The following is a 43542-nucleotide window of genomic DNA, read 5'->3' on the forward strand; positions in this document are numbered from 1 at the left end:
GGAGTCGCAGCTCCCCGCCGCGGACGACATGATCGTGCCGAGCCGCACCGTCTCCCTGCCGCTCTCCTGGGACGACCCGAGCACCCGTGAGGCGATCGAGCGGTACGTCCTCGGCGTCCGCGGCGACGCTCCGTGGTGCCCGTGGAACATCGAGTTCATCCGCCGCATGAACGGCCTCCGTTCCGTCGAGGACGTGCAGCGGATCGTCTTCGACGCCTCGTACCTCGTGCTGGGCCTCGGCGACGTGTACCTCGGTGCGCCCGTGGCCGTCCCGCTCGACCCGCGGCACCGCCTGGTGACCACCAAGTACAACCCCGCGCGCACCTGGACGCCGGAGAACGCCGTCGGCATCGGCGGCGCGTACCTGTGCATCTACGGCATGGAGGGGCCCGGCGGCTACCAGTTCGTGGGCCGGACGACGCAGGTGTGGAACCACCGGCACCCGCTCAGGGCGGGCGGCTTCGAGCCCGAACACCCCTGGCTGCTGCGGCACTTCGACCGGATCAGCTGGTATCCCGTCGGCACCGAGGAGCTCGCGGACCTGCGCGCCGACACAGCCGCCGGCCGCGGCTCCGTCGACATCACGCCCGGATCCTTCTCGCTCTCCGCGCACCGCGCCTTCCTGGCCCGCGAGGCCGACGACATCGCCCGGGTACGGTCCGCGATGGAGATCGCCCGCGACGAGGAGCGCGGCCGGTGGGCGGCCGCCGGCGAGTTCACGAGGAGCGCAGCATGACCCGCGTCGCCGACATCTACCGGCGCATCGCCGCCGACGACCGCCCCGAGGCCTTCCTCTCCCTGCGCCCCGAGGAGGAGGTCGCCGCCGAGTACACCGCATCGCTCGCCGCGGGCGGGCCGCTCGCGGGCATCGTCCTCGCCGTGAAGGACAACGTCGACGTGGCAGGTCTGCCGACCACCGCCGCCTGCCCCGGCTACGCCTACCGTCCCGAGACCGACGCCGCAGCCGTCGCCGCTCTGCGCGCCGCCGGCGCGGTGGTGATCGGCAAGACGAACCTCGACCAGTTCGCCACCGGCCTCGTCGGCACCCGCAGCCCCTACGGCGCCGTCCGGGATTCCCGGCGACCCGAACACGTCTCGGGAGGGTCGAGCTCCGGATCGGCCGTCGCCGTGGCCCTCGACTACGCCGACATCGCCATCGGCACCGACACCGCGGGCTCGGGCCGCGTGCCGGCCGGGCTGCAGGGCATCGTCGGCATCAAGCCGACGATCGGCGTCGTCGGCACCGACGGGGTCGTGCCCGCGTGCGCGTCGTACGACTGCGTCACGGTGTTCGCCCGCGACGTCACCACGGCGAACCTCGCCATGTCGGTCATGGGCGCCACCGGCACCCGCCGGTGGGCCGCCGACACCCCGTTCGCCGCCGCACCCGACGCGGCGCTCGCGATCCCCGCCGAGCTCCCCGCCCTACCCACTGCCTGGCGGGAGGCCTTCGACGGTGCCGTCGCCCGCGCCGAGGCGGCCGGGCTGCGGGTCAAGCCCGTCGACGTCTCCGAGCTGCTCGCCGCCGCCAAGCTCCTGTACGACGGCGCGCTGGTCGCCGAGCGGTACAGCGCGGTGGGCGGATTCGTCACCGCGGCGGGCGACGACGCGGGACTGGACCCGACGGTGGCCGGCATCGTGCGCGCCGCGCGCGACCTTCCCGCGCACCGTCTGGCCTCCGACCAGGCCGAGCTGCGCGCCGTCGCCGCGCGCGCCGCGGCGCTGTTCGACGGCTTCGCCGGGCTCATGGTGCCCACCGCGCCGCGCCACCCGACCCTCGCCGAGGTGGCCGCCGACCCGGTCGGGGTGAACGCGGAGCTGGGGACCTACACCAACTTCTGCAACCTCCTCGACCTGTGCGGCGTCGCCGTCCCGGCGGGGGAGACCGCCGACGGCGCGCAGTTCGGCATCACGGTGCTGGCTCCTGCGGGCCACGACGGGGTCGCGCTTGACCTCGCGGCTCGGATCACCGGCGCGCAGCCCGTGGCGCCGTGGAACCTCGACCTCGCCGGCGCGGTGGACCTGGCGGTCTTCGGCGCGCACCTGCGTGGACAGCCGCTCGAGCACGAGCTGACCTCGCTCGGGGCGTACTGGGCGGGGGAGATCCGGACCGCCGACGAGTACCGGCTGGTGGAGCTCGCGACGACGCCGCCCAAGCCGGGCCTCGTCCACGACACCGACCACGGCCGCGGCATCCGCGGCGAGCTCTGGCGACTCGCACCCGCGGCGCTGGGAACCTTCCTCACCCGGCTGCCCGCACCCATGACGCTCGGCTCGGTGGTGCTCGACGACGGCAGCACCGTGGTCGGCTTCGGCTGCCAGGCCTCGGCGCTGAGCGACGCGCGGGAGCTCGACGTGGACCACTGGCTCGATCGATGATCGGAATCGGCTGCGGGGCAAAGCTCTCACCGCAGGGAGGGAGTTCTGCGCGTTTCGCGCATTCTGCTCTTTACTGAGATTTTCCGTTTCGGTCAGGCGCCGTTTGCGCGGCGATAATCTGGCGTCCTCATCAGCTCGACGAGGAGGCCACGGTCGTGACGGACAGCTCGGACGAAGCGGGACGGACGAAAAGTCCACCGGGACAGCGCAACATGGTCGCGCTTGCCATCTACGCGATCATCGTCGTCGTGGTGGTCTCCATGGCGGTCTTCTACTCCTTCCAACGCGGCGGCCTCTCCGCCGACATCCGTAACAAGGCCACACTGATCGCGCCCGCCGGCGCGGGCGGCGGCTGGGACCTCGTCATGCGCGAGGCGCAGGCGATCATGCGGGAGCAGAAGATCGCCACCAACATCCAGGTCGTCAACGTGCCCGGCGCCGCGGGCACCATCGGCCTGTCCCGGCTGCACTCGATGCCGGGCCGCGCCGACGTCGTCATGGTCGGCGGCACCGGCCTCGTCGCGGGCGTCCAGCAGACCAAGTCCGCGGTGACGATGACCGACGTGACCCCGGTCGCGCGGATCTTCGAGGAATACGACGTGCTCGTCGTCCCCGCGAACTCCCCGTACAAGTCCGTCGACGACCTGGTCGCGGCCTGGAAGAGCAACCCGCACTCGATCCCGTTCACCGGCGGCGGCAGCTTCGACCAGCTCGTCATGGCCCAGTTCGCCAAGGCCGCCGGGATCGACCCGAAGAACACCACCTACATCCCCAAGGCCGGCGGCGGCGAGGTCGCCCAGGCCCTGGTCACCGGCACCGCGAAGGCCGCCTTCTCGGGCTACGCCGACCTCATCGACCAGATCCAGTCCGGCCGCCTCCGCGGCCTCGCCATGGCGGCCAAGGAGCCCCTCGACGGCGTGGACTTCCCGACGCTGCGCCAGCTCGGTTACGACGTGACCCTCGCCAACTGGCGCGCCCTGTTCGGTCCGCCCGGCATCTCCCCGGCGGACGTGAAGAACATCCGCGACGTCTTCGACGAGGTCATGCGCACTCAGGATTGGGCCGACGCCGAACGCAACAACAAGTGGACCAGGGCCTGGCTCGAGGGCCCGGACCTGACCACCTTCATCGCCGACGAGGATCGCGTCATCGCCGGCCTGTACAAGGAGCTGGGCAAATGACCGCGCAGGCAGACGAAGCGGACGCCGCGGCCAAGGGCACGGGCAACGGGCTCGGCGCGCTCGTCGTCCCCGCGATCCTGGCAATCGCCAGCACCCTCGTGGTGATCGGCAACCTCACCATGGACGTGCAGTCCGACGACAGCCCCGGCCCGACGTTCTTCCCGTGGCTCCTCGCGATCGTCGGCTACGCGCTCGCCGCCGCTCTCGCGGTGCACTTCGTCCGCAACCCGGACGAGCTGGCGCGCTCGGAGACGAAGTTCCGTACCTACACCGACTGGGCCGCCGCCGGCTGGCTCATCGGCGGACTCATCGCCTTCGCGGTGCTCCTCGACGTGCTCGGCTGGATCCTGGCCGCCGCGCTCCTGTTCTGGTGCGTGACACGGGCCTTCAACAGCAAGCGGCCGCTCTTCGACGTCTCCGTCGGGCTGCTGCTCTCCAGCCTCGTCTTCCTGATCTTCGGCGTCCTGCTGGACGTTCCGCTCCCGTCCGGAATCCTGGGAGGACTGTAACCATGGACCAGTTCGGACTCCTGCTCGACGGGTTCGCCGGCGCCCTTTCGCCGTCGAACCTCATGTGGGTCGTCATCGGCTGTCTCATCGGTACCGCGGTGGGCGTGCTGCCCGGCCTCGGCTCCTCGATGGCCGTGGCGCTGCTGCTCCCGATGACCTTCGCGCTCAACCCGACCGCGGCCTTCATCCTCTTCTCCGGCGTCTACTTCGGCGGCCTGTTCGGCGACTCGACGATGGCCATCCTCATGAACACCCCGGGACAGGCATCGTCCATCGCCTCGACCTTCGAGGGCCACCAGATGGCGAAGAACGGTCGCGCGCCGCAGGCACTCGCGACCGCGGCGATCGGCGCCTTCATCGGCGGCATGATCGCCTCGATCCTCGTCGTCTTCCTCGCCCCGTTCATGGCGGACCTGTCCACGCAGTTCGGTCCGGCCGAGTACTTCGCGCTCTCGCTGCTCGCCTTCGGCGCGATCTCCTCCGTCGTCTCGGAATCGGTGCTCAAGGGGCTCGCCTCACTGGTGATGGGCCTGATGTTCGCGACCGTCGGCATCGACCAGATCTCCGGCACCGAACGCTTCACCTTCGGCTCCGCGAACCTCTTCGACGGCATCTCACTGGTGATCGTCGCCGTCGGCATGCTGGCCCTCGGCGAGATCATCATCGTCGCCTCGCGGATCCGCCGCGACCCCGCCCCGAAGGCGCTCGGCGCCAAGGCCGGCCGCGCCTGGCTCTCCAAGGCGGAGTTCACGGAGGCTCTCCCGGCGTGGGGCCGCGGCACCGCGATCGGCTTACCCTTCGGCGTGATCCCGGTCGGCGGCTCGGAGGTCCCCACCTTCCTCGCCTACGACGTGGAGCGCCGCCTGGACCGCCGCCGCAAGGTCCCCATGTTCGGCAAGGGCGCGATCCGCGGCCTCGCCGCGCCGGAGGCCGCCGGCAACTCGACCACCGGCATGGCGATGGGAGCGCTGCTCTCGCTGGGTCTCCCGGTCTCGGCGACCGCCGCGATCATGCTCGCCGCGTTCCGGCAGTACGGCCTGCAGCCCGGGCCGCTGCTGTTCGACAACTCGCCGGACCTGGTGTGGGCGCTGCTCGCCAGCTTCTTCATCGCCATGGTGGTGCTGCTCATCATCAACCTGCCCTTCGCGCAGTTGTGGGCGAAGCTGCTGCTGATCCCCGCGCCGTACCTGTACGGCAGCATCGTGGTCTTCTGCGGCCTCGGCATCTACGCGACGTCGCCGACGATGTTCGACCTGCTGCTCTTCCTCGCGATCGGCCTGTTGGCCTTCGTCTTCAAGCGCTACGACATCCCGATCGCACCCCTGCTCATCGGCATGGTGCTCGGACCGCTCGCCGAGACCAGCCTGCGCGACGCCCTGCTCTCCTCCGACGGCGACTACTCCGTCTTCGTCTCGTCGCCGATCTCGATCACCCTCTACGCCCTGCTCCTCGCCGTGCTCCTGATCAAGGCGCGCCAGGTCGTGACCGCCCGCACCGGAAAGGACATCTGACATGACGATCCTCGTCGCCCACTCGACCACCCCCGAGAGCGCCGCCGCGCTCGAGGCCGCCTATCGCGAGGCGGAGCGCAGGCCGGGGGAGCCCATCGTCGTCTTCCTGCTCGACGGTGACGCCCCCGACGTCGCGGAGGCAACCGCGCGCGGCCTCACCGTGACCATCGAGCGCCCGAAGGAGTTCGAGAAGGACCCGGTGGGCGGCGTCGTCGACGCCGCGACCGCGCTGGACGCGTCCGTCCTGGTGATCGGGATCAAGCACCGCACCGCGACCGGCAAGCTCCTGTTCGGCTCGTCGGCGCAGCGGATCCTGCTCGACGCGACCTGCCCCGTACTCGCGGTGAAGGTCGCGCAGGGCTGAGACGCGGCGCCCCCGCCGCCTCGCCCCGGGAACGCGCGCAAGACGGCCCACCGTGTTGTGCGTTACGTTCCATCGGTCCCGCCTCGCGCGGTACGCTGTTGGAAATGATGTTCGATAGGTGGTGCGACGCCGCCTGACGAAGGGACGATCCGATGGCGGTTCAGGCGGTACTCCTCAAGGCGGGCTCCGCGCTCGTGACCGGCCTCGTCGGCGCTGCGGCGTACGAGGCGACCAAGAAGGCGCTCGCCAAGGCGCCGCTGCGCGAGAGCGCGGTCGCCGCGACGGCACTGGGACTCAAGGGCAGCCGGAAGGCCGAGGAGGTCGCCGAGAACGTGCGACTGAACGCCGCGGACATCCTGGCCGAGGCCAAGGAGCGGGTCGGCGAGGAGTCGACCCCACCGGCGACCGGCGCCGCGCACGACCACGACCACTGATGACCGCGCTGTCCGAGCCGGCGGGCCGTGTCGTCTCGCAGGCCGCCGGCCGGCTGCGCTGGGTGCTCGATGACCTCATCGGAGCGACACCGCAGCGTCGCATCGCGGTCGAGGACGCGGTGCTGGCGATCGCCGGAGTGCGCGCGGCGCACGCCTACAGCCACACCGGGTCCCTCGTGGTCTGGCATCGCAGCGACGTCGATCCCGCGCGCATCGCCGAGGCCGCCGCGGAGGGGCTCGCCGCCGACACCTCCCTCGTCGCCCGGCACGCGCCGCACTCGGCCGACGTGACCAATGCGGATCTGCTCCGGATGGGGCTCGGCGCCGCGGCGCTGGTGCTCCTCGGCCTGCGCCGCTACGCCTTCCGCCGACCGCCGCTGCTCGGTCCCGGCACGCGGACCGCGGCGACCGCGATCACCGTCTTCACCGGCTACCCGTTCCTGCGTGGCGCCCTGCGGGCGTTGCGCGGCGGACGCGCCGGCACGGATGCCCTCGTCTCGGCGGCCACCATCGCGAGCCTCCTCCTGCGCGAGAACGTCGTCGCGCTGACGGTGCTGTGGCTCCTCAACATCGGTGAGTTCCTCCAGGACCTCACGCTGCGCCGCACTCGGCGCGCGATCTCGGACCTGCTGCGCGGCAACACCGATTCGGCCTGGCTGCGGCTCGCCGACGGTGCCGAGGTGCAGGTTCCGATCGACGCACTCGACGTCGGCGACGTCGTCATCGTGCACGATCACGTGGCGGTACCGGTGGACGGCGTCGTGGTCGACGGGCTCGCCGTCGTCGACCAGGCCGCGCTCACCGGGGAGACGCTTCCTGTCACCATCGAACCGGGCGCGACGGTGCACGCGGGAGCGGTGGTCGTCTCGGGACGGCTCGTCGTGCGCGCCACGGCCGTGGGCGCCGACACCGCCATCGGCCGCATCATCGAGCGGGTCGAGGAGGCCGAGCGGGACCGGGCGCCGATCCAGACCGTCGGGGACAACTTCTCCCGCCGCTTCGTCCCCGGGTCGTTCCTGCTGTCCGGGCTCACCCTGCTCCTGACCCGGGATCTGCGTCGCGCGATGACGATGCTGCTCATCGCGTGTCCTTGCGCGGTGGGCCTGTCGACGCCGACCGCGATCAGCGGCGCCATCGGCAACGGTGCGCGGCGCGGCATCCTCATCAAGGGCGGTTCGCACCTCGAGGAGGCGGGCTCGGTCACGGCGGTGGTCTTCGACAAGACCGGCACCCTGACCACGGGACGCCCGGTGGTCACCAACGTGGTCTCGTTCCGCGACGACTGGACGCCGGAGCAGGTGCTCGCGCACGCGGCGAGCTCCGAGATCCACTCCCGGCACCCCCTGGCGGAGGCCGTCATCCGCTCCACCGAGGAGCGGCACATCGAGATCCCCAGTCACGCGGAGTGCGAGGTCATCGTCGGACTCGGCATGCGGACCCAGGCCGAGGACGGCCGCGTGCTCCTGCTGGGGAGCCCGGCGCTCCTGGAACAGCACGGCGTGGCCGTGGGCGTCGACGCCGCGCGGTGGGTCGAGCGGCTCCGCGCCGAGTGCGAGACGCCGCTGCTCCTCGCGGTGGACGGCGCCCTGACCGGCCTCGTCAGCCTGCGCGACGAGGTGCGCACCGAGGCCGCCGAGACCCTCGCCGCCGTCGCGGCGGCGGGCATCGGCACCGTCGTCATGCTCACGGGCGACCATCCGGCGACGGCGGCCGCCATCGCCGCCGAGCTCGGCATCACCCGATGGCGCGCTGAAGTGATGCCCGAGGACAAGCTGGCCGAAGTCCGGGCGCTGCAGGACGAGGGCCACGTGGTCGCGATGGTCGGCGACGGCGTCAACGACGCGCCCGCGCTCGCGGCGGCGGACGTGGGGATCGCGATGGGCCTCGCGGGGACCGACGTGGCGGTCGAGACCGCCGACGTGGCGCTCGCCGGCGACGACCTGCGCAACGTCCTCGACGTCGTGGATCTCGGCCGACGGGCCGTCGACGTGATCCGGCAGAACTACGGCATGTCGATCGCGGTCAACTCGGTCGGCCTGCTCGTCGGCGCGGGCGGCGCGCTCTCGCCCGTCCTGGCGGCGATCCTGCACAACGCCTCCTCGGTCGCGGTCGTGCTCAACAGCTCGAGGCTGATCCGCTACCGGCTCGCCGAATCCGCCGGGCACTCGCCGGGACCCCGGACCGCCGCGCTGCGCGAGGGCGGCGCGGAAGAGGGACGTTAACTTCGTGTTTCCAGCCTGTTGCGCCTGACGATCTGGCTTGACGGCCGCCGGGGCAAGGGATTTGAGTGAATTCTCATGCACCTCTTGCCCCGCGAGCAGGACAAACTGCTCATCGTCGTCGCCGCGGACCTGGCGCGTCGTCGCCAGGCCCGCGGGCTCAAGCTGAACCACCCGGAGGCCGTCGCGATCATCACGTACGAGCTGGTCGAGGGCGCGCGCGACGGGCGCAGCGTCGCCGACCTCATGGCCTACGGGGCCACGATCCTCGGCCGCGACGACGTGATGGAGGGCGTGCCCGAGATGATCCACGACGTGCAGGTGGAGGCCACCTTCCCCGACGGCACCAAGCTCGTCACCGTCCACCACCCGATCCGGTAGGCGCGCGATGATCCCCGGAGAGCTCCGTCTCGCGTCCGCGCCGATCCTGTGCAACGACGGCCGACCCACGCGCACCGTCCGCGTCGTCAACACCGGCGACCGCCCCATCCAGGTGGGCTCGCACTTCCACTTCGCCGAGGTCAATCGCGCCCTCGACTTCGACCGGGCCGAGGCGTACGGTCACCGTCTGGACATCCCGTCCGGGACCGCCGTCCGGTTCGAGCCCGGCGACGGGAAGACGGTGCGCCTCGTCGCCCTCGCCGGAACCCGCGAGGTCCACGGACTCGCGAACCGCGTCAACGGCCCGCTCGACGGCGCCGACGGTGCCGAGAACGGGGGAGCGCAGTGAGCTTCGAACTGAGCCGCCGCGAGTACTCCGACCTCTACGGCCCCACCGTCGGCGACGCCGTGCGCCTCGCCGACACCGAGCTCTTCGCGGTCGTCGAGCGGGACCTCACCGTGTACGGCGAGGAGGTCGTCTTCGGCGGCGGCAAGGTGATCCGCGACGGCATGGGCGAGAACGGCGTGCTCACGCGCGAACACGACATTCCCGACACCGTGATCACCAATGCCCTGATCATCGACCACACCGGCATCGTCAAGGCCGACGTCGCGCTGCGCGACGGTCACATCCTGCGGATCGGCAAGGCCGGCAACCCGCAGATCAGCGACGGCATCACCATCACCATCGGCGCCGCCACCGAGATCATCGCGGGGGAGGGACGCATCCTCACCGCCGGCGGCATCGACACCCACATCCACTTCATCAGCGCCCAGCAGATCGACACCGCGCTCAACTCCGGCGTGACCACCATGATCGGCGGCGGCACCGGCCCGGCCGCGGGCACCAACGCCACCACCGTGACGCCCGGGCCCTGGCACATCGCCCGGATGCTGCAGGCGCTCGACGACGTCCCCATGAACATCGGGCTGCTCGGCAAGGGCCACGCGGGCGCCACCGAGCCACTCGCGGAGCAGATCCGCGCCGGCGCCATCGGCCTCAAAGTGCACGAGGACTGGGGCTCGACCACCGCCTCCATCGACAACTCGCTGCGGGTGGCCGACGAGTACGACGTGCAGGTGGCGATCCACACGGACACCCTCAACGAGTGCGGCTTCCTGGAGGACACCGTGGCCGCCATCGACGGCCGCGTGATCCACACCTTCCACACCGAGGGCGCGGGCGGCGGCCACGCGCCGGACATCATCGCCATCGCGGGGCACTCGAACGTGCTTCCCGCGTCGACGAATCCGACGCTGCCGTTCACCGAGAACACCATCGTCGAGCACCTCGACATGCTGATGGTGTGCCACCACCTCAACGCCGACATCCCCGAGGACGTGGCCTTCGCCGACTCGCGGATCCGCCCCGAGACCATCGCCGCCGAGGGCGTGCTGCACGACATGGGCATCATCTCCATCACCTCGTCCGACTCCCAGGCCATGGGGCGGGTCGGCGAGGTGATCACCCGCACGTGGCAGCTCGCGGATTCGATGAAGCGCCAACGCGGCCCCCTGGACGGAGACCCGGACGGCGGCGACAACGCCCGGATCAAGCGGTACGTCGCCAAGTACACGATCAATCCGGCGCTCGCGCAGGGCATCGCGGAGTACGTCGGCAGCGTCGAGGAGGGCAAGTTCGCGGATCTCGTGCTGTGGAATCCGGCCTTCTTCGGGGTCAAGCCCGACCTGGTGATCAAGGGCGGCCAGATCGCCACCGCGCTCATGGGCGACGCGAACGCCTCGATCCCGACGCCCCAGCCGCGCACCATGCGCCCGCAGTTCGGGTCGATGGGGAAGGCGGTGTACGACGCGGCGATCACCTTCCTGTCCACCGCGGCAGCGGAATCCGGCGTCGCCGGCGAGCTCGGCCTGCGCAAGCGAACGCTGCCCGTCCGGGGCATCCGCACCCTCCGCAAGCAGGACCTGCCGCACAACGGCGCGACGCCCGACATCACCGTCGACCCCGAGACGTACGTCGTCGCCGTCGACGGGACGCCGGTCCGCTCCGACCCCGCGTCGTCCCTGCCCATGACCCAGCGCTACTTCCTGTTCTGAGAGGCGAGAAGTGATCATCGAAGCCGTCGCCGGCAACCTCGCCGACCTGGATCCGGACGAGCTGGACGCGGTGCACGTCGAGCGGGTGCCGCTCGCCGGCGCCGACCTCGTGAAGCGGATCCAGCGGGTGCGCACCGACCACGACCGGGAGATCGGGCTGCGCCTGGCCGCGCCCGCCGGACCCGACGGCGACCTCCGCGACGGCGACATCCTGCATCGCGACGAGCGCAACATCATCGCCGTGCAGGTGCTGGCGACCGATGTGCTCGTGATCGCCCCGCGCACGATCGCCGAGATGGGCCGCACCGCACACGGACTCGGTAACCGCCACCTGCAGGCGCAGTTCTTCGACGCCGACTCCGAGTACGGCGCCGAGGTGATGGTGGTGCAGTACGACCACACCGTCGAGGACTACCTCGCCCACCACGGCGTGCCCTTCGCGCGACAGGACCGCGTCCTGCCCACGCCCTTCCGCCACGCGGAGCACACGCATTGAACACCGTTTCCGTCGGCGAAAGCACAGGTCGCGACGTGCAGGAACGGTGTTCAATCGGGGCGGGGGCGTCGCCGGGGTATCTGCTGCCGCTCTTGCAGCTGAGCGATTCGGCCCTCCCGACGGGCGCGTTCAGCCACTCCTTCGGGATGGAGGCGTACCTCGCGGACGGCACCATCGCGGACGAGGTCACCTTCGCCGCGTGGCTGCGCGCGTACGTCTCGCGGCAGCTCACCCACACCGACGGCCTCGCGATCCGGATGGTCTACGACGCGCTGCACATCGGCGACCTGGACGCCGTCTGGCGGCTCGACCGCCTGCTGGCCGCCCTCACCCTGCCCGAGCAGGTGCGCACCGCGGCCGGCACGATCGGCAGGCGCACCGCCGAGGTCGGCACCGTGGTCGCGGCCGAGTCCTTCCTCGGCGACTACCTCGCCGAGCTCGACGCCGGCCGGTGCCACGGGCATCCCGCCGTCGCCTTCGCGCTGCTCGCCCACGCGGTGGACGCCCCGCCCGCCGCGGCGATCGAGGCGCACGTCTTCGCCGCCGTCACCTCGCTGACCCAGAACGCCGTCCGCGCCATCCCCATCGGCCAGACCGCGGGGCAGCGGGTGCAGCGCTCGATGCACGACGTGGTGGCCGACGCCGTCGCCACCGCCATGACCCTGACCGACGACGACCTGGGTGCCGCATCGCCCGGGCTCGAGATCGCACAGATGCGGCATCGGCGCCAGCGGGCGCGGATGTTCATGAGCTAGGAGGAGATTCCATGACGACGATCCGGATCGGTGTCGGCGGCCCCGTGGGCGCGGGCAAGACGCAGCTGGTGGAGCGCATCACCCGCCACCTCGACGGCGAGGTGTCGATGGCGGCGATCACGAACGACATCTACACCACTGAGGACGCGAAGATCCTGGCGCGCAACAGCGTGCTGCCCGACGATCGCATCGTCGGCATCGAGACCGGCGGCTGCCCGCACACCGCGATCCGCGAGGACACGTCGATGAACGAGGCCGCGGTGTCGCGGCTCGTGGCCGCGCACCCCGACCTCCAGATCGTGTTCATCGAGAGTGGCGGCGACAACCTCTCCGCGACCTTCAGTCCCGAGCTGGTGGACTTCTCGATCTACCTGATCGACGTGGCACAGGGCGAGGAGATCCCGCGCAAGGCCGGTCAGGGCATGATCAAGTCGGATCTGTTCGTGATCAACAAGACCGACCTCGCGCCGTACGTCGGTGCGGACCTGTCCGTCATGGCCGCGGACTCGCGGGTCTTCCGCGGCGACCGCCCGTTCTGCATGACCAATCTCAAGACCGACGAGGGCCTGGACGGCGTGCTGGAGTGGATCCGCCGCGACGTGCTCATGCTCGACCTCGCGTGACCGGTGCTGTCGTGCCCGCGCTCACCGGCGAACTCGCCCTGACCCTCGCTCCGCGGGGGCGGCGCACCGTCGCCGTGGCGCAGCGGCACGCCGGCACCCTGCAGACCCTGCGGCCCATGTACCTCGACGACTCCGGGCAGGTCACCTACCACGTGGTGAACCCCGGGGGCGGGTGCCTGCGCGGCGACACCTACGCGATCGACATCGCGCTCGAGGCCGGCGCCCGGGCCGTCGTGACCACGCAGTCGGCGACCAAGGTCTACCGCACGCCCGGCGGCGGCGCCGCGCAGCACATGCGGATCCGGCTCGGTGCCGGCGCCGTCCTCGAGTACGTGCCCGACGCGCTGATCCTGTACCGCGAGGCCACCTACCGACAGACCTGCGCCGTGGAGCTCGACGAATCGGCGTCGCTCCTCCTGGCCGAGATCGTGACGCCCGGGTGGTCGCCCGACGGTGCGCGGTTCCGCTACGACGAGCTGCGCATGCGGACCGAGATCCACCGCGGCGGCGAGCTGCTCGCCGTGGACAACCTGCTCATCGAGCCCGGCCGCGGAGACCCGTCCGGCATCGGCTTCCTCGACGGGCACACGCACGTCGGCTCGCTGACCGCGGTCGACCCGCGCATCGACGAGGACCTGCTCGACGAGGTGCACGCGCTCACCGAGACCGCCGCGGCGGTGCGGAGCGGGCTCACCGCGCTCGCGGGCCCCGGCTTCGTACTCCGCTGCCTCGGTGACGACACCGCGGAACTGGCCGGCCTGTTCGACGCGGTCATCGGGCTCCTCCGGTCCCGATGGACCGGACAGGCGCCCATGAACCTGCGAAAGTACTGAGGGTGGAGGACACCGGAATGACCACATCGAGTTCCGCCGACCGGCTCCGGGCGGCCTGGACCGCGCTGGGCCCGGGCGACCGGCGATCGCTGTTCGGCATGACCGCGATCGTGATCGCGCTGCACGTCGTCGGCTTCGGCGCGCTTATCCTGCTGATCGCGCCGGGCCACTACCGGATCGGCAACGGCGGAGAGTTCACCGTCGGCATCGGCCTGCTGGCCTACACGTTCGGCCTGCGCCACGCCTTCGACGCCGACCACATCGCCGCGATCGACAACACCACGCGGAAGCTGCTGGCCGACCGCGAGGGGAGGATCGCCGCGGGGGAGCGGAACCCGCGCCGGCCGCTCTCGGTCGGCTTCTGGTTCTCGCTCGGCCACTCGACCGTCGTGTTCGGCCTCGCCGCGCTGCTCGCGCTCGGCGTGCGCGCCCTCGTCGGCCCCGTCGAGGACGAGAACTCGACGATGCAGACGGTGCTCGGCCTTATCGGCACTTCGGTCTCCGGCGTGTTCCTGTGGATCCTCGGCATCATCAACCTGGTGGTGCTCGTCGGCATCGTGAAGGTGTTCCGGGACATGCGTTCCGGACGCTACGACGAGGCGGAGCTCGAGGACCGCCTGAACAACCGTGGGCTCATGAGCCGCCTGCTGCGCGGGGTGTCCGGGTCGGTGCGCAAGCCCTGGCACATCTACCCGATCGGCGTGCTCTTCGGCTTGGGCTTCGACACCGCCACCGAGGTGGGCCTGCTCGTCCTCGCGGGCGGAATGGCCGCGTTCACCTTGCCCTTCTATTGCATCCTGGTGCTGCCGGTGCTGTTCGCCGCGGGAATGTCGCTGCTGGACACCATCGACGGCGTCTTCATGAACGCCGCCTACGGCTGGGCCTTCGCCAAGCCGGTGCGGAAGGTCTACTACAACATCACGATCACGTCGCTCTCGGTGGCCGTGGCGCTGGCGATCGGCACCGTCGAACTGCTGGGCGTGCTGGCCGAGCGGGCGCACGTCGAGTCCGGGCCGCTCGGCTGGGTCGCCTCGATCAACCTGGACTACGCGGGCTTCGTGATCGTGGGGCTGTTCGTGGCGGTATGGGCCGTGGCGCTGCTGATCTGGCGGTACGGGCGGATCGAGGACCGCTGGTCGGTGCGCTGAGTTAGCGTGAGCCGCATGAGCGGTATCGAGGTGCGGCCGGCGAGCGTCTTCGAGGATGTGGCGGCCGTGCTCGGCCCCAAGAAGCAGACCTCCAGCAACTGCTTCTGCCTCTCGTACCGGATCGGCTCGAAGGAGAACCAGGCGCTGCGCGGACCCGACCGGTTCGAGCGGGTCCGCGGGCTGTGCGCGGAGGATCCGCCGCCCGGCGTCCTCGCCTACGACGGTGCCGACCCCGTCGGTTGGGCCGCCATTCACCCGCGGGCGGACACCAGCTTCGCGACGAACCGCCGTATCCCGCAGGTCGACGGGCACGACGCCCCGTGGTCGCTGTGGTGCGTGCGGGTGCGCCCCGGACACCGGAAGCAGGGGATCAGCCACGAACTCGTCGCCGGGGCGGTGGAGTTCGCCCGCGCCCACGGCGCCACGGTCGTCGAGGCGTACCCCGTCGACAATCGGGGCGCGAAGGTCGACCTGACCATGGCCTATGTCGGCACCCGACCGCTGTTCGAGCGGGCGGGCTTCGAGTACGTCACGGACACCACGTCGGTGCTGAACGGCTTCACGCGCGTCCTGATGCGGTACTGGACCGGCCACCAGCAGCGCTGAGGCGCGACGTTCTACGGCGGAGCGCCAGGACCGCACATTCCTGTCGGTGCCGTGTGCCATTGTTGCCCCAACAACCAGCCGCAGGGGAGGCGACATGGGGGCCATCGAGGAAGCGATCGAACAGGACACGATCCGCGAGGTGTGGGAACTGCTGGACTCGGACGAGTCGATCAGCGAGCAGGCGATGTACCTGGTCGCGGCCGCGCTCGAGGGTGAGGCGCATCTGTTCGCGCAGGCGGGTGGCGCAACAGCGCCGCAGCGACCCGGGACAGGCGAGGAAGCGGAGGTCGTCCCGGACCCGGTGGTCGCCTTCCTACGCACGATCACCGTCGCCGGGTTCCGAGGGATCGGCCCCGAGGCGCGCCTCGAGTTCGAGGCGCGGCCGGGGATCACGGTGATCAGCGGCCGGAACGGCTCGGGGAAGTCGAGTTTCGCCGAGGCGCTGGAGTACGCCCTCACCGGTACGAGCTACCGGTGGAAGGAGAAGCGCAGCGCACAGCAGTGGGCCGGCGCCTGGCGGAACCTCCACTCGGGAGCGGCCCGGATCGCCGCGGATTTCGCTATGCAGCAGGCCGGCGGCGGGCGGACGCTGACGGTGGGAGCGCAGTGGGCCGACGACGCAGACCTCGACGAGGCGCGCCGCTGGGCACAGGTCGCCTCGGAGAAGCAGACCGGCGTGGCGGACCTGGGCTGGGAGCAGCCGCTCGCGGTGTACCGTCCGCTGCTCTCCTACGACGAGCTCGGCGGGATCTTCGAGGAGGGGCCGTCAGGGCTGTACGACGCTCTCAACCGCATGCTCGGGCTCGACGCGGTGGCCGATGCGGAGGCGGCCCTCAAGGCGCTGATCAAGCAGCTCGAACCGCACCGTAAGGCCGCCGACGCCGATCGCGCCCTGCTCAAGCGCTCGCTCGGCGCGTGCGACGACGCGCGTGCCGGGGAGGTCACGAAGTTGATCGCTCGCAAGCCCTACGACCTCGCCGCCATCACGGCGATCACCCTGGGCAGCGCCACACCGCAGGCGGCGGCGGTCTCGGCCCTGCGGACGTGTGCCGCCGTGTCGTCGCCGGACGGTATCGCTGAGGCAGCCGCGCTCCGCAGCGCGATCGGCGGTGTGGTCGCCGCGTCCGTGGGCGCGACGGCGGTGGCGCAGCGCCGCAACGCCCTGCTGCGGGACGCGCTGGCGCTGCACGCCGATACCGGCGATGGACCGTGTCCGGTGTGCGCCGCGGGCGAACTCGACGGTGCGTGGCGGAGCCGGGTGGAGGCTGAACTCGCGGATACCGATTCGCAGCTCGCGGACCAGCGGGCGGCACAGGCCCACCTCGCGGATGCCGAACGCGCTGCGCGGGAGCTGGTCGCCGGCCTCGCGCAGCTGCGTCCCGTCGACGGCCATGCCCTTGACGTCGTCGCGGAGTGGAACGACGCGGTCGGAGCCGCGCGTGCGCTGCCGTCCTCGTCCGCGGAGTGGGCCGATCACCTGACCGATCGCCTGGGTGCGCTGGCAGAGATCGGCGGGCGACTGCGTCCGATCGCGGCGTCCCTCGCGTCGGAGCTCGAGGACGCCTGGGCGCCGGTGGCGCAGGAGGTCGGCGCGTGGGTCGTGGCCGAGACCGCCGCGCAAGAACAGGACGCTGCTCTCGCAGCGGCGAAGACGGCCTCCGCGTGGCTCAAGGAGAACGCGGGAACGCTCCGCGGCCGCCGGCTCGCGCCGATCGTCGACCAGGCGCGGGCGATCTGGGCCCGGCTGCGGCAGGAATCCGACGTCGACCTCGGCACCATCGAACTGGAGGGCAGCGCCACGCGGCGGCGTGCCGAGCTGCGCGGCACCGTCGACGGCAAGCCGGCCGGGACGCTCTCGGTGATGAGCCAGGGCGAGCTGCACGCCCTCGCGCTGGCGCTGTTCATCCCGCGGGCGACCGCGGCGGCGAGCCCGTTCCGCTTCCTGGTGCTCGACGATCCGATCCAGGCGATGGACCCGGCGAAGGTCGCCGGATTCCTCGACGTACTGCAGGATCTCGCCGCCGAGCGTCAGGTGATCGTGTTCTCGCACGACGATCGGCTGGCGAAGGCCATCCGTAACGCGTCGATCCCCGCGAACCTCATCGAGGTGGTGCGCGAGCCGGGCTCGATCGTCGCGCCCAAGCCCGCGAACACGCCGGCGCACCGGTACATCGTCGACGCGACCGCGCTCGTCCGCGATGAGGCGCTCGACGACGTGGTCAAGCGCAAGGCGGTGCCGGGGATCTTCCGGCTCGCGGTGGAGGCGGCCGCGCAGCAGCGGTTCTACGCCGAGAGCTCCCGGCGCGGGGTGTCGTACGACGAGTCCGAATCGCGGTGGGAGTCGGCGCTGACGACGCAGCAGAAGGTCGCGCTCGCGGTCCTCGGCGATCCCCGCGGCAACCTGGGTGGATGGAAGTCCCGGCGCGACTGGCGGTTCCCGACGATCGAGATCTGCGCGCGGGGCGTGCACAGCGGCGCCGGGGACCTCGTGGGCGCGTTGACGGACCTGCGGCGCACCGTCGACGACGTCCTGGAGGGACGGTGACCTCCGGGCTGCTCGCGCGGGCCGAGGAGCTCCTGCAATCGGGCGCACCTGCCGGCGCGGGCAACAGCGCCCGGCTCGCCGCCTTCCTCGCTCGCCAGGAGGTGGAGTCGCTCATCGACGCGCGTTGCCGCGAGGTGACCGGCGCCGACGTCACCGGCGCCACGATGAAGGCCCGGATCGCGGTGCTCCGGGCGCTCGACGAGACGGCGACCGGGCGGGTGCTCGCCGCGGCCTGGTACGAGCTGAGCGGCTACTGCCACCAGCACGCCTACGAGCTCTCGCCCGCGGCCTCGCAGGTCCGCGGCGTGGTGGCGGCCGTGATCGAGGTCAGCGCCAGCCCAGCGCCGGAGCCACGTCCTTGACCAGGGACTCCAGCAGGCGGGTGTTGTACTCCACGCCCAGCTGATTGGGCACCGTCACCAGGACGGTGTCGGCCTCGGCGATGCCCTCGTCGTCGCGGAGCTGCTCGACGAGCTCGTCGGGCTCGCCCGCGTAGGTGCGGCCGAAGACGGCGCGGAAGTCGTCGATCACGCCGAACTGGTCGTCGCTGGAGCGCTCGTGGCCGAAGTAGGCGCGGCTCTCGTCGTCGATGATCGGCATGATGCTGCGGCTCACCGAGGCCCGTGGCTCGTGATCGTGGCCGGCCTCGGCCCAGGCGTCGCGGAACTTCCGGATCTGGTTGGCCTGCTGCACGTGGAAGGGCTCCCCGGACTCGTCGGTCTTGAGCGTCGAGCTCATGAGGTTCATGCCGAGCTTCGCCGCCCACTCGGCCGTGGCGTCGGACGCGGCGCCCCACCAGATCCGGTTCCGCAGCGTGGGGGAGTGCGGCTCGACGCGCAGCAGCCCCGGCGGGTTGGGGAACATGGGGCGCGGGTTCGGCTGCGCGAAGCCGCCGCCCTCGAGCACCTTGAGCATGAACTCGGTGTGCTCGCGGCCCATGTCGGCGTCCGTCTTGCCCTCGTCGGGTTGGTAGCCGAAGTACTTGTAGCCCTCGATCACCTGCTCGGGCGACCCACGGCTCACGCCGAGCTGTAGTCGCTCGCCGGCGATGAGGTCGGCGGCTCCGGCGTCCTCCGCGAAGTACAGCGGGTTCTCGTAGCGCATGTCGATCACGCCGGTACCGATCTCGATCCGCGAGGTCCGGGCGCCGATCGCGGCGAGCAGGGGGAACGGCGAGCCGAGCTGCCGCGCGAAGTGGTGCACGCGGAAGTAGGCGCCGTCGGCACCCACCTCCTCGGCCGCCACCGCGAGGTCGATCGACTGGTGCAGGACGTCGGCCGCCGTGCGGGTACGGGAGCCGGGTGAATCGGTCCAGTGACCGAAGGACAGGAAGCCGATCTTCTTCATGGCCGCTACAACCCCGGACTGCGGTCCGAATATTCCGCGGACCGTCGGGCCTCGGAGCGTTCCCGGGGGAGCAGGAGATGGGCGGCCCGCTCCTCGTTCAGCAGGTGCGCGTCGACGAGTCCGGGGACGTCGTCGACGGTGACCCGCCCGTACCAGGTGTCGTCCGGCTGGACCGTGACGACGGGCGCGTGATTGCACGGGAACTGGCACCCGGTGACCGTGACCAGTGCGTCGTCGTCGCTCAGGCCCGCGCGACGCAGCTCGTCGCCGAACGCCGAGGTCAGCGCCGACGCCCCGAGCGCGGAGCAGCGCGGGCCGCGGCAGATCAGCACTTGGTGCCGGTGCCGCGGCACCTCCTCCCACGCCGCCGAATGCAGGGGCGCGGCATCGTCGGTCATCGGGGCGCCGCCCGCGGCGATCGCGGCCGCGAGCAGGTCGCGGTCGGGTTCGGCCAGCAGCTGCGGCGCGAGGCGCAGCGTCGGCGCACCGTCGTAGCCCCGGAGCCAGTGCGCGGCCACCCGGCGCAACCACGACCGCTTGGGGCCGGGCTGCGCCCAGCCCGCGCCGATGAGCAGGACGTCGGAGGCGCCGCGGTCGGCGACCGCGGTGAGCACGTCGACCAGCGCCGGATCGTGGACCTGGAGGAAGGCGGGCTGCGCGGAGGCGCTGCGGGCGAGGGCGGTCAGGCCCTCGCGGTCGACGCCGGCGGACATGCCGACGAGGATCGCGGTCACGGCAGCGCTCGGATGCCGTCGGCGACGCGCCGCGCACCGTCGAGCAGCCGAACGCCGGAGGTGGTCTCCGAGAACGGGATCACGACGAAACGGTTCTCCCGGACCGCGCGCAGCTGGCTCAGGGCGGGGTCCTTGCGGGCCTGGTCGATCCTGTCCTGCGCCGGGTGTCCCGCGGTATCGGCCACGACGATGACGTCGGGGTTCGTGCCGACCACGTTCTCCAGGGAGACCTCGGCCCAGTTGCCAGGCAGGTGGGCGAAGACGTTCACGCCGCCGACCGACTCGATGAGCAGCTGCGGCGTGCCCTTGCCGGCGCCCACGTTGAGCCCGGACTGCGCGCCGTAATCCCACCAGAAGATGCGCTGGCCGCGCGCCGCGCCCTTGAGCGCGGCGCTGCCGAGCTCGTCCTTCTGCGCCGCGACGAGTTTCGCCGCGGCGTCCTCGGTGCCGAAAGCCTTGCCCGCGGCGGTCAGCTCGTCCCAGATGAGATCCCATGAGGCGCGCTCGGGCTTCTTGGCGCAGCCCGCCGGGGCGAGGAGGGTGGCGATGCCCTGGCCCTGCAGCCGCGCGCGGTCGCCGGCGTTCTTCTCGCTGAACGCCGAGTTGTACGAGCCGTAGACGAGGTCGGGCCGCACCGAGAGCATCTTCTCCTGCGTGGGGTACTTCGCGGCGAGCACGGGGATCCGCGCGTAGTCGGCCTGGAAGCGGGGTGCGACCGCGTCGTCGAGGTACGCCGTGCCCACCATCCGGTCGGCAACGCCGAGCGCGAGGGCCACCTCGGTCGCGCCCTGGTTCATGGTCACGATACGTCGCGGTTCCGCCGTGACCTCCGTGGTGAAGTCGCAGGTGGTGACGCTGACGGGAAACCGCTCGGAGGGGCTCGCCGCGGGGGTCGACGGTGCGGTGCCGCACCCCGTGAGGAATGCCGCCGCGACGGACAGGGCGAGGGGTGGGACGAGGGCGCTGGGCCGCATGGGTCGGACTCGATTCGTCGGCCGCTCCGTGCGCGGGGGCGGCGGTGGACAGCTGCGAGTCGGCGGGTATCGGACTCGAAGCCGCTTTCGCCGCCTCACACCGTTGCGCGCCAGTCCCGGATTCCCACCGGGTTCCCCATGTCCGACTCGAGCGTGACGCTATCAGGCGGTCTGGGTCCCGCGTCGCGCCGCGGCGAGCGCTCCTGCGGAGGCGACGGCGGTCCACGCGGCGAGGATCGCCAGCGAGACCCACGGCGACCAGGTCGCCGTGTTCGCGGGCACGCCGACCGTCGCGATCTGGGAGCTCGTCGCGGGGAGCCAGGCCGCGAGCGACCGCCCGAACGGCAGGGCCGGGACCGCGATCGCCTCCACGAGGAACCACCAGCCCAGGACGGCGCCGACGGCGGCGGTCATCGACGACGCCACGTGCCCGACTGCGAGCCCCAGGACCGCGAGCAGCGCGCCCGCGACCGGCGCTATGACGAGCAGTCGCAGGACCTCCCCAGTGGGCGAGGGCAATCCCGTGATCGCGGCGACCACGATGGCCGAACCGGCACCTGCCAGCCCCGCTCCCGCACCGCCCGCCGCCGCGATCAGGGCCTTCGAGCCGTACCCGAGCAGCGGGCGCGGGATCAGGATCCGGGTGAGGGCGAGCGTCCCGTGGTCCCGGTCGAGCCCGATGAGCAGCGCTCCGGCGACGGCGATGAGCGCGCCGCCCACCAGCCCGAGGCCGTAGCCCGCAGTGGTCACCGAGGCGTCGTGGAAGACCGGTGCGAAGACACCGACGACGACGGCCACCGCGAGCGCGACCGCCGTCGCGCCGCCGAGCGCGGCCCGGAAACCCCGGGAGGTCAGGGCCTTCCGGGCCTCCGCCGCAACGGACCGTCGCGCGACACCCCGCGGCGCGGCGGCCTCCGGCGCGGGTGCGGGAGTCGCGGCCTCGTCGTCGCCGGTGAGCCGGAAGTAGAGCGCCTCGAGCCCGGACCGGCCGGGCGGCGTGGGCTCGACCAGATCGGCCAGCGGGGCGTCCGCGACCACGCGCCCCTCGTGCAGGGCGACGATGCGGTCGGCCGTCTGCTCCAGCTCGCTGAGCAGGTGCGAGGACAGCAGCACGGTGCGGCCCTCGTCAGCGAGGGCGCGGAGGGTACTGCGGATCCACGCGATCGCCTCGGGGTCGAGGCCGTTGACCGGCTCGTCGAGCACGATCACCGGCGGGTCGCCGAGGACGGCGCCCGCGATCGCGAGTCGCTGGCGCATGCCGAGTGAGAACCCACCGACAGGGCGGTGGGCGACTCGGTCGAGGCCGACGAGGTCCAACGCGGCGTCGACCCGGGCGTCCGGTAGGCCGATCGCGGCCGCCATCCACCGCAGGTGCTCGCGCGCGGTGCGCGTCGGCGACGCCCAGGCCGCGTCGAGCAGCACGCCGATGGTCGCCCCGGGGTTCGCGAGCTCGTCGTACCGCTGCCCGTCGATCGTGACCGTGCCGGACGAGGGCCGCTCGAGACCGGCGATGAGTCGCAGGGTGGTGGACTTCCCGGCGCCGTTCGGGCCGATCAGACCCGTGACCTCGCCCGACGGTGCCGTGAAGGTCACGTCCTCGACGGCCACCGTCGCGCCGTAGCGGACGGTGACCCCGGAGAGTTCGATCACCGCGGCGGCGCGGCGACGGCCGGGCCGGCGGGCTTCGCGGTCGCGGGCTTCGCGGGCCCGGCCTTCGTCGGCACTGCCTTCGCGGGCCCGGGCTTCGGCGCCGTCGGACCCCCGCCCTTGCCGCTGGCCGCGAGCTCGGCGAGCGCGGCCAGGCCTCCGGTGGCGATGGGGGACCACTTCCCGGTCTGCAGGCCGGTGAGCACCTGGTCCTCCCAGGCGACGAGGCACGCGGCCGCCGGGGTGGCGGCGAGCTCCTGGAGTGCGGGGGCGAGGTCGTCGCCGGCCTTGGTGAGCGCCTCGATCACCTTCGGGCGGTACTGCGCGTACAGGGGCTTGATCGCGTCGTAGACCGCCTGTTCCGCGGCATTGAGCGCGCCGACGGGGCCGGCGAGGGCGGGCTGCGACTGCTCGATCACGGGCTTGATCGCGGCGAGGAACGGGCCGAACAGGCTGAGGATCGGATCGTAGGCCTGGCCCGCCGCGAAGGCCTCGTCGGTGAAGGCGCCGGCGGCGGGCGCCAGCAGGATCAGCGACGCGAGGCCGCCCTTCTCCCGCGGCTTCGGCCAGCCGAGCGGGCACTGGATATCGGCGGGGTTCACGCCCGGAACGACGGTCGAGATCGATCCCGAGGTCGCCGCCGAGCCGGAGGGCTTCGCCGGGCCGGACGGGGTCGCCGAGCCGGAGGGCTTGGCCGCCGAGGGCGTCGCCGGTCCCGAAGGTTTCGCCGCCGCGCTCGCCGACGCGAGGGAGCTGCCCGGCGACGGGGCGGGCTTGGGCGTGGGCGCGGCCGCCGCGGTACCGGCGACGGGGACCGTCACGGCCAGCGCGGCGGCGACGGCGGTGCGGGCGAGCGCGGGCGGGATGCGGGTCATGGGGCCTTCTTCGGTGCGGAGGAGTGGGCGGGGGCGGTCGAGCCGGCCGCGGTGGGCGGCGGTCCGGGTTCGAAGACGCCTTCCAGGTGCCAGACGCCGGTGAAGTCGTTGAACGGGCCGCCCTGGATGTGGCTGGTCCAGTCGAGGGTGAAGCGCCGCGTCGCGGGGTCGAAGGTGCCGGTCGCGGTGGGGCCGTCGGCCTTCGCCGCTGCGGGCTGCGCGAGCCAGCGCTGCGAGACGACGTCCCAGGCCTTTCCGACCTGCTCCTGACCGGCCGCGGCGGCGTCGGTGCGAGGCACCGGCTTCGGCGCGCCCTGGTTGAACTCCTGGTTGTTCCAGGAGGCGGCCCAGGCGGAGACGTCCGCGGTCAGCTTCGTCCCGGTGCGCGTCACCGATGGCGCGGACAGCGCGGCGCGCGTCTGCGGATCGACGGCGTTCGTGGAGATCCCGAAGAGCACGTCGAAGAACTTCGTCGGCGTGATCACCGAGCCGGACAGCGAATCACCGTTGCGGAAACCGGGTTTCGCCTCGGACTGGTAGGCGCCACTGCGGAGCCCGCCCGCGGTGCCCGGCTTCAGGGCCGTAACGCGGCCCTCGTCGATCGGCGAGTTGGCGTTGTTGACGAACGGCCCGTCGGCGGTTCCACCGACGATCGCCATCTTGAAGTACGTGCCCGTCGGCTTCCCGTTGGCGAAACCGCCCGGCGTGAACCGGAACAGCCCGACGAGCTGCTCGGCGGCTTCGGGCTGCGCCGGCGCCTCGGTGCTACAGGCGGCGGATGCAGCCGCCGCGACGGCCACCAGCGCGAGAGCGAGGGACCGTCGGGAGATCGGACGGGATGTCACGGCAGGGCCTTTCGTCGGGTACCGAGCACGGCGCCCCCGACGGCGAGGCCCAGGACGAGCTCCGCCCAGGGCAGGGCCGCGAAGGTGCCGCCGGGGACCGGCAGGACGGCGTTGGTGCAGGCCAGCCGCCGGTAGTCGGGGAGGTTGTCGTTGATCGCGCCGGTGAGCGAGGCGAGATCGGAGGACACCGTCTGCCAGGAGGCGGTGAAGGCCCGGATCTCGGGGGTGCGGCGGACCGTCGTGCCGCGGTCGATCTCGCCGACCGCGCCGACCAGCGCGAGGAAGTCGCGCTGCAGGCGCACCACCTGCTGCTCGGTCATGATCGGCGCGAACCGGTCGACCACCCGGCCGGCGGACGGCGCACCGGCGACCAGGCCGGAGGCGAACGGGTGGACCACCAGCGCCACCGCGCAGAGCGCCGCGGCGGCGGTCGCCCACCGACGCGGCGGGGCGGACCGGGAGCGGAGCAGGACCGCCCCGGCCACGGCCAGCGCGATCCCGACCAGCAGGAGCAGTTGAGGGAGCGTGCTCAGGCCGCGGATCCGGGCCAGCGCGTCGACGTCGGGCTTCGCCGCCCGCGCCGACGCGAGCAGCTCCCGGGCGTTCGCCTCGACGTCCGCGGACCGGTTCGCGTAGTCGACGGTCCGCGGCGCCGCCGCGAGCCGCCCGGCCGCGGCCTCCGCTCGGGCGGCCGCGCCGAACCGGGCGATCGCGTCGACGTCCCCGTCGAGCCGGGCGAGGGACTCGTCGGTCAGGTGCGGCGCGAAGGCGTCGAGCATCTTCGTCGCGCCCGCCGTCGTGGTGGGCAGGCCGCCGGCGACGGAGCCGAGGGCGAGGGCGATGCCCGCGATCAGCAGGAACCAGGCCGGCCACCGTCGGGCGGTGGAGACCGCCGCGGTGCGCGGGGGCGCGACGGCGCGCAGCCGGGGGACGCCCCCGAGGAGCGCCGCCGCGCCGGGTGCCGCTACTTGCTGTACGTACCGGTGAGATGCCACAGGCCGGTGAAGTTGTTGAACGGCCCGCCCACGATCTGGCTCGTCCACGTGATCGAGTAGCTGGAGCCGTTGATCGTGCCGGTCACGCGGCTGGTCTTGCCGGGGAGGCCGCCGCCGGGCTTCGGGGCGCCCTGGTTGAAGACCTGGCCGTTCCAGGCGACGCCGAACGCCGAGAGGTCGCCGGACAGCGACGAGCCGTTGCGCGTGATGGTCGGGACCGCGGTAGCGGACCCGGTCTGCGGGTCGGTCGCCTTCGTCGAGGTCACGAAGTCCGAGCCGAAGAAGGTGCGCGCCGCGGTGACCTGCCCCTGGTAGGAGCCGGAGGTCAGCGACCCGGACAGCGGGGTGATCGTCTTGTCCGAGTTGGTCGAGTTGCCGTTCGCGAGGAACGGGCCCGACGCGGTGCCGCTCGGCAGGATCATCCGGAAGTACGAACCGGAGTCGATCGAGAAGGTGCCCGTGAGGGTGTCGGCGTTCGCCGCGGGGGTGGCGACGGCGGTGACCGCCGCTGCGGCCGTCACTGCCAGGGCGGCGCCGAGGGCGCGGCGGGAGAAGGTGGTGCGCATGGGGCGATCTCGCTTTCGTCAGGAGGTGGAGGAGCCCGATGGAAGCTGAACGCTAGTTGCGGTCGTACGGTCCGCGAAGAGTTCCGATCACCGCGATCCGGGATACGTGATCTCGATCGCGTCGGGGATCGGCGCTCGGGGGTCTTGCCCCAATGCGCGACGCGGCGTAAATTTCAACACATGATGAATAACGGGTGCGTCGTGGTCGGTGGAGGCCCCGCCGGGATGGTCCTCGGGCTCCTGCTCGCCCGCGGCGGCGTGCGAGTCACCGTGCTGGAGAAGCACTCCGACTTCCTGCGCGACTTCCGCGGGGACACGGTGCACGCCTCGACCCTGACGCTGCTCGACGAACTCGGGCTAGGCGAGCGGTTCGCGGCGATGCCGCACCGCGACGTCGAGCGGATGACGGTCCGGCTCGACGCGGGCGAGGCCGCCGTCGCGGACTTCCGCCGGCTGCCGGGCGCCCACCGGCACATCGCCTTCGCGCCGCAGTGGGACCTCCTCGACCTACTCGCAACCGCTGCCGCGGAGGAGTCGACCTTCACCCTCATCAACGATGCCGAGGTGATCGACGTTCTCCGAGAGCACGGCACCGTCGTCGGCGTGCGGTACCGGGACCGCGCGACCGGGGCCGAGCGCGACCTCCGGGCGGCGCTGACCGTCGCCTGCGACGGGCGCTCGTCCGCGGTCCGCGCCGCCGCCGGGCTCGCGCCGCGCCGCTTCGGCGTCCCCATGGACGTACTGTGGTTCCGCCTGCCGCGCGAGCGCACCGACCCCGACGGGGTCTTCGGTCGCCTGAGCGCGGGCCGCTTCGCGATCACCATCGACCGCGGCGACTACTGGCAGTGCGCCTCCGTCATCCCTAAGGGCACCGACGCGGCGCTCCGTGCGGCCGGCATCGACGGCTTCCGGCGGGACATCGCGGCACTGCTGCCGTGGACCGCCGACCGCCTCGCTCCGCTCACCTCGCTGGACGACGTCAAGCTCCTCGAGGTGGAGCTCAACCGGCTGCGCCGCTGGTACGTCGACGGCCTGCTCCTCATCGGCGACGCCGCGCACGCCATGTCGCCCGTCGGCGGCGTGGGGATCAACCTCGCCGTCGCCGACGCGGTCGCCGCCGCCCGCATCGTCGGCCCGGCGCTGCGGTCCGACGGTGGCGTTCCGCTCCGGCTGCTGCGCCGCGTCCAGCTCCGACGGTGGCTGCCCACGGTCCTGATCCAAGGGGTGCAGCGAGTCATCCACCGGGCGCTCCTCGCGCCGGCCCTCGCCGCCGCGCCCGGCCCACGGCTGGGCGCGGCTCGTCTCCCCGCGCCGCTCCGACTGCTCCGCCGGTTCCCGGCACTCCAGGGCCTGACCGCGCGGATGGTGGCGATCGGGCCCCTCCCCGAACATGCGCCGGCGTGGGCGCGCCGCCCCGCTGTGCGCAGCCGCACCGGACGCTGAGCAGCCGTTGACTAGAGTCGTGGCGTGAGTACTTCGGCCATCGCCATCATCATCGCCGTCGTCGCCGTCCTCGTCGTTCTGGCGGCGCTGGCGACCGGCCTCTACCTCAACAAGCGACGGCGCGTCTCGCTCAAGGAGGAGACGACCGAGCCCAAGAGCCTCGACAAGTCGGGCGGGTACAAGGCAGGCGGTGGCTTCACCTTCAGTGAGGGCACGCGCGAGGCCGAGCCCGTGCCGCTGGTGCCGAAGGCGCCGCCCGCCCCGAAGACGGTGCCTGCGCCCGACGCGGCGCCGCACGTCTCCCTCAAGGACCTGCAGGAGTCGCGCGAGCAGGAGGCCGCCGAAGCGGCGCAGGCGCAGGCCGACGCGCGCCTCGCCGAGGCCGAGGAGATCGACCCCGGCATCGCGAACGTCGTGCCGTCCGCCCCGACCGAGATCGAGCACATCGAGGACGAGGCGCCGGAGGCCGCGCCCGCGGCGCCCGCCGAGGCGGAGGCGCCCGCAGCTCCGGCCGAGACCGAGGCTCCCGCCGCGCCGGCGGCTCCGGCCGAGGCGACCACCTCTCCCGAGGCGACCGCGCCCCCGGCTCCGGTGGAGCCCGCTGCGCCGGAGGCGCCGGTCGAGGTGGAGGCCCCCGCGGAGGTGGCACCGTCGGCCCCGAAGCTGGACGAGATCGCCCCGACGGAGGGGCGTCTGGACCGGCTCAAGGGACGGCTCGCGCGCTCGCAGTCGACGGTCGGCGCGTCGCTGCTCGGCCTCCTCGGTGCGGGCGACCTCGACGAGGAGTCGTGGGAGGAGATCGAGGACACGCTGCTCCTCGCGGACCTCGGCACCCCCACGACGATGGCCGTGGTCGAGAAGCTGCGCGACCGCATCGCGACGCAGGGCGTCTCCAGCGCCGCCGAGGCGCGCGCGCTGCTGCGCCAGGTGTTGATCGAGGAACTGCACCCCGAGTACGACCGCAGCATCAAGGCCCTGCCGCACGCCGGCGCACCGTCGGTGCTGCTGGTGGTGGGCGTGAACGGCACCGGCAAGACCACCACCACGGGCAAGCTGGCCCGGGTGCTCGTGGCCGACGGCCGTCGCGTGCTGCTCGGCGCCGCCGACACCTTCCGCGCCGCCGCGGCCGACCAGCTGCAGACCTGGGGCGAGCGCGTGGGCGCAGAAGTGGTGCGCGGCAAGGAGGGGGCCGATCCCGCCGCCGTCGCCTTCGACGCCGTCGCGAAGGGCACCGAGGAGGGTGTCGACGTGGTGCTCATCGACACTGCCGGCCGCCTGCACACCAAGACCGGCCTCATGGACGAGCTGGACAAGGTCAAGCGCGTCGTCGAGAAGAAGGCCAAGGTCGACGAGGTGCTGCTCGTCCTGGACGCGACCATCGGCCAGAACGGTCTCGCGCAGGCGAAGGTCTTCGCCGAGGTCGTCGACATCACCGGCGTCGTCCTCACCAAGCTCGACGGCACCGCCAAGGGCGGCATCGTCTACGCCGTGCAGCACGAGCTCGGCGTGCCGGTGAAGCTCGTCGGCCTCGGTGAGGGCGCCGACGACCTCGCGCCCTTCGAGCCGGCGGCCTTCGTCGACGCCCTGCTCGGTTAGGGCACGCGGCCCGTCGGGCCCGCACACGACAGCGCCCCGCGCCGGAGGATCCCGGTGCGGGGCGTCGTCGTCGGTTCAGGAGATCGACCGCTCCACGAAGTCCAGCTGGGCCAGCGTGTACTCGCGGGCGCAGCTGTGCAGTTCGATGGAGTGGCCGACGCCGCTCATCACGCGCACGTCGATCGGGCCGGCGGTGAAGTGCCGGGCCAGGGCCGCGCGCGCCTCGTCGTCGGAGCGCCAGATCTTGTCGTGCTCGGCGAAGGTCACCTGGACCGGCGCCGCTACGGACGCGCCCACGGCGGGCAGGCGGTGGGCCCAGTCCACCACGTCGCAGAGCTCCGGCATCGGCATCGGGCGCAGCAGCTCGGCGTCACGCGCGACGTGCGCGGGCGTGAACGACCCGTCGGGGCCGAACATGACGCCGGCATGGGCCTCGGCCGGCAGCGCGATCGCGGGGGCGTCGCCGCGCAGGCCGCCCCACATCTCGCGAATGCCCGGCTGCCACAGCTCGCCGAGCCCGCTGATCTCCACGCCCGCGGGCGCTTCGGCGGTCTTGGTGGCGGTGAGCAGCGCGAGCATGCCGCCGATCGAGTGGCCGACGAGCACCGTCGGGAGGTCGTACTGCGTACGCAGCGCGTCGACCGCGGCCGACAGGAGGGTGGACTGCTCGTCGAAGCCGAGCCGTTCCGCAGGGACCGTCGCGCTGCCGCCGTAGCCCGGTCGGTCGATCGCGACGACCGTGTACCCGTGCTCCGGGGCCAGGGCGAGCAACGAATCCGCGCCGACGTGGAAGTACTCGGAATCGTAAGTGCCGCCGTGGATCGCGACGATCAGGGCGCGCGGATCGCCCGGTGCCTCAGCCACGCGTGCCGCGAGCGGAACGCCTGCGGCGTCGATGGTCGTGGAGGAAACTGCGGAGGTGGTCGTCATGATGCGGTGCTCCTTGGATGGTCGACGCGGACGGTGGCCGGCCGGCGTTCGCGAGTGAGGTTACGCCGATGGTGAAGTTTCGTCGGCAATGTCAAGAAAACTCCGCCGACCCCTTGTGTGTCAACAGTCACGTTGATAAATTGACGAACATGTCAGAGAACGATGTGCAGTCCCCACCCCGCTCGGCGCACGAGGCCGGGTTGGTCTCCTATCCCGACGAGTTCGTCGCCCGGTACCGGGCGGACGGCCTGTGGCGCGGCAGGTCGCTGCCCGACGAGCTGACCGACGCGCTCGCGCGGTTCGCCGACCGCCCCGGCCTCGTCACGCCGGAGGTCCGGTGGACGCACGGCGAGCTGCTCGGCCGGGCGCGGGCGTTCGGCGCGGGCCTACTCGCTGGGACCGACCTGGAGCCGGGGGAGCCGGTCATGTTCCAGATGGGGAACGTGGCCGAGACCGTCGTGGCGTACCTCGGCGCCCTGATCGCGGGACTGCGCCCCGTGTGCACCCTGCCGCAGCACGGCGAGCGCGAGATCGGCCTGCTCGCGCAGCACGTCGGCGCCCGCGCGACGATCGTGCAGGCGGACCACGGCGCGGGCGAGACCCTGGCCGTCGCCCGCGCGCTGCACGACTCCGGCGCCCTGCCCGTGGTCGTCGTGGCCCGCGGGGACGCGATCGGAGACACCCCCACGCTGGATCGGCTGTCCGAGCTCGGCGCCACCGCCCCCGCGCCGCCGGCGGTGGATCCCGCGCAGATCGCCGTCTTCCAGCTCTCCGGCGGCACCACGGGCCTGCCCAAGGTGGCGGCCCGGCAGCACGAGGAGTACGTCCACAACTCGCTCGCCTGGGCGGCGGCGCTCGGCTACGACGGCGACACCAAGCTGCTGTACCCGCTGCCCGTGATGCACAACGCCGGCATCGGCCTCGCGGTGCAGCCCGCGATCCTCGCCGGCGCCCAGCTGGTGCTCGCCCCGTCCGCGCGGACCTCCGACCTGCTCGATCTCATCGCCGCCGAGCGCCCGACGTCGCTGCCGCTGGTGCCGCCCGCCGTCGCGGTGCGGCTGCTGGAGGATCCGCGCAGCCGCACCACCGATCTCACGTCGATCGCGGACTTCGTGGTCGGCGGACAGGCGCTGCCCGAGGAGGTCTCGGAGCGACTGCGCGACGAGCTCGGCATCGCCGTCCGGCAGATGTTCGGCATGGCCGAGGGCATGTTCCTGGTGACGCCCGCCGGCGCCGGCGAGGACGTGCGGCACCACAGCGTGGGTGCACCCGTCTCGCCCGCCGACGAGGTGCGGATCGCCGAGGTGGGCGGCGACGATCCGGTCGCGCCCGGCGAGATCGGCGAGTTCTGCGCCCGCGGTCCGTACACGATCCGCGGCTACTACCGCGCCGACCGGCACAACCGCGACTCTTTCAGCGCCGACGGCTTCTACCGCACCGGTGACCTCGCCCGCGCGCACGTGATCGACGGCGTCACCGTCTACTCGATCGAGGGCCGGATCAAGGACGTGATCAACCGCGGCGTCGAGAAGATCCACGCCGAGGAGATCGAGGAAGTCATCCTGCGCCACCCCGACGTGGTCAGCGCCGCGCTCGTCGCGATGCCCGACCCGGTGCTCGGCGAGCGCGCCTGCGCCTACCTCATCGTCGACGACGGTGCCGAGGCCCCGACCGTCGCGACCCTCGGCGAGTTCCTGCTCGGCCAGGGTCTCGCGAAGTACAAGCTGCCCGAGCGGATCGAGGTCGTCACCGAGTTCCCCCTGTCCAACGTGGGCAAGGTGTCGAAGAAGGACCTCCGCGAGCGCATCGCGGAGCAGCTCGCCGCCGACCAGTCCGCCACCGCCCGATAGGAGACCGCCATGACTTCTCATACCACCCCCGGCCGCACCGTCGCGATCATCGGCGGCGGCCCCGCCGGCCTCGCCGCCGGGCGCCTGATCAAGCTCGCCGACCCGAACGCCCTCGTCACCGTGTACGAGCGGACCGACAGCAGCAGCGAGACCTTCGGCTTCGGCGTCGGGCTCACCGAGGCCACGATGAACAACCTCGCCAAGGTCGACCCGCAGACCGCGGACCGGATGCGCGAGGTCAGTCACGGCGGCCATTCGCTCGTGCTGCGCACCGACGCCGGTGACGTGGGCCTGCACGGCGCGCGGAACCTCGCGATCGGCCGGGCCGCGCTCCTCGAGGTGCTCACCAAGGCGGCGCTCGAGGTGGGCGTCGAGATCCGCAGCGGTGTGAAGGCCGGCCTCGACGACGTCTCGGCCGACGTGATCGTCGCCGCCGACGGCGCGCGCAGTGCCGTCCGCGACGCCGTGGCGGACGGGCTGGGCGTGCACGTCGACTACGGCCGACTGCACTTCATGTGGTGCGGGACCGATTTCGCCGTCGACAACGCCAACTTCACCTGGCGCGGCGAGGGCGACGAGCTGTTCGTGGTCCACGCGTACCCCTACGCCGACGACCGCAGCACCTTCCTGATCGAGGCCGACGACATCACCTGGGAGGCCGCGGGACTCGCGGCCTACGCCGCGGCGACGCCCGCGGGGGAGTCGGACACCGCGAGCCTGAAGCACCTCGAGCGGGTGTTCGCCCGCGAGCTGAACGGCGGTGAACTGCTCGCCAACCGCACGCGCTGGGCGCAGTTCCCGACGGTGACCCTCGACCGCTGGTCCACCGGCAACGTGGTGCTGATCGGCGACGCGGCGCACACCGCGCACTACACGATCGGCTCCGGCACCAAGCTGGCGATCGAGGACGCCATCGCCCTCGCCGCCGCGCTCGCCGCGCACGCCGACACGGACGCGGCCTTCGCCGCCTACGAGGCCGCCCGCCGCTCCTCGGTGCAGCGGTTCAAGCACCTCGCCGCGCGTTCGCAGAACTGGTGGACCAGCTTCCGCGACCGCGCCGGCGCGGCGCCGGAGGCCACTGCGCTGTCGTACATGACCCGGGCGGGGAACCTCGGGATCGAGCACTACGCGGCCGAGTTCCCGGAGGCGGCGGCCGTCGCGCTGCGCGGCCTGGGCGCCGAGCCGGCGGGGGACTGGGGCACCGTCGACGACTGGGTGCTGGACCTGCCGCTGGAGACCGAGGCGCTGCGCGCACCGTCGAAGGTGATCGGCGTCGAAGAACTCCAGGACGCGACTCGGGTCGAGTGGAACGGCGGCGCGGCCTGGGAGGCCGGGCACGACGCCTTCGTCGCGGACGCGACCGCCGCACCCTCGGCCGTGGTCGTGGTGGGCGGACCGTCGGACCCCGCGGCGGTGGGCGCGCGGATCGACCTGGCCGAACGGATCCGCTGGGACGGCAAGACGGTCGTGATCGAGATCCCCGCCGCGCTGCGCGCGGAGGCGGCCGCGGCCGTGGCCGTGGGCCGGGCCGACGCGGTGGTGCTCACGGCATGAGCGTCCCGGCGGCCGGTCGCGCCGCGGGATAGGGTCGTCGACATGTCGACAATGGAGAAACCGGGCCGCGGATCGCGGCGGCGGGATCTGATCGTCGGGGACGTGCTGGACGCGGCGACGGACCTGTTCGCGGTCAAGGGGTACGACGCGACCAGCCTGCAGGACATCGCCGACGCGGTGGGGGTCTCGCGGCCGGCGTTGTACCACTACCTCAGCAGCAAGGAGGACCTGCTGGTCATGCTCGTCGAGCGGGTCTCCAAGGATCTCGCCGACGTGATCGAGGAACTGCGCAACCGGTCGGACCTGGCGCCGACGGAGAAGATCACGCTGCTCACCGAGCAGCTGGTCCAGCAGCGCGCCGAGCACCCGAGCCAGTTCCGGATCCTGGACCGTTCCGAGATGATGCTGCCGGAGGAGGCGGGCGCGGTGCACGCGCGCGCCAAGCGGCAGGTGCTGCGCGAGACGATCGCGATCATCGAGGAGGGCGTCAAGAAGGGGGAGTTCGTCCCCGTCGACGCCCGCACCGCGGCGCTGAGCCTGCTCGGCATGTGCAACTGGGTGGCCTGGTGGGCGCGGCCCGCCGACGCCGTCGAGGTCAAGGCCATCGTGGACACCGTCGCCGCGCTGGCCCGGCGCATGCTGTGCGTTCCGGAGTCCGGCGACGGGGCCTCGGGGCCCGCCGGGCTGCTCTCGGAGATCCGGGACCGCCTGGACCGCCTGGAGCCCCTGATCTGACGCCCGCTCCCACAACCGAACACACGCACTCGCCCGGCCGCATCGGCCGGGCGAGTGGCGTTTCTCGGGCCGGTTCGTGACGGCGACGTAGACATGTGAACATGAGTGTTGACAATTTTACAAAGGCGTCGAATACTGGAAGGGAACGACGAACCACACGCAGAGGAGCACCATGAGCGCCAAGCCCATCCGGATCGGACTGGTCGTCCCCAGCTCGAACGTCACCGTCGAGACCGAGATGCCGCGGATCCTCGGCCGGCACCCGGAGGAGACGTTCACCTTCCACTCCAGCCGCATGCGGATGCAGAAGGTCTCCCCGGAGCAGTTGCGCGCCATGAACGCCCAGCGCGAGCGCTGCGTCATCGAGCTCGGTGACGCGGGCGTCGACGCGATGCTCTACGCCTGCCTCGTCGCGATCATGTCCACCGGCCTCGGCGAGCACCACGGCGTGGAGGCGAAGATCGCCGAGCAGCTCTCGGAGGGCGGCAGCGACGCCCGCGTGCTCTCCAGCGCCGGCGCCCTCGTGGACGCCCTCAGCGACATGGGCGCCACGCGGATCGCCGTCGTCACCCCGTACCTGCGCCCGCTCGCCGAGCAGGTGATGGCGTACCTCGAGCACGAGGGCCTGACGGTGACCGACTGGCGCGCCCTCGAGGTGGCCGACAACGCCGAGGTCGGCTGCATCCCCGGCGACCGCGTCATGGAGGCCGCGCGCAGCCTCGACCTCACGGGCGTCGACGCGCTCGTGCTCTCCGCGTGCGTCCAGATGCCCTCGCTCGACCTGGTCCAGGCCGCCGAGGACGAGTTCGGCATCCCCGTGATCACCGCCGCCACCGCCGGCGCCTACCGCATCCTGCGCTCCGTCGGCGCCACCGTCGACATCCCCGGCGCCGGCTCGTTGCTGCGCGCCGATGCCGCCGCCCCGGCCGCCGCCGGCGCCTGACCCCACTCGCCACCGGATAAGGAGAAGACATGTCCGCCAGCACTTCCGAGCACCGCGTCCAGGGCGTCGACCACGCCGCCTTCCCGACCTTCGACCCCGTCGGCACCGTGAACTTCTACAACGGCGTGCTCAAGTTCCCCATCGTCCACTCGATCTGCGCCGCGGGCTGGGGCCCCGAGAACCACCCCGACTTCATCCACTTCTTCTTCGACATCGGCAACGGCGACCGGATGGCGTTCTTCTACTACTTCGGGCTCGAGCCCTTCGGCGACCAGAGCGCCCCCGGCGACTCCTGGGCGCGCCTTCCTCAGGGCACGCCCGAGTTCTTCAAGAACTCCCGCCACCTCGCCATCCACGTCGACGGGGAGGAGGACCTGCTGGAGTACCGCCGCCGCCTCGACGCCTCGGACTGGCCGTGCGAGATGCAGGTGATGCACGAGACCATCGAGTCGATCTACACCCACGATCCCAACGGCTACATGATCGAGATCACCCGCGCCCTGCGCCCCGTGACGCCCCAGGAGGACCTGGACGCCGCCCTCACCCTGGAGGCGCTGTGCGACGTGGTCTCGGGCGGCGCACCGTCGATGGACGCGCTCCTGATGCGCAAGGCCGAGCTGATCGTGGAGAAGGCCGAGAGGTGGGAGGAGCGGCAGTGGGGGCTGGCCGGGCTCGCCGCGACCGGCGATGCGACCGGCGACGCCGCGTGGAACGCCGACGAGGAGGCCGAGGTCCGATGAGCCGCATCTACGTCCTCGACGTCCCCGAGAACGAGGGCGTCCTCAAGGTCGCGGGCGCCGAGCCGCGCAACGAGATCGTGCGGGTCGGTCCGTACTTCCGGATCACCCGGCCGGAGGAGATCGCGATCGATCGCCGCGCCACCGGCTGCCGGCACGCCGTCTGGTACAGCGCCCTCGCGGGCCTGGAGGACTCGCGCGTCGCCCAGCACGACAAGGACGCGCTCCGGGTGGTGGACCGGTGACCACCGCCGAGCGCGCGGGCGCCGCCACCGGCCTCGGCGCGGGCCGCTACCTCGACGCCGAGGCCGTGCCCGACGGCACCGTCACCACCCCCGTCGAGCTGAGCACCGTCGACGGGGCCAAGGTCTCCGGCCTGCTCCGCACCGTGCCCGGCGCCACCGCCGTCGCCTTCCTCATGCACCCCCGGCAGGACTTCGCGCACCACGTCCTGGTGCCCGAATTCCTGCGTCGCGGCGTCGCCGTCTGGACCCAGGGCAGCCGCACCCAGGGCAACGACCTGACGCTGCTGCACGAGCAGGCGCTGCTCGACATGGCCGCCGGCCACGCCTTCCTGCGCGACGAGGGCTTCGGCACCGTGATCGCCGTCGGCCACTCCGGCGGCGGCGCGCTGGCCGCCTTCTACCTGGAACAGGCCGGCCTGCCCGCCCAGGAACGGCTCGCGCGGACCCCGAGCGGCAAGCCCGTGAAGCTGCGCGAGGCGCGGATGCCCGCACCCGACCTCGCGGTGTTCATGGCGCCGCACCCCGGACAGGGCGAACTGCTGCTCCGCATGATCGACCCGTCGGTCGCCGACGAGGACGACCCCCGTTCGATCCTGCCCGAGCTCGACCCCTTCAACCCGGACAACGGCTACGCGCCCGCGCCCGCCCCGAGCACCTACCCGCCCGAGTTCGTGCAGCGCTACCGCGCGGCGCAACGCGCGCGGGTGGAGCGGATCGACGCCCTCGCGCGCGAGCGGGTGGCCCGGGCCCGCGCCGCCCAGCAGCGGTTCGCGGAGTCCGGCGACCCCGCCGACCGCCGCGACGCGCTGGCCACTGAGTTCATCACGGTGCACCGCACCGACGCCGACCTGCGCTGCACCGACCCGTCGCTCGACCCGAACGACCGGCCCTACGGCTCGCTGTTCGGCTCCCGGCCCGACCTCACCGACTACGGCGTCGTGGGCTTCGGGCGCCTGACCACCCCCGACGCGTGGCTGTCCACGTGGTCCGCGCTCAGCAGCAACGCCGGCTTCCTGCGCTGCGCCCCCGCCGTCACCGTGCCGACCCTGTTCGTCGAGATCACCGGCGATCAGGCGTGCTTCCCCGACGACGCCCGCGCGATGGTGGCGGCGTTCGGGACCGACGACGTCGAGCACGTACGGGTGCGCGGGAAGCACTTCGGTGCGGCCCTCACCGCGGGCGAGCGGACGGCCGCGGCGCTCGCCGGCGATGAGATCGAGCGCTGGCTCGGGGCCCGCGGGATCGGCACCGCGGGCGCATAATCGAGTCGTGAAGTACGTGCTGCTGATCTGCGACGACGAGGACGGCTCGCCGACCAACGAGGAGATCGCCGCCGACCCCGCCTACCGCGCCTACGACGAGGACCTCCGGCGCCGCGGGGCCATGCTCGGCGGGGCCCGGCTGCGGCCCGTCGCCGACGCCACCACCGTCCGCGTGCGCGGCGGCGAGACCCTCGTCTCCGACGGGCCGTTCGCGGAGACCAAGGACGTCGTCGGCGGGATCGACATCGTCGAGTGCGCCGACCTCGACGAGGCCCTCGCGATCGCCGCGAACCACACGTACGCGGCCCGCGGGTGCGTCGAGGTCCGGCCCGTCTGGGAATGACCACCCCCGACGCGGTGCAGCGCGCGGTCGCCGACGCGTACCGGGCCGAGTGGGGCCAGGTCGTCGCCACCCTGATCGGACTCACCGGAGACTGGGACCTCGCCGAGGACTGCACACAGGAGGCCTTCGCCGCCGCCCTCGCGACCTGGCCCCGGGACGGCGTGCCGCCGCGGCCCGGCGCGTGGCTCACCATCACCGCCCGGAACAAGGCGCGGGACCGCCTGCGGCACGACGCCACCGGTCGCGAACGGACGCGCCGGCTCGCGGCGCTCGCGAACCCGGGGGAGGACGAGCCGGAGCACATCCCCGACGAGCGGCTGCGCCTGATCTTCACCTGCTGCCATCCGGCGCTGCCGCTCGCCGCCCGCGTCGCCCTCACGCTGCGCACCCTCGCCGGGCTCACGACCGGCGAGATCGCCGCCGCGCTGCTCACCACCGAGTCGGCGACGGCCCAGCGGATCGTCCGGGCCAAGCGGAAGATCGCCGAGGCGGGGATCCCGTACCGCGTCCCGCCCCCGGACCTGCTGCCGCAGCGCCTCCCCGCGGTGCTGGCCGTCGTGTACCTGATCTTCAACGAGGGCTACGACGAGGTCGACGGCGTCCGCGACCTCACCGGTGAGGCCGTACACCTCGGACGCGTGCTGGACCGGCTGCTGCCCGACGAGCCCGAGGCGCGCGGCCTGCTCGCCCTCATGCTGCTCAGCGAGGCCCGTCGCGCCCACCGGGTGCGCGACGGGGTGCTCGTGCCGCTCGAGGAGCAGGACCGGAGCCGCTGGGACCGGGCACTGATCGAGGAGGGCCTCGCCCTGCTGGACGCGGCGCTCGCCGCCGGGCGGCCCGGCCCCTACCAGGTGCAGGCGGCGATCGCCGCCTGCCACGCGACCGCCCCGGACGCGCGGCGCACGGACTGGCGGCAGATCGCCGCGCTGTACGCCGAGCTCGCCCGCACGACGCCGTCACCCGTCGTCGAACTCAACCGGGCCGTCGCGGTCGCCATGGCCGACGGTCCGCCCGCCGGGCTCGCCCTCGTCGACGCGGTCGCCGCCACCGGCGCCCTCGACGGCTACCACCTGCTGCCCGCGACCCGCGCCGACCTGCTGCGGCGGGCCGGCCGCACGACCGAGGCCCGCGCGGCGTACGAGGAGGCCCTGGCGCTCGCGCCCACCGACCCCGAGCGCGCCTACCTGGCCCGACGGGTTCGCGAGCTGCGCGGCGGACACCGGCCGGAGAACTTCTTCGCGGCGGATGTCGATTCCGGGCGCTCCCATCCGTAGGTGGGGTGGACGACCCCCTACCGAAGGAGCCGGATCATGTCGACCATGGAGAACACCCAATACCTGACCGCCGCCGTGACGATCGACCGCGCGCCGGAAGACGTCCTCGCCGCGGTCCTGGACGTGCGCGGATGGTGGACCGAGAACCTCATCGGCCACTCCGCCGTCGTCGGCGACGAGTTCGTCGTCACCGACGACGCCGCGTACCCCGGCGAGACCTCCCGGACCAAGGAGGGCATCCGGTTCTGCCGGTTCCGGGTGACCGAGGTGAGCCCCACCCGGGTCGCCTGGCACGCCGTGGACTGCGAGATGACCTTCATCGAGGACCGCCACGAATGGCGCGACACCGACGTGATCATCGACCTCACGCCGGTGGACCGCGGCACCGAGCTGCGCCTCACCCACGTCGGGCTGACCGCCGAGTCCGAGTGCTTCGAGGCCTGCTCGCGCGGCTGGAGCTTCTACGTGCGCACCAGCATCCCGCAGCTGGTCACGACCGGTGCGGGGCAGCCCATTCCCCGGTATCCCGACGCGGACGGCGCCGGCGGGGCGGCACCGTCGGAAACACGGGCGTAACCGAACGGCCCGAACCCGGGCCGACCGGTTACACACGAGCAACACGAGCGCCCCCGCAGGGAAACCGCGGCCGCCGAAGCTGTTCTCACTCGCACCGCAACGGCGGCGCGCCCGAGGAGGTTTCCCGTGCTCTTGGCTTCTGTGCCCGACGAACTGTTCGGCAAGGTCGACTCCGGCACCACCGCGTGGATGCTGATGTCCGCGGCGTTGGTGCTGCTCATGACGCCCGCCCTCGCGTTCTTCTACGGCGGTCTGTCCCGCCAGAAGAGCGTGCTCAACATGATGATGATGTCGATCGGCTCGCTGGGCCTGGTCTCCGTGATCTACGTGCTGTGGGGCTACTCGATGTCGTTCTCCGGGGAGGGCAACTACCTCGGGATGTTCGACAACCCCTTCAAGTACTTCGGCCTGGACCAGCTGATGGAGACCAAGACGTCGGGCGAGGACACCCTGGTGGTGCTCAACGCCGCGGGCAGCGGCCTCCCGGCGATCGTCTTCGCCGGCTTCCAGCTGACCTTCGCCGTGATCACCGTCGCGCTGATCTCGGGCGCCCTCGCCGAGCGCGTGAAGTTCGGGACGTGGCTGCTGTTCACCGGCATCTGGACCACCATCGTGTACCTGCCCCTGGCCCACATGGTGTGGGGCGGCGGCCTGCTGTCGAACGCGGAGGGCGGCATCGCCGCGAAGCTGTTCGGCCTGAACGAGGACGGTAAGGCCGCCGTGGCGCCCATCGACTTCGCCGGCGGCACCGTCGTGCACATCAACGCCGGTATCGCGGGCCTGGTGCTGGCGATCATCGTCGGCAAGCGCCTCGGCTTCGGCAAGCACTCCTACCGCCCGCACAACATCCCGTTCGTGATGCTCGGCGCCGCGCTCCTGTGGTTCGGCTGGTTCGGCTTCAACGCCGGTTCCGCGCTCGGCGCCAACGCCACGGCCGGCCTGGCCTGGGTCAACACGACCGCCGCCACCGCCGCCGCGATGCTCGGCTGGCTCGCGGTGGAGAAGTTCCGCGACGGTCACGCCACCACGGTGGGTGCCGCGTCGGGCGTCGTCGCCGGCCTCGTCGCCATCACCCCGGCCTGCGCGAACGTGACCCCCGTGGGCGCCATCATCCTGGGCGTCGTGGCCGGTGTCGCCGCCGCCTTCGGTGTGGGCCTCAAGACCAAGTTCGGTTTCGACGACTCGCTCGACGTGGTGGGCGTGCACCTGGTGGCCGGCGTGATCGGCACCGTCGCCCTCGGATTCCTGGCCAAGGACACCGGCCTGTTCTACGGCGGCGACTACAAGCAGTTGGTCGTGCAGATCGTGATCGCCGCTGCCGCACTGGCCTTCACCGCCGTCCTCACCGCGGTCATCGCCTTCGCGCTCAAGCCGCTCGGCTGGCGCGTCGACAAGGAGTCCGAGGCCGATGGCATCGACAACTCCGAGCACGCCGAGACGGCGTACGACCTGGTCTGAGGTGACCGGATCTAAGCTGAATCCACAACCGACTTAAGCGAAGGAAACTCTTATGAAGCTGGTCACCGCGATCGTCAAGCCCTTCACGCTCGAGGACGTGAAGGCGGGCCTCGAGCAGGCCGGGATCCTCGGTATGACCGTCAGCGAGGTACAGGGCTACGGCCGGCAGAAGGGGCACACCGAGGTGTACCGCGGCGCCGAGTACTCCGTGGACTTCGTGCCCAAGGTCCGCATCGAGGTCGTCGTCGACGACGCCGTCGTGGACAGCGTGGTCGACGTGATCGTCGAGGGCGCCCGCACCGGCAAGATCGGCGACGGCAAGGTCTGGGTCACGCCCGTCGAGTCCGTCGTGCGCGTGCGCACCGGCGAGCGCGGCAACGAGGCCCTGTAGCGACGATGACGGTGCCGGACAGGGCGATCGTGACGATCGGGGAGAGCGGGTCGCCCGCGGGCGGCGGGCATACGGGCAGCGGGCTCAGCGGTGCGAAGGAATTGGTCGCCGCCCGCGCCCGCCTCCTCGACCGGGCGTCGGGTCCGCACCGTCTCGAGCCCGCCGCCCTGCGCGGCGCCCTCGCCGACCTGGCCGAGGTGTGGCTCACCACCCACGGCGCCGCCGCCGGCATCGGTCCGGACAGCGGGCTCGCCCTCGTCGCCGTCGGCGGCCTGGGGCGTCGGGAACTGCTGCCCCACAGTGACTTCGACCTCCTGCTCGTGCACGACGACGGGCTGGACCCGGAACGCGTGACGGCCGTCGCCGAGAGCATCTGGTACCCGCTGTGGGACGCGCACATCAAGCTCGACCACAGCGTCCGCACCGTCCCCGAGGCGGTCCGCGTCGCCCAGTCCGATCTCACCGCGGCCCTCGGGCTGCTCGACGCCCGGCACATCGTGGGCGACGAGGAGATCACGAACCTGCTCATCAGCGGCGTGCGCCGGCAGTGGCGCGCCGACATCCGCTCCCGCGTCGACGACCTCGCCGAGCAGGCGCGCGAGCGGTGGCGCCGCTCGGGCGAGATCGCCCACCGCGCCGAACCCGACCTCAAGAACGGTCGCGGCGGCATGCGCGACGTGCAGCTCCTGCAAGCGCTCTCGCTCGCGCAGCTGACCGACGGGATCCCGACCCCGTCGGCCACGCCGAGCGGCACCACCGGCAACGACCTGGCCGCCGCCTACGCCCGGCTGCTCGACGTGCGCACCGAGCTGCACCGGATCGCCGGCCGCGCCCGGGACCAGGTCCGCGCCCAGGAGGCCGACGAGATCGGCGCCGCGCTCCGCCTCGGCGACCGGTTCGACCTGGCCCGCACCATCAGCGACAGCGGCCGCACCGTGGCCTACGCCGTCGACGTGGGCATCCGCACCGCCCAGAACGCCCTCCCGCGCCGCGGCTTCTCCCGGCTGCGCCGCCCGCCCGTGCGGCGCCCCCTCGCCGAGGGCGTCGTCGAGCACGCCGGCGAGGTCGCGCTCGCCCGCGACGCCCGGCCGGACCGCGACACGGGCCTCACCGTTCGCGTCGCCGCCGCGGCCGCCGCGTCCGGTCTGCCCATGTCGGCGTCCACCCTCGCCCGGCTCGCCGAGGTCACGCCCGCCCCGCGCAGTCCCTGGTCGGCGGAGACCGTCGCCGACCTGCTCGCGCTGCTCGGCGCCGGGCGCGGCGCGGTGCCCGTGATCGAGGCCCTCGACCGCACCGGCCTCTGGGGGCGGCTGCTGCCCGAGTGGGGCGCCGTGCGCGACCTCCCGCCGCGCGACGCGGTGCACACCTGGACCGTCGACCGGCACCTGATGGAGACCGCCGCGCACGCCGCCAACCGCGCCACCGACGTCGCCCGGCCCGACCTGCTCGTGCTCGGCGCGCTGCTGCACGACCTGGGCAAGGGCCGCGGCGGCGATCACAGCGTGATCGGCGCCGAACTCGCCGAGGCGATCGCCGCTCGGCTCGGGCTCTCCGCCGACGACACCGCCCTCCTCGCCGCGATGGTCCGGCACCACCTCCTGCTGCCCGCCGTCGCCACCCGACGCGACCTCGACGATCCCGCGACGATCGAGATGGTCGCGGAGAAGATCGACCACGATCCCATCCTGCTGGAGCTGCTGCACGCCCTCGCGGAGGCCGACTCGCTCGCCACCGGGCCCGGCGTCTGGGGCGACTGGAAGTCGCGGCTCATCGGCGAGCTCGTCCGCCGCACCCGCCGGGTGCTGGACGGGGAGCCCGCGCCGCAGCCCGGTCCCGTGCCCGAGGAGGTGGCGGCGCTCGCCGCCGCGGGCGGGACGCACGTCCGGATCACCCCGGCGCCCGCGCTGGGGCCGCACACCTTCACCGTCGCCGTCGTCGGACCCGACCGGCGCGGCGTCCTCGCTCGGATGGCAGCCGTGCTCGCGCTCGCCGGCCTGCGGGTCCAGAGCGCCACCGTCGGCGCCGTGGGGGAGTCCGCGGTCAACACCTTCCTCGTGGTGCCCACCTTCGGCGACCCGCCCGATCCGGCGGTCGTCCGGCAGCGGCTCCTCGCCGCGCTGGACGGTGCCGACGTGCTCGCCGAGCTGCGCGCCCGCGAGCGCGCCGCGTCGGCCCCCGTC

At 72.5% G+C, this 43542-nt stretch carries 43 protein-coding genes and 1 riboswitch (1 of these 44 cut by a window edge); of the genes, 34 read left to right on the forward strand and 9 right to left on the reverse strand.

Features of this window, described 5'->3' with window-relative positions:
* The 19 genes from LB823_RS07735 to LB823_RS07825 all read left to right on the forward strand — a co-directional run.
* On the forward strand, positions 1-736 hold the 3' end of the coding sequence (locus LB823_RS07735; RefSeq protein ID WP_224646203.1) for a 5-oxoprolinase/urea amidolyase family protein. It extends 1256 nt beyond the left edge of the window; only the last 736 of its 1992 coding nucleotides appear in the window; its start codon lies off the left edge, out of view; the stop codon is at positions 734-736.
* Positions 733-2379 carry an allophanate hydrolase gene (atzF, locus tag LB823_RS07740; RefSeq protein WP_224646205.1) on the forward strand — a complete coding sequence of 549 codons (1647 nt, stop codon included), beginning with the start codon at positions 733-735 and terminating at the stop codon, positions 2377-2379. Before LB823_RS07735 ends, atzF begins: the two co-directional genes overlap by 4 nt.
* Before the next feature lie 155 nt (positions 2380-2534).
* Complete coding sequence (locus LB823_RS07745) at positions 2535-3560, forward strand: tripartite tricarboxylate transporter substrate binding protein (RefSeq protein ID WP_224646207.1); 1026 nt, start codon at positions 2535-2537, stop codon at positions 3558-3560.
* Positions 3557-4069, forward strand: a complete 513-nt coding sequence (locus LB823_RS07750; protein ID WP_102101579.1) for a tripartite tricarboxylate transporter TctB family protein — start codon at positions 3557-3559, stop codon at positions 4067-4069. The genes LB823_RS07745 and LB823_RS07750 overlap by 4 nt, the downstream gene beginning before the upstream one ends.
* Before the next feature lie 2 nt (positions 4070-4071).
* Entirely contained in the window at positions 4072-5580 is a 1509-nt protein-coding gene (locus LB823_RS07755) for a tripartite tricarboxylate transporter permease (protein ID WP_224646209.1), read from the forward strand.
* A 1-nt stretch (position 5581) separates the two neighbouring features.
* Entirely contained in the window at positions 5582-5944 is a 363-nt protein-coding gene (locus tag LB823_RS07760; RefSeq protein ID WP_224646211.1) for a universal stress protein, read from the forward strand.
* A gap of 152 nt (positions 5945-6096) precedes the next feature.
* A complete protein-coding gene (locus tag LB823_RS07765; RefSeq protein ID WP_068524855.1) occupies positions 6097-6378 on the forward strand; it encodes a DUF1490 family protein in 282 nt (93 codons plus the stop codon).
* Positions 6378-8600, forward strand: coding sequence for a cation-translocating P-type ATPase (locus LB823_RS07770; protein WP_224646213.1), 2223 nt, complete (start codon positions 6378-6380; stop codon positions 8598-8600). Before LB823_RS07765 ends, LB823_RS07770 begins: the two co-directional genes overlap by 1 nt.
* Before the next feature lie 75 nt (positions 8601-8675).
* Entirely contained in the window at positions 8676-8978 is a 303-nt protein-coding gene (locus LB823_RS07775; protein ID WP_224646215.1) for an urease subunit gamma, read from the forward strand.
* A 7-nt stretch (positions 8979-8985) separates the two neighbouring features.
* Positions 8986-9327, forward strand: a complete 342-nt coding sequence (locus tag LB823_RS07780) for an urease subunit beta (RefSeq protein ID WP_224646217.1) — start codon at positions 8986-8988, stop codon at positions 9325-9327.
* A complete protein-coding gene (gene ureC, locus LB823_RS07785) occupies positions 9324-11036 on the forward strand; it encodes an urease subunit alpha (protein WP_224646219.1) in 1713 nt (570 codons plus the stop codon). The genes LB823_RS07780 and ureC overlap by 4 nt, the downstream gene beginning before the upstream one ends.
* Positions 11037-11046: 10 nt before the next feature.
* Positions 11047-11532, forward strand: a complete 486-nt coding sequence (ureE, locus tag LB823_RS07790) for an urease accessory protein UreE (protein WP_224646221.1) — start codon at positions 11047-11049, stop codon at positions 11530-11532.
* Positions 11533-11624: 92 nt separating this feature from the next.
* The gene (locus LB823_RS07795) at positions 11625-12287 is read left to right on the forward strand and encodes an urease accessory protein UreF (protein ID WP_224646223.1); all 663 of its coding nucleotides are present in this window, start codon (positions 11625-11627) and stop codon (positions 12285-12287) included.
* Positions 12288-12298: 11 nt separating this feature from the next.
* On the forward strand, positions 12299-12910 hold the full coding sequence (ureG, locus tag LB823_RS07800) for an urease accessory protein UreG (protein ID WP_224646225.1): 612 nt from the start codon (positions 12299-12301) through the stop codon (positions 12908-12910).
* Positions 12907-13743 (forward strand): urease accessory protein UreD, encoded by an 837-nt coding sequence (locus LB823_RS07805; RefSeq protein WP_224646227.1) that lies wholly within the window; start codon positions 12907-12909, stop codon positions 13741-13743. Before ureG ends, LB823_RS07805 begins: the two co-directional genes overlap by 4 nt.
* A 17-nt stretch (positions 13744-13760) precedes the next feature.
* Positions 13761-14891: a HoxN/HupN/NixA family nickel/cobalt transporter gene (locus tag LB823_RS07810; protein ID WP_224646229.1), complete on the forward strand. Its 1131-nt coding sequence runs from the start codon at positions 13761-13763 to the stop codon at positions 14889-14891.
* A 15-nt stretch (positions 14892-14906) separates the two neighbouring features.
* Positions 14907-15497, forward strand: a complete 591-nt coding sequence (locus LB823_RS07815) for a GNAT family N-acetyltransferase (RefSeq protein ID WP_224646231.1) — start codon at positions 14907-14909, stop codon at positions 15495-15497.
* A gap of 94 nt (positions 15498-15591) precedes the next feature.
* Positions 15592-18042 carry an AAA family ATPase gene (locus LB823_RS07820; RefSeq protein WP_224646233.1) on the forward strand — a complete coding sequence of 817 codons (2451 nt, stop codon included), beginning with the start codon at positions 15592-15594 and terminating at the stop codon, positions 18040-18042.
* Positions 18039-18404, forward strand: a complete 366-nt coding sequence (locus LB823_RS07825; protein WP_224646235.1) for a hypothetical protein — start codon at positions 18039-18041, stop codon at positions 18402-18404. Before LB823_RS07820 ends, LB823_RS07825 begins: the two co-directional genes overlap by 4 nt.
* Here the strand turns inward: LB823_RS07825 and LB823_RS07830 are convergent.
* From LB823_RS07830 to LB823_RS07865, 8 genes are all read right to left on the reverse strand, one after another.
* Positions 18370-19389, reverse strand: a complete 1020-nt coding sequence (locus LB823_RS07830) for an LLM class flavin-dependent oxidoreductase (protein ID WP_224646236.1) — start codon at positions 19387-19389, stop codon at positions 18370-18372. The two genes, LB823_RS07825 and LB823_RS07830, sit on opposite strands and share 35 nt — an antisense overlap.
* 5 nt (positions 19390-19394) lie before the next feature.
* Complete coding sequence (locus tag LB823_RS07835; RefSeq protein ID WP_224646237.1) at positions 19395-20123, reverse strand: ferredoxin; 729 nt, start codon at positions 20121-20123, stop codon at positions 19395-19397.
* Positions 20120-21097 (reverse strand): ABC transporter substrate-binding protein, encoded by a 978-nt coding sequence (locus LB823_RS07840; RefSeq protein WP_224646238.1) that lies wholly within the window; start codon positions 21095-21097, stop codon positions 20120-20122. The genes LB823_RS07835 and LB823_RS07840 overlap by 4 nt, the downstream gene beginning before the upstream one ends.
* Positions 21098-21140: 43 nt before the next feature.
* Positions 21141-21276, reverse strand: a riboswitch (cobalamin riboswitch).
* Positions 21260-22747 carry an ABC transporter ATP-binding protein gene (locus LB823_RS07845; RefSeq protein WP_224646239.1) on the reverse strand — a complete coding sequence of 496 codons (1488 nt, stop codon included), beginning with the start codon at positions 22745-22747 and terminating at the stop codon, positions 21260-21262. Its footprint overlaps the riboswitch before it by 17 nt.
* Positions 22744-23619 carry a hypothetical protein gene (locus tag LB823_RS07850; RefSeq protein ID WP_224646240.1) on the reverse strand — a complete coding sequence of 292 codons (876 nt, stop codon included), beginning with the start codon at positions 23617-23619 and terminating at the stop codon, positions 22744-22746. Before LB823_RS07850 ends, LB823_RS07845 begins: the two co-directional genes overlap by 4 nt.
* On the reverse strand, positions 23616-24464 hold the full coding sequence (locus LB823_RS07855; protein WP_224646241.1) for a hypothetical protein: 849 nt from the start codon (positions 24462-24464) through the stop codon (positions 23616-23618). The genes LB823_RS07850 and LB823_RS07855 overlap by 4 nt, the downstream gene beginning before the upstream one ends.
* Positions 24461-25459 carry a hypothetical protein gene (locus LB823_RS07860; protein WP_224646242.1) on the reverse strand — a complete coding sequence of 333 codons (999 nt, stop codon included), beginning with the start codon at positions 25457-25459 and terminating at the stop codon, positions 24461-24463. Before LB823_RS07860 ends, LB823_RS07855 begins: the two co-directional genes overlap by 4 nt.
* Positions 25429-26025 (reverse strand): hypothetical protein, encoded by a 597-nt coding sequence (locus tag LB823_RS07865; RefSeq protein WP_224646243.1) that lies wholly within the window; start codon positions 26023-26025, stop codon positions 25429-25431. The genes LB823_RS07860 and LB823_RS07865 overlap by 31 nt, the downstream gene beginning before the upstream one ends.
* 180 nt (positions 26026-26205) lie before the next feature.
* Here LB823_RS07865 and LB823_RS07870 point away from each other — a divergent pair, with 180 nt between their 5' ends.
* Positions 26206-27468 (forward strand): FAD-dependent oxidoreductase, encoded by a 1263-nt coding sequence (locus LB823_RS07870; RefSeq protein ID WP_224646245.1) that lies wholly within the window; start codon positions 26206-26208, stop codon positions 27466-27468.
* A gap of 24 nt (positions 27469-27492) precedes the next feature.
* Complete coding sequence (gene ftsY, locus LB823_RS07875; protein WP_224646247.1) at positions 27493-29064, forward strand: signal recognition particle-docking protein FtsY; 1572 nt, start codon at positions 27493-27495, stop codon at positions 29062-29064.
* 75 nt (positions 29065-29139) lie between these two features.
* On the opposite strand, the gene LB823_RS07880 is transcribed toward ftsY, so the two are convergent.
* Positions 29140-29994, reverse strand: coding sequence for an alpha/beta fold hydrolase (locus tag LB823_RS07880; protein ID WP_224646249.1), 855 nt, complete (start codon positions 29992-29994; stop codon positions 29140-29142).
* Positions 29995-30143: 149 nt separating this feature from the next.
* On the opposite strand from LB823_RS07880, the gene LB823_RS07885 reads away from it, so the two are divergent.
* The 13 genes from LB823_RS07885 to LB823_RS07945 all read left to right on the forward strand — a co-directional run.
* Positions 30144-31844: an AMP-binding protein gene (locus LB823_RS07885; protein WP_224646251.1), complete on the forward strand. Its 1701-nt coding sequence runs from the start codon at positions 30144-30146 to the stop codon at positions 31842-31844.
* Positions 31845-31853: 9 nt separating this feature from the next.
* Positions 31854-33398 carry an FAD-dependent monooxygenase gene (locus LB823_RS07890; protein WP_224646252.1) on the forward strand — a complete coding sequence of 515 codons (1545 nt, stop codon included), beginning with the start codon at positions 31854-31856 and terminating at the stop codon, positions 33396-33398.
* Between the two features lie 42 nt (positions 33399-33440).
* Positions 33441-34133: a TetR/AcrR family transcriptional regulator gene (locus LB823_RS07895; protein WP_224646254.1), complete on the forward strand. Its 693-nt coding sequence runs from the start codon at positions 33441-33443 to the stop codon at positions 34131-34133.
* 172 nt (positions 34134-34305) lie between these two features.
* The gene (locus tag LB823_RS07900; protein ID WP_224646257.1) at positions 34306-35076 is read left to right on the forward strand and encodes a maleate cis-trans isomerase; all 771 of its coding nucleotides are present in this window, start codon (positions 34306-34308) and stop codon (positions 35074-35076) included.
* 29 nt (positions 35077-35105) lie between these two features.
* Positions 35106-35816 (forward strand): VOC family protein, encoded by a 711-nt coding sequence (locus LB823_RS07905; protein WP_224646258.1) that lies wholly within the window; start codon positions 35106-35108, stop codon positions 35814-35816.
* A complete protein-coding gene (locus tag LB823_RS07910; RefSeq protein WP_224646260.1) occupies positions 35813-36058 on the forward strand; it encodes a hypothetical protein in 246 nt (81 codons plus the stop codon). The genes LB823_RS07905 and LB823_RS07910 overlap by 4 nt, the downstream gene beginning before the upstream one ends.
* Positions 36055-37320, forward strand: a complete 1266-nt coding sequence (locus tag LB823_RS07915) for an alpha/beta hydrolase (RefSeq protein ID WP_224646262.1) — start codon at positions 36055-36057, stop codon at positions 37318-37320. Before LB823_RS07910 ends, LB823_RS07915 begins: the two co-directional genes overlap by 4 nt.
* A gap of 7 nt (positions 37321-37327) precedes the next feature.
* Positions 37328-37663: a YciI family protein gene (locus LB823_RS07920; protein WP_224646264.1), complete on the forward strand. Its 336-nt coding sequence runs from the start codon at positions 37328-37330 to the stop codon at positions 37661-37663.
* Positions 37660-38937 carry an RNA polymerase sigma factor gene (locus LB823_RS07925; protein ID WP_224646266.1) on the forward strand — a complete coding sequence of 426 codons (1278 nt, stop codon included), beginning with the start codon at positions 37660-37662 and terminating at the stop codon, positions 38935-38937. The genes LB823_RS07920 and LB823_RS07925 overlap by 4 nt, the downstream gene beginning before the upstream one ends.
* Positions 38938-38973: 36 nt before the next feature.
* A complete protein-coding gene (locus LB823_RS07930; RefSeq protein ID WP_224646269.1) occupies positions 38974-39513 on the forward strand; it encodes an SRPBCC domain-containing protein in 540 nt (179 codons plus the stop codon).
* Positions 39514-39702: 189 nt separating this feature from the next.
* Complete coding sequence (locus tag LB823_RS07935) at positions 39703-40971, forward strand: ammonium transporter (RefSeq protein WP_224646281.1); 1269 nt, start codon at positions 39703-39705, stop codon at positions 40969-40971.
* 52 nt (positions 40972-41023) lie between these two features.
* On the forward strand, positions 41024-41362 hold the full coding sequence (locus tag LB823_RS07940) for a P-II family nitrogen regulator (protein WP_068524879.1): 339 nt from the start codon (positions 41024-41026) through the stop codon (positions 41360-41362).
* A 5-nt stretch (positions 41363-41367) separates the two neighbouring features.
* Positions 41368-43542 (forward strand): [protein-PII] uridylyltransferase (locus LB823_RS07945; RefSeq protein ID WP_374201290.1); only part of this gene is annotated, 2175 nt, incomplete at its 3' end.

The organism is Tsukamurella sp. M9C, from assembly GCF_020169415.1.
GTDB lineage: Bacteria > Actinomycetota > Actinomycetes > Mycobacteriales > Mycobacteriaceae > Tsukamurella.

Excerpts from the sequence above, each read along its gene's own strand:
- atzF (WP_224646205.1), top strand. The coding sequence starts at position 733 with ATGACCCGCGTCGCCGACATCTACCGGCGCATCGCCGCCGACGACCGC.
- LB823_RS07750 (WP_102101579.1), top strand. The coding sequence starts at position 3,557 with ATGACCGCGCAGGCAGACGAAGCGGACGCCGCGGCCAAGGGCACGGGC.
- LB823_RS07755 (WP_224646209.1), top strand. The coding sequence starts at position 4,072 with ATGGACCAGTTCGGACTCCTGCTCGACGGGTTCGCCGGCGCCCTTTCG.
- LB823_RS07760 (WP_224646211.1), top strand. The coding sequence starts at position 5,582 with ATGACGATCCTCGTCGCCCACTCGACCACCCCCGAGAGCGCCGCCGCG.
- LB823_RS07765 (WP_068524855.1), top strand. The coding sequence starts at position 6,097 with ATGGCGGTTCAGGCGGTACTCCTCAAGGCGGGCTCCGCGCTCGTGACC.
- LB823_RS07770 (WP_224646213.1), top strand. The coding sequence starts at position 6,378 with ATGACCGCGCTGTCCGAGCCGGCGGGCCGTGTCGTCTCGCAGGCCGCC.
- LB823_RS07775 (WP_224646215.1), top strand. The coding sequence starts at position 8,676 with ATGCACCTCTTGCCCCGCGAGCAGGACAAACTGCTCATCGTCGTCGCC.
- LB823_RS07780 (WP_224646217.1), top strand. The coding sequence starts at position 8,986 with ATGATCCCCGGAGAGCTCCGTCTCGCGTCCGCGCCGATCCTGTGCAAC.
- ureG (WP_224646225.1), top strand. The coding sequence starts at position 12,299 with ATGACGACGATCCGGATCGGTGTCGGCGGCCCCGTGGGCGCGGGCAAG.
- LB823_RS07810 (WP_224646229.1), top strand. The coding sequence starts at position 13,761 with ATGACCACATCGAGTTCCGCCGACCGGCTCCGGGCGGCCTGGACCGCG.
- LB823_RS07815 (WP_224646231.1), top strand. The coding sequence starts at position 14,907 with ATGAGCGGTATCGAGGTGCGGCCGGCGAGCGTCTTCGAGGATGTGGCG.
- LB823_RS07820 (WP_224646233.1), top strand. The coding sequence starts at position 15,592 with ATGGGGGCCATCGAGGAAGCGATCGAACAGGACACGATCCGCGAGGTG.
- LB823_RS07830 (WP_224646236.1), bottom strand. The coding sequence starts at position 19,389 with ATGAAGAAGATCGGCTTCCTGTCCTTCGGTCACTGGACCGATTCACCC.
- LB823_RS07840 (WP_224646238.1), bottom strand. The coding sequence starts at position 21,097 with ATGCGGCCCAGCGCCCTCGTCCCACCCCTCGCCCTGTCCGTCGCGGCG.
- LB823_RS07850 (WP_224646240.1), bottom strand. The coding sequence starts at position 23,619 with ATGACCCGCATCCCGCCCGCGCTCGCCCGCACCGCCGTCGCCGCCGCG.
- LB823_RS07865 (WP_224646243.1), bottom strand. The coding sequence starts at position 26,025 with ATGCGCACCACCTTCTCCCGCCGCGCCCTCGGCGCCGCCCTGGCAGTG.
- LB823_RS07870 (WP_224646245.1), top strand. The coding sequence starts at position 26,206 with ATGATGAATAACGGGTGCGTCGTGGTCGGTGGAGGCCCCGCCGGGATG.
- LB823_RS07880 (WP_224646249.1), bottom strand. The coding sequence starts at position 29,994 with ATGACGACCACCTCCGCAGTTTCCTCCACGACCATCGACGCCGCAGGC.
- LB823_RS07885 (WP_224646251.1), top strand. The coding sequence starts at position 30,144 with ATGTCAGAGAACGATGTGCAGTCCCCACCCCGCTCGGCGCACGAGGCC.
- LB823_RS07890 (WP_224646252.1), top strand. The coding sequence starts at position 31,854 with ATGACTTCTCATACCACCCCCGGCCGCACCGTCGCGATCATCGGCGGC.
- LB823_RS07895 (WP_224646254.1), top strand. The coding sequence starts at position 33,441 with ATGTCGACAATGGAGAAACCGGGCCGCGGATCGCGGCGGCGGGATCTG.
- LB823_RS07900 (WP_224646257.1), top strand. The coding sequence starts at position 34,306 with ATGAGCGCCAAGCCCATCCGGATCGGACTGGTCGTCCCCAGCTCGAAC.
- LB823_RS07905 (WP_224646258.1), top strand. The coding sequence starts at position 35,106 with ATGTCCGCCAGCACTTCCGAGCACCGCGTCCAGGGCGTCGACCACGCC.
- LB823_RS07910 (WP_224646260.1), top strand. The coding sequence starts at position 35,813 with ATGAGCCGCATCTACGTCCTCGACGTCCCCGAGAACGAGGGCGTCCTC.
- LB823_RS07925 (WP_224646266.1), top strand. The coding sequence starts at position 37,660 with ATGACCACCCCCGACGCGGTGCAGCGCGCGGTCGCCGACGCGTACCGG.
- LB823_RS07930 (WP_224646269.1), top strand. The coding sequence starts at position 38,974 with ATGTCGACCATGGAGAACACCCAATACCTGACCGCCGCCGTGACGATC.
- LB823_RS07935 (WP_224646281.1), top strand. The coding sequence starts at position 39,703 with ATGCTGATGTCCGCGGCGTTGGTGCTGCTCATGACGCCCGCCCTCGCG.
- LB823_RS07940 (WP_068524879.1), top strand. The coding sequence starts at position 41,024 with ATGAAGCTGGTCACCGCGATCGTCAAGCCCTTCACGCTCGAGGACGTG.